Origin of the sequence: Enterococcus sp. MSG3290, from assembly GCF_050555565.1 — a bacterium.
Lineage (GTDB): Bacteria > Bacillota > Bacilli > Lactobacillales > Enterococcaceae > Enterococcus_B > Enterococcus_B faecium.
This window is the reverse complement of record NZ_CP187862.1, coordinates 1800001-1857671: the sequence shown is the minus strand read 5'-3', so window position 1 is coordinate 1857671 and position 57671 is coordinate 1800001. Positions and strand designations below refer to the sequence as shown.

50 protein-coding genes, 1 tRNA gene and 2 rRNA genes (2 of these 53 only partly in view) are annotated in these 57671 nt (G+C 39.3%); 46 read left to right on the top strand and 7 right to left on the bottom strand.

Features of this window, described 5'->3' with window-relative positions; all coding sequences use genetic code 11:
- Positions 1-195, top strand: the 3' portion of a protein-coding gene (locus IGL31_RS08910; protein ID WP_002287661.1) for a hypothetical protein. It extends 30 nt beyond the left edge of the window; 195 of the gene's 225 nt are visible here — the last part of the coding sequence; the start codon falls outside the window, past its left edge; the stop codon is at positions 193-195.
- A gap of 204 nt (positions 196-399) precedes the next feature.
- Here IGL31_RS08910 and IGL31_RS08905 read toward each other — a convergent pair whose 3' ends face one another.
- Complete coding sequence (locus tag IGL31_RS08905) at positions 400-720, bottom strand: DUF1827 family protein (protein WP_002290825.1); 321 nt, start codon at positions 718-720, stop codon at positions 400-402.
- Positions 721-867: 147 nt separating this feature from the next.
- Positions 868-3102, bottom strand: coding sequence for an ATP-dependent Clp protease ATP-binding subunit (locus IGL31_RS08900; protein ID WP_002287598.1), 2235 nt, complete (start codon positions 3100-3102; stop codon positions 868-870).
- A 478-nt stretch (positions 3103-3580) separates the two neighbouring features.
- On the opposite strand from IGL31_RS08900, the gene IGL31_RS08895 reads away from it, so the two are divergent.
- The 6 genes from IGL31_RS08895 (at position 3581) to IGL31_RS08870 (ending at position 9316) form a co-directional block, all read left to right on the top strand.
- Positions 3581-3847, top strand: a complete 267-nt coding sequence (locus IGL31_RS08895; RefSeq protein WP_002287602.1) for a phosphocarrier protein HPr — start codon at positions 3581-3583, stop codon at positions 3845-3847.
- Positions 3847-5574: a phosphoenolpyruvate--protein phosphotransferase gene (ptsP, locus tag IGL31_RS08890; RefSeq protein WP_002295388.1), complete on the top strand. Its 1728-nt coding sequence runs from the start codon at positions 3847-3849 to the stop codon at positions 5572-5574. The genes IGL31_RS08895 and ptsP overlap by 1 nt, the downstream gene beginning before the upstream one ends.
- Before the next feature lie 163 nt (positions 5575-5737).
- Positions 5738-6784: a glycosyltransferase family 4 protein gene (locus IGL31_RS08885; RefSeq protein ID WP_002319376.1), complete on the top strand. Its 1047-nt coding sequence runs from the start codon at positions 5738-5740 to the stop codon at positions 6782-6784.
- Between the two features lie 16 nt (positions 6785-6800).
- Positions 6801-8024 (top strand): glycosyltransferase family 4 protein, encoded by a 1224-nt coding sequence (locus tag IGL31_RS08880; RefSeq protein ID WP_002287605.1) that lies wholly within the window; start codon positions 6801-6803, stop codon positions 8022-8024.
- Positions 8025-8112: 88 nt separating this feature from the next.
- Complete coding sequence (locus tag IGL31_RS08875; RefSeq protein ID WP_002287606.1) at positions 8113-9000, top strand: NAD(P)-dependent oxidoreductase; 888 nt, start codon at positions 8113-8115, stop codon at positions 8998-9000.
- A gap of 85 nt (positions 9001-9085) precedes the next feature.
- Positions 9086-9316 (top strand): YkuJ family protein, encoded by a 231-nt coding sequence (locus IGL31_RS08870; RefSeq protein ID WP_002287607.1) that lies wholly within the window; start codon positions 9086-9088, stop codon positions 9314-9316.
- Positions 9317-9372: 56 nt separating this feature from the next.
- On the opposite strand, the gene IGL31_RS08865 is transcribed toward IGL31_RS08870, so the two are convergent.
- Entirely contained in the window at positions 9373-10338 is a 966-nt protein-coding gene (locus tag IGL31_RS08865; RefSeq protein ID WP_086300173.1) for a GIY-YIG nuclease family protein, read from the bottom strand.
- A gap of 305 nt (positions 10339-10643) precedes the next feature.
- Between IGL31_RS08865 and fabT the strand changes: the two genes are divergently transcribed.
- From fabT to IGL31_RS08760, 21 genes are all read left to right on the top strand, one after another.
- Positions 10644-11084: a fatty acid biosynthesis transcriptional regulator FabT gene (gene fabT, locus IGL31_RS08860; protein WP_002287610.1), complete on the top strand. Its 441-nt coding sequence runs from the start codon at positions 10644-10646 to the stop codon at positions 11082-11084.
- A gap of 9 nt (positions 11085-11093) precedes the next feature.
- Positions 11094-12056, top strand: coding sequence for a beta-ketoacyl-ACP synthase III (locus tag IGL31_RS08855; RefSeq protein ID WP_002287612.1), 963 nt, complete (start codon positions 11094-11096; stop codon positions 12054-12056).
- Between the two features lie 52 nt (positions 12057-12108).
- On the top strand, positions 12109-12333 hold the full coding sequence (locus tag IGL31_RS08850; RefSeq protein ID WP_002287614.1) for an acyl carrier protein: 225 nt from the start codon (positions 12109-12111) through the stop codon (positions 12331-12333).
- A 106-nt stretch (positions 12334-12439) separates the two neighbouring features.
- Positions 12440-13357, top strand: a complete 918-nt coding sequence (gene fabD, locus IGL31_RS08845) for an ACP S-malonyltransferase (RefSeq protein WP_010728443.1) — start codon at positions 12440-12442, stop codon at positions 13355-13357.
- Between the two features lie 11 nt (positions 13358-13368).
- Positions 13369-14106 (top strand): 3-oxoacyl-[acyl-carrier-protein] reductase, encoded by a 738-nt coding sequence (gene fabG / locus IGL31_RS08840; protein ID WP_002287617.1) that lies wholly within the window; start codon positions 13369-13371, stop codon positions 14104-14106.
- A gap of 18 nt (positions 14107-14124) precedes the next feature.
- On the top strand, positions 14125-15360 hold the full coding sequence (fabF, locus tag IGL31_RS08835) for a beta-ketoacyl-ACP synthase II (RefSeq protein ID WP_002287619.1): 1236 nt from the start codon (positions 14125-14127) through the stop codon (positions 15358-15360).
- Between the two features lie 2 nt (positions 15361-15362).
- The gene (gene accB, locus IGL31_RS08830; protein ID WP_086300172.1) at positions 15363-15839 is read left to right on the top strand and encodes an acetyl-CoA carboxylase biotin carboxyl carrier protein; all 477 of its coding nucleotides are present in this window, start codon (positions 15363-15365) and stop codon (positions 15837-15839) included.
- A gap of 24 nt (positions 15840-15863) precedes the next feature.
- The gene (gene fabZ, locus IGL31_RS08825; protein WP_002287621.1) at positions 15864-16283 is read left to right on the top strand and encodes a 3-hydroxyacyl-ACP dehydratase FabZ; all 420 of its coding nucleotides are present in this window, start codon (positions 15864-15866) and stop codon (positions 16281-16283) included.
- Positions 16284-16290: 7 nt separating this feature from the next.
- Positions 16291-17670, top strand: a complete 1380-nt coding sequence (locus IGL31_RS08820) for an acetyl-CoA carboxylase biotin carboxylase subunit (RefSeq protein WP_002287622.1) — start codon at positions 16291-16293, stop codon at positions 17668-17670.
- Positions 17671-18540, top strand: a complete 870-nt coding sequence (gene accD, locus IGL31_RS08815; protein WP_002287623.1) for an acetyl-CoA carboxylase, carboxyltransferase subunit beta — start codon at positions 17671-17673, stop codon at positions 18538-18540.
- Complete coding sequence (locus IGL31_RS08810; RefSeq protein ID WP_002290847.1) at positions 18533-19318, top strand: acetyl-CoA carboxylase carboxyl transferase subunit alpha; 786 nt, start codon at positions 18533-18535, stop codon at positions 19316-19318. Before accD ends, IGL31_RS08810 begins: the two co-directional genes overlap by 8 nt.
- A 227-nt stretch (positions 19319-19545) precedes the next feature.
- Complete coding sequence (locus IGL31_RS08805; RefSeq protein WP_002287626.1) at positions 19546-20073, top strand: YqeG family HAD IIIA-type phosphatase; 528 nt, start codon at positions 19546-19548, stop codon at positions 20071-20073.
- Complete coding sequence (gene yqeH / locus IGL31_RS08800) at positions 20070-21179, top strand: ribosome biogenesis GTPase YqeH (protein ID WP_002287628.1); 1110 nt, start codon at positions 20070-20072, stop codon at positions 21177-21179. Before IGL31_RS08805 ends, yqeH begins: the two co-directional genes overlap by 4 nt.
- Before the next feature lie 15 nt (positions 21180-21194).
- Positions 21195-21506 carry a ribosome assembly RNA-binding protein YhbY gene (yhbY, locus tag IGL31_RS08795; RefSeq protein ID WP_002287630.1) on the top strand — a complete coding sequence of 104 codons (312 nt, stop codon included), beginning with the start codon at positions 21195-21197 and terminating at the stop codon, positions 21504-21506.
- A gap of 9 nt (positions 21507-21515) precedes the next feature.
- Positions 21516-22166 (top strand): nicotinate-nucleotide adenylyltransferase, encoded by a 651-nt coding sequence (locus tag IGL31_RS08790; protein ID WP_002287632.1) that lies wholly within the window; start codon positions 21516-21518, stop codon positions 22164-22166.
- Positions 22150-22743 (top strand): bis(5'-nucleosyl)-tetraphosphatase (symmetrical) YqeK, encoded by a 594-nt coding sequence (yqeK, locus tag IGL31_RS08785; protein ID WP_002287635.1) that lies wholly within the window; start codon positions 22150-22152, stop codon positions 22741-22743. Before IGL31_RS08790 ends, yqeK begins: the two co-directional genes overlap by 17 nt.
- Positions 22744-22763: 20 nt before the next feature.
- A complete protein-coding gene (gene rsfS / locus IGL31_RS08780; protein ID WP_077940756.1) occupies positions 22764-23123 on the top strand; it encodes a ribosome silencing factor in 360 nt (119 codons plus the stop codon).
- Positions 23124-23126: 3 nt separating this feature from the next.
- Positions 23127-23867 carry a class I SAM-dependent DNA methyltransferase gene (locus IGL31_RS08775; protein WP_002287639.1) on the top strand — a complete coding sequence of 247 codons (741 nt, stop codon included), beginning with the start codon at positions 23127-23129 and terminating at the stop codon, positions 23865-23867.
- 216 nt (positions 23868-24083) lie between these two features.
- Positions 24084-25235, top strand: a complete 1152-nt coding sequence (locus IGL31_RS08770; RefSeq protein WP_086300171.1) for a nucleotidyltransferase — start codon at positions 24084-24086, stop codon at positions 25233-25235.
- 130 nt (positions 25236-25365) lie between these two features.
- The gene (locus IGL31_RS08765) at positions 25366-26085 is read left to right on the top strand and encodes a YebC/PmpR family DNA-binding transcriptional regulator (RefSeq protein ID WP_002287641.1); all 720 of its coding nucleotides are present in this window, start codon (positions 25366-25368) and stop codon (positions 26083-26085) included.
- 178 nt (positions 26086-26263) lie between these two features.
- Entirely contained in the window at positions 26264-26911 is a 648-nt protein-coding gene (locus IGL31_RS08760; protein WP_002319388.1) for a hypothetical protein, read from the top strand.
- Between the two features lie 92 nt (positions 26912-27003).
- Here IGL31_RS08760 and helD read toward each other — a convergent pair whose 3' ends face one another.
- Positions 27004-29283, bottom strand: a complete 2280-nt coding sequence (gene helD / locus IGL31_RS08755; protein ID WP_086300170.1) for an RNA polymerase recycling motor HelD — start codon at positions 29281-29283, stop codon at positions 27004-27006.
- A 277-nt stretch (positions 29284-29560) separates the two neighbouring features.
- On the opposite strand from helD, the gene IGL31_RS08750 reads away from it, so the two are divergent.
- The 5 genes from IGL31_RS08750 (at position 29561) to IGL31_RS08730 (ending at position 37408) form a co-directional block, all read left to right on the top strand.
- Complete coding sequence (locus IGL31_RS08750; protein ID WP_086300169.1) at positions 29561-31384, top strand: heavy metal translocating P-type ATPase; 1824 nt, start codon at positions 29561-29563, stop codon at positions 31382-31384.
- 46 nt (positions 31385-31430) lie between these two features.
- The gene (locus tag IGL31_RS08745) at positions 31431-31610 is read left to right on the top strand and encodes a 2-hydroxymuconate tautomerase (RefSeq protein WP_002287649.1); all 180 of its coding nucleotides are present in this window, start codon (positions 31431-31433) and stop codon (positions 31608-31610) included.
- A 336-nt stretch (positions 31611-31946) separates the two neighbouring features.
- Complete coding sequence (thrS, locus tag IGL31_RS08740) at positions 31947-33887, top strand: threonine--tRNA ligase (protein WP_002287651.1); 1941 nt, start codon at positions 31947-31949, stop codon at positions 33885-33887.
- Between the two features lie 225 nt (positions 33888-34112).
- On the top strand, positions 34113-34961 hold the full coding sequence (locus IGL31_RS08735) for a MurR/RpiR family transcriptional regulator (RefSeq protein WP_002287653.1): 849 nt from the start codon (positions 34113-34115) through the stop codon (positions 34959-34961).
- Positions 34962-35254: 293 nt separating this feature from the next.
- Positions 35255-37408, top strand: coding sequence for a peptidoglycan D,D-transpeptidase FtsI family protein (locus tag IGL31_RS08730; protein WP_002287654.1), 2154 nt, complete (start codon positions 35255-35257; stop codon positions 37406-37408).
- Positions 37409-37593: 185 nt separating this feature from the next.
- Here the strand turns inward: IGL31_RS08730 and IGL31_RS08725 are convergent, their stop codons facing one another.
- Entirely contained in the window at positions 37594-38403 is an 810-nt protein-coding gene (locus IGL31_RS08725; protein WP_002296740.1) for a Cof-type HAD-IIB family hydrolase, read from the bottom strand.
- A 292-nt stretch (positions 38404-38695) separates the two neighbouring features.
- Here IGL31_RS08725 and IGL31_RS08720 point away from each other — a divergent pair, with 292 nt between their 5' ends.
- Together IGL31_RS08720 and IGL31_RS08715 are read left to right on the top strand one after the other, a co-directional pair.
- Complete coding sequence (locus IGL31_RS08720) at positions 38696-40132, top strand: NCS2 family permease (protein ID WP_002295362.1); 1437 nt, start codon at positions 38696-38698, stop codon at positions 40130-40132.
- A gap of 169 nt (positions 40133-40301) precedes the next feature.
- Positions 40302-41498: a multidrug efflux MFS transporter gene (locus tag IGL31_RS08715; RefSeq protein ID WP_002290958.1), complete on the top strand. Its 1197-nt coding sequence runs from the start codon at positions 40302-40304 to the stop codon at positions 41496-41498.
- Positions 41499-41559: 61 nt separating this feature from the next.
- Here IGL31_RS08715 and IGL31_RS08710 read toward each other — a convergent pair whose 3' ends face one another.
- Positions 41560-41745, bottom strand: coding sequence for a YjzD family protein (locus IGL31_RS08710; protein ID WP_002295359.1), 186 nt, complete (start codon positions 41743-41745; stop codon positions 41560-41562).
- A gap of 230 nt (positions 41746-41975) precedes the next feature.
- Here IGL31_RS08710 and dnaE point away from each other — a divergent pair, with 230 nt between their 5' ends.
- The 3 genes from dnaE to pyk all read left to right on the top strand — a co-directional run bounded on the left by dnaE (position 41976) and on the right by pyk (position 48278).
- Positions 41976-45290: a DNA polymerase III subunit alpha gene (gene dnaE / locus IGL31_RS08705; protein ID WP_002330253.1), complete on the top strand. Its 3315-nt coding sequence runs from the start codon at positions 41976-41978 to the stop codon at positions 45288-45290.
- A gap of 167 nt (positions 45291-45457) precedes the next feature.
- Positions 45458-46420 (top strand): 6-phosphofructokinase, encoded by a 963-nt coding sequence (pfkA, locus tag IGL31_RS08700; RefSeq protein ID WP_002304759.1) that lies wholly within the window; start codon positions 45458-45460, stop codon positions 46418-46420.
- Positions 46421-46493: 73 nt separating this feature from the next.
- A complete protein-coding gene (gene pyk / locus IGL31_RS08695; protein WP_002295355.1) occupies positions 46494-48278 on the top strand; it encodes a pyruvate kinase in 1785 nt (594 codons plus the stop codon).
- Between the two features lie 34 nt (positions 48279-48312).
- Here pyk and IGL31_RS08690 read toward each other — a convergent pair whose 3' ends face one another.
- Complete coding sequence (locus IGL31_RS08690; RefSeq protein WP_002295354.1) at positions 48313-49215, bottom strand: LysR substrate-binding domain-containing protein; 903 nt, start codon at positions 49213-49215, stop codon at positions 48313-48315.
- A gap of 185 nt (positions 49216-49400) precedes the next feature.
- Between IGL31_RS08690 and IGL31_RS08685 the strand changes: the two genes are divergently transcribed.
- The 8 genes from IGL31_RS08685 to IGL31_RS08650 form a co-directional block, all read left to right on the top strand.
- A complete protein-coding gene (locus tag IGL31_RS08685) occupies positions 49401-49970 on the top strand; it encodes a YceD family protein (RefSeq protein ID WP_002295352.1) in 570 nt (189 codons plus the stop codon).
- A 57-nt stretch (positions 49971-50027) separates the two neighbouring features.
- A complete protein-coding gene (gene rpmF / locus IGL31_RS08680; RefSeq protein ID WP_002290970.1) occupies positions 50028-50207 on the top strand; it encodes a 50S ribosomal protein L32 in 180 nt (59 codons plus the stop codon).
- Between the two features lie 169 nt (positions 50208-50376).
- On the top strand, positions 50377-51798 hold the full coding sequence (gene gndA / locus IGL31_RS08675; protein WP_002295350.1) for an NADP-dependent phosphogluconate dehydrogenase: 1422 nt from the start codon (positions 50377-50379) through the stop codon (positions 51796-51798).
- Positions 51799-51990: 192 nt separating this feature from the next.
- Positions 51991-52677, top strand: coding sequence for a response regulator transcription factor (locus IGL31_RS08670; RefSeq protein WP_002290973.1), 687 nt, complete (start codon positions 51991-51993; stop codon positions 52675-52677).
- Positions 52674-54179: a HAMP domain-containing sensor histidine kinase gene (locus tag IGL31_RS08665; protein WP_002298265.1), complete on the top strand. Its 1506-nt coding sequence runs from the start codon at positions 52674-52676 to the stop codon at positions 54177-54179. Before IGL31_RS08670 ends, IGL31_RS08665 begins: the two co-directional genes overlap by 4 nt.
- Positions 54180-54865: 686 nt before the next feature.
- Positions 54866-56425, top strand: a 16S ribosomal RNA gene (locus tag IGL31_RS08660).
- Between the two features lie 76 nt (positions 56426-56501).
- Positions 56502-56574: transfer RNA gene (locus tag IGL31_RS08655), tRNA-Ala, on the top strand.
- Between the two features lie 292 nt (positions 56575-56866).
- A 23S ribosomal RNA gene (locus IGL31_RS08650) occupies positions 56867-57671 on the top strand (it continues 2110 nt past the right edge of the window).
- Together the 16S and 23S rRNA genes with 1 tRNA gene alongside form the textbook arrangement of a ribosomal RNA operon.

The window sequence follows — 57671 nt, the reverse complement described above, 5'->3', positions numbered from 1 at the left end:
AAAAAACAGAAAAAAGAAGAGATGTTACGATTATGTCGATTATTAGATGTAAAAGACTGGGACAAAAACGAGCAAATTGCACAAAAAGTACGATCAATCATCCATAAAGAGGAAAAAGTTAAAAATAAAGACACGCGTAGAACTGAAAATGAAAAGAGAAAAGTACAAAAGAAAAGAGAAAAATCAAAAAGCTAGAAAGAAAAAGAGGCTGAGACAGAAGCGTTTAACTCCAAGAAATAAGCTGGAATTCACAAAAATTTAAAAAGCAATTTTCGTGAATTTCAGCTTATTTCCGAAGGAGTTGCTTCTGCTTTCGCCGTTTATACGTGTTTAGAGCGTGAGACAAAAGTGTTCTTTACTTTTGTCCCACGCTCTTTAATTATTATGTTCAAAATTTGTTTACACGGCTAATGTAGCGCCTAATTCATGTTTTGGAATCGAGATTTCAACAAGGCCTGCCAATTCGATTACTTTGATTTCATCCTCGTGGTAAACGGCGTCTTTGATTTTATCTAAGAAATAATTTTTAGCATCTTCGATTTCTTTCGGCTGGATTTTACGTTTGTCATTGATCAGCAGAATTTCATTATGTTCAGGGGCTTCAGTGTAGACAATAGTGGTATTTCCGGCTGTGTAGACCTTGACTAGATGGGCATCAGTGTTTTCAAGCTGGTTTAATACAAGACGGGAATGGCTGTTTGTTACATTTACCAATTTCATGGCGCTCACCTCTTTTATGTATTTTTAATTGCTTGTTTCTCTTATTATAATTTCTTTTTTATAAAATGAACAGTATTTTGACTTTTCTGAAAAAAGAATGAGACGGCATTTCTCAAAGAAATACCGTCTCACGCTATAAAACTGGATTTATTCAGCCGTTTCTTCGGCTGATTCTTTAGCCAAACGTTCTGGTTTAGAAGTAACGATGATTTTTCCATCTTTATCCAGTTTTGCTTTCAACTCATGGATAGAAGGGTGATCAAGATAAAATTCAGCGATACCATCTTCGATTTGTTCTTGGATCGTGCGTCGAAGAGGACGAGCACCCATAGATGGATCATAGCCTAAGTCAACTAATTTTTCTTTGACATTCGTAGGAACTTCGATGTGAAGTTGCTGTGCTGCCAGCATTTGGTTGACATCGTCTAGCATTAGTGTGACGATTGTCATCAAGTTTTCTTTTGATAATGCACTGAATTCGATGATCCCGTCAAAACGGTTCAGAAATTCTGGTGTAAAGTAGTTGTTTAATTGGTTCAATACAGAACGAGTAACACCTTCGCGTGCCGCACCAAAACCAACGTTTGCTTCTACTTTACCAGTTCCGGCATTACTTGTCATAATGATGATCGTATCTTTAAAGCTGACCGTTCTTCCTTGTGCATCTGTCAATCGACCATCATCTAAGATTTGCAAGAACATATGCAAAACATCTGGATGAGCTTTTTCTACTTCATCTAACAAGACAAGACTGTAAGGATTTCTCCGTACTTTTTCTGTTAATTGACCAGCTTCTTCGTATCCGACATAACCTGGAGGAGAACCAATCAATTTAGAGACACTATGTTTTTCCATATATTCAGACATATCGAAACGAATCATTGAATCTTGTGAACCGAATAGTTCGTAGGCAAGTTGTTTCGCAAGCTCTGTTTTACCTACACCAGTTGGTCCAACAAATAAGAAGGAGCCGATTGGACGATTCTGTTTGTTTAATCCAACACGGTTTCGGCGAATCGCTTTCGCTACTCGATCTACAGCGTTATCTTGTCCGATGACATGAGCTTTCAAGTCATCTGCTAAGTTTTTCAGTTGTGTCTGTTCTTTTTCTTTTAATTCACCCACTGGAATACCTGTCCGTTGTTCAACGATTTTTTCCATATCTTTTTCGGTAATCACAGGTGTTTCCTCTTCAGTGAGCTGACGTTCTTTCATTTTTTGAAGTTTATTGATCTGATCGCGATAATAAGCTGCTTTTTCGAAATCTTCTTCTCGAGAAGCTAAAACTTTTTGTTCTTCTGCTTCTTGCAGTTTTTTCTCGATTGTTTTAGGATCAACGATTTGGATCGTCAAGTTTTTCTTAGAACCTGTTTCATCTAGCAAATCGATGGCTTTATCCGGCAAGAAGCGATCTTGGACGTAACGATTGGATAAAGTTGCGGCTGCTTCGATGGCCTCATCAGTATATTTTACATGATGATAGTCTTCATAACGTTTTTGCAAACCTTTCAAAATACTGATCGTTTCTTCGACAGTTGGTTCATCTACCCGTACAGGTTGCATACGACGTTCTAAAGCAGCGTCTTTTTCGATGATGCGGTACTCATTTAAGGTAGTAGCACCAACCATTTGTAATTCTCCTCGAGCTAAAGCTGGTTTTAAAATATTACCAGCATCCATATTTCCATCACCAGCAGAACCAGCACCGACGATTTCGTGAACTTCATCTATGAATAGGATCACATTTTCTGCTTGACGGATCTCTTCAATCAATTTTTGCATACGTTCTTCAAATTGTCCTCGTATACCAGTACCTTGGACTAAAGATACGACATCTAAACGAATGACTTCTTTGTCCATTAATTTTTGCGGTACATCACCATCTACGATTTTTTGTGCTAAACCTTCAACAACTGCTGTTTTACCAACACCTGGTTCTCCAATCAAGACAGGATTGTTCTTGGTTCGGCGATTTAAAATTTCAATGACTCGTTTGATTTCGTCATCGCGTCCGATCACAGGATCGATATCACCTTGTCGTGCTTGTTCTGTGATATTGATTCCGTATTCTCCCAATAAACCTTCTGTATTGCCTTGAGGTGGCTGACCACCATTGAAGTTGTTGTTTCCGCCAAATTGTGTTGGTGGTGTTTGCTCATAATTTCCTTGCTGTTGCATTTGGCGAGACATGGAACGGAAAAGATCGTCCAAACTGCCAAATCCAAATGGATCATTTTGGGCCATATTAGTCAGACCTCCATTTTGTTGATTTTTGATTTTTTGATAACAGCTCTGACAGTAATCGAGTTGTGTCCGCTGACCATTGACAGTGGCATACAAGTGAATCGTTGCCTCATTCTTGCCGCAGTTTTGACAAAGCATGAATCATTCACGTCCTTTCACAAAAATGGGTACATCCATATTTTACATCTCGTTTTTCATGAGGTAAAAGAATAACCCCTAGTTTTTTAAGAGATTTATGAGGTAGAAAAGGTGAAATCTCTATTGACCATTCCTGACCTTTGACTCTTATTATACTAAAAATAAAAAGGGAAGCAAGTAATTCGTTTCATATGAAAACAAAGAGGGTCAAAGGAAAGAATGATAAACGTCAGGAGAAGAGAAAGCGACAAGAAAAAGAAAATAAACACGTTTGTTATAAAATGTGAAGAAAAGGATGAAAAAGAATCCGGAATAATTTGAATACTTTTATCTGAAATTGAATGAAAACTGTTGTATCTAACGAAAAAAAATGTTAATCTTTACAGATGAAAGGGTGGCATTTGTTAGGATTCTCTGAATTACTAAAAAAGAAAACCCTCACATAAAAACAACACTCACTTAAAGGAGACCGATTAATATGGAAAAGAAAGAATTTCACGTAGTAGCAGAAACTGGGATCCACGCTCGTCCAGCTACACTATTAGTACAAACAGCAAGCAAATTTAACTCTGATGTAAACTTAGAGTATAAAGGTAAATCAGTAAACTTGAAATCAATCATGGGCGTTATGTCTTTAGGTGTAGGTCAAGGTTCTGATGTTACTATTACTGCAGAAGGTGCTGACGAAGCTGATGCAATGGCAGCAATCGTTGAAACAATGAAGAAAGAAGGCTTATCTGAATAATGGTTGAAATGCTAAAAGGGATTGCCGCTAGTGACGGTGTAGCCGTTGCAAAAGCTTACCTGCTAGTTCAACCGGATTTAACATTCAGTAAGGCAACAGTAGAAGATACTGCGGCTGAAGAAGCTCGTTTGGATGCTGCATTAGCTAAATCTACTGAAGAATTGCAGCAAATTCGTGAAAAAGCAGCGCAAAGCTTAGGTGAAGCAGAAGCGCAAGTATTTGATGCCCATTTGATGGTTCTTTCAGATCCAGAAATGGTAGGTCAAATCAAGCAAAATATTAAAGACAACAGCGTAAATGCTGAATCAGCGCTAAAAGAAGTAACGGATATGTATATCGGTATGTTCGAAGCAATGGAAGATAATGCTTATATGCAAGAGCGTGCTGCAGATATTCGTGACGTTGCTAAACGTATTTTAGCGCACTTATTAGGCGTTACTTTACCAAATCCATCAATGATCAACGAAGAAGTGGTCGTTGTTGCACATGACTTGACTCCAAGTGATACAGCACAATTAGATCGCAATTTTGTAAAAGCGTTTGTAACAGACATTGGTGGACGTACTTCACATTCTGCTATCATGGCACGTTCTTTAGAAATTCCAGCAATCGTTGGTACAAAAGAAATTACTGCTAAAGTCAAAGAAGGCGATATTTTGGCTGTCAACGGGATCGAAGGCGATGTAATCATCGATCCTACAGATGAACAAAAAGCTGAATTTGAAAAAGCAGGTGCAGATTACGCAGCACAAAAAGCAGAATGGGAAAAATTAAAAAATGCAGAAACTGTCACAGCTGACGGCAAGCATTTTGAATTAGCTGCAAACATCGGAACACCAAAAGATCTAGTTGGTGTCCATAATAATGGTGGAGAAGCAGTTGGTCTGTACCGTACTGAATTCTTGTATATGGATTCTCCAGACTTCCCAACAGAAGATGACCAATATGAAGCTTACAAAGCTGTATTAGAAGGTATGGAAGGAAAACCTGTAGTTGTTCGTACAATGGACATCGGTGGAGATAAAGAACTACCATATCTGCAATTACCTCATGAAATGAATCCATTCTTAGGATATCGTGCATTGCGTATCAGTTTATCTGAACAAGGCGACGAAATGTTCCGTACACAAATGCGTGCATTGCTTCGTGCATCTGTTCATGGTAATTTACGTATCATGTTCCCTATGGTAGCTACACTCAAAGAATTCCGCGCAGCAAAAGCGATCTTTGAAGAAGAAAAACAAAAATTGATCAGTGAAGGCAAGGAAGTATCTGATACGATCCAAGTCGGCATCATGATTGAGATTCCAGCAGCAGCAGTCTTAGCAGACAAGTTTGCAAAAGAAGTAGATTTCTTCTCTGTAGGTACGAACGATTTGATTCAATACACAATGGCAGCAGACCGTATGAACGAACGCGTTTCTTACTTGTACCAACCATATAACCCATCAATTTTACGTTTGATCAAAAATGTAATTGATGCAGCACACGCTGAAGGAAAATGGGCAGGTATGTGTGGAGAAATGGCTGGAGATCAAACAGCTGTTCCATTGCTAGTAGGTATGGGTCTAGATGAGTTCTCAATGAGTGCGACATCTATTCTTAAAACGCGTAGTTTAATGAAACGCTTGGACACAGCGAAAATGGCTGAACTTGCTGATCGTGCATTGAAAGAATGCGATACGATGGAAGAAGTCGTTGAACTTGTTCATGAATATGTAAAATAAACAACGTATCAAAAGCTGGTGTGGCTTGTAAAAGAGCTACGCCAGTTTTTTTGTTCTTTTTTAAGAAAACGTTTTTGTCAGTAAGAATAGATAAAAATAGGGCTTAAGTTTGAGTGACAGTTTGTAGGCTATGTTATACTATATAAGTGAAGGGGGACGTAAGGTGAAGGTATTATTATATTTTGAAAGTGAAAAGATGCTTGCAAAATCTGGAATCGGGCGTGCGCTTGATCATCAAAAACGTGCTCTGACGGAAGTCGGTATCTCTTATACACTAGATGAAAAAGAAGATTATGACATCCTGCACATCAATACATACGGAATCAATAGTCATAATATGGTCAATAAAGCCAGAAGAGAAGGAAAAAAAGTTGTCTATCATGCGCATTCTACAGAGGAAGATTTCCGAAATTCCTTTATCGGATCGAACCAGCTTTCTCCTATCGTAAAAAAATATCTGGTAGGATTGTACCAAAAAGCGGACTATCTGATCACGCCAACACCTTATTCAAAACAGTTGTTGGAAAGCTATGGTATCCGTGTGCCGATTCAAGCTATTTCCAATGGGATCGACTTAGAGAAATATCGCCCTGATCCAATGAAAGAACAAAAGTTCAGAGAATATTTCAAACTGTCTCCGGATCAAAAAGTAATCATTTGTGTCGGTTTGTTTTTCGAACGTAAAGGAATCATTGATTTCGTAGAAATTGCTAAGAAGATGCCCGAATACACATTTATTTGGTTTGGTCATGTTCCCATGTACTCGATTCCTCGGAACATCCGGAAAATTGTAAAAGAAGATCATCCTGAAAATGTCCTGTTTCCTGGTTACATTCGTGGAGAGATCATAGAAGGTGCGTATTCAGGTGCAGATCTATTCTTTTTCCCTTCTTATGAAGAGACAGAAGGGATCGTTGTTTTAGAAGCTTTAGCAAGCAAACAAAACGTACTTGTTCGAGATATTCCAGTGTATAATGGCTGGTTAGAAGATAGCAAGAACTGCTATATGGGGAAGACAAACGAAGAATTTATCCGACTGATCCAACAGATTACCAATCAAGAACTACCGAGTACGACACAAGCCGGTTATCAAACAGCAAAAGAGCGAAGTATCAATAAAATCGGTGAAGAACTTAAAAATGTATACGAAAGTGTACTGAATGAAAAAGTCTCTAGCAAATTAAAAAAAGTAAATCAGATCAAGGACTAGTTTGGAGGCGAAAAACATGAAAATCGGCTTTTTTACCGATACCTACTTTCCGCAAGTCAGCGGAGTTGCTACATCGATCAAAACATTAAAACAAGAATTAGAAAGACATGGGCATGAAGTCTATATTTTTACAACGACCGATCCTAATGCGGATAAGTTGGAAAAAGATGTGATTCGAATGCCAAGTGTACCATTTATTTCTTTCAAGGATCGAAGAGTTGTTGTTAGAGGCATGTGGTATGCTTATTTGGTTGCCAAAGAACTAGAACTAGATCTTATTCATACCCATACAGAATTCGGAGCAGGGATACTTGGGAAGATGGTAGCTAAGAAGTTGAAAATACCTCTGATCCATACTTACCATACGATGTATGAAGACTACCTTCATTATATCGGTAAAGGAAAAGTGATCAGGCAATCCCATGTAAAATACTTGTCTAGATTATTTGCAAATCATACGACAGGTGTAGTTTGTCCAAGTGAACGTGTTATTGATACATTACGCAGTTATGGTGTAATAGCACCGCTTCGCGTGATTCCTACTGGTATCGACATTGAAAAATTCAAACGTTCTGATATCACTCAGCAGGATATCAGCAAATTAAGGGAGTCACTAGGTCTTCAGGAAAACCATTTGATGATTCTTTCTTTAAGCAGGATTTCTTATGAGAAAAATATCCAAGCCTTGATTAATGGGTTTCCTCAGGTCATCTCCGCTTATCCTAACGCCAGATTAGTTATCGTAGGAAAAGGACCTTATGTAGAAGAGTTAGAGGAATTGATCTCAGAACTGCAGTTAGAAGAATTTGTGCAGTTCACAGGAGAAGTGGACAACAATGATGTAGCACTTTATTATAAAGCGGCAGATTATTTTGTCAGTGCTTCTACTTCAGAAACACAAGGGCTTACTTATACAGAAGCGATGGCAGCCGGAACACCTTGTGTCGTGGAAGGAAATGCTTATTTGAACCGATTGTTCGATCATCCTTCATTAGGGAAAACTTTTGAAACCGACGAAGACTTTGCACCAGCACTTATTGATTATATTTCCAGTGAAGTTCCTAAAGATCCAAAAGTTTTAGAAGCTAAACTTTATGATATTTCATCTACACATTTCGGCGAAGCTATGATCGAATTTTATCAAGACATGGTTGTTTATCATGAAGAAGAGATGCGAAGAAAAGAAGAAGAAGACTCGATTGAACGAATCAAAATAAAATTAAATTCATTTAAAAGATAAAATTCAAACATTTTTTATGAAAAAATCCTTGTTTCTAGCGTATACTAGCATAGAAGCAAGGATTTTTGATTTTTAGGAGGTCGAAAAAATGAAACTTGGTTTTATAGGAACAGGCGTCATGGGAAGTGCTGTCGCACGCCATCTACTAGAAGCAGGACACGAAGTAGCTGTCTATAATCGGACAAAAGCAAAAGCTGATCCTTTAGTAACAGAAGGAGCTATCTGGGCAGATACACCAAAAGCGGTAGCAGAACAAAGTAATATTCTCTTTACAATGGTAGGTTACCCCAAAGATGTAGAAGAAATCTACTATGGACAGTCGGGGATTTTTTCTGCAGATATCTCAGGACATATTTTAGTTGACTTGACTACAAGTACACCAAGCCTGGCAGAAAAAATTGCAAAAACAGCAAAAGAAAAAGGCGCAGATGCGTTAGATGCACCGGTATCCGGTGGTGACTTAGGAGCAAAGAATGGTACACTGACGATCATGGTCGGTGGAGAAGAAGCCGTTTATGATCAAGTACTGCCTTTATTCAAAGAATTTGGTACGACATTTACATTGCATGGTTCTGCTGGGAAAGGTCAGCATACAAAAATGGCTAATCAGATCATGATTGCAGGTACGATGACAGGAATGACGGAAATGCTTGTCTATGCACAAAAAAACGGACTTGATTTAAAGAAAGTGATTGAGACGCTTTCAGGTGGAAGTGCAGCTAACTGGTCTTTAAGCAATTATTCTCCTCGTATTTTAAAAGAAGATTACACACCTGGTTTTTTTGTCAAACATTTTATCAAAGATTTAAAGATTGCATTAGAAGAAGCAGAAAAAATGGACCTTGTATTGCCAGCAACTACCCAAGCATTGAAACTATATGAAGAGTTGGCAGATAAAGGTTTTGAGAATGACGGAACCCAAGCTTTGATCAAACTTTGGTGGCCTGAAGGAAAAATACCAGAAAAAAAATCATAAAAAACGAGTTTTTTTAGAGAAAATCAATGCAAGTAGGCTATGCTTTTGATACAATATAACAGAAATAAGAAAAGGAGGACCTCCGATGACACATTCACAATTAGTCGCAATCATAAAACGACTGGAGGCTATGGTCGAGTCAGCAGATAATGAACTGCAAGTTCGCCGTTTTGAAAAAGAAGGCGTAGAGAAGTGTACAGTAACTTATGATAAAGCGACCGATACATTTGAATTAACTGAAACAGATACTCATCAGCAATACGAATTTGATAATATCGATATCGTAGCGATGGAAATCTATGACTTAATCCAATAAATTTTAGGATAATTGACATTTGAAGTTGAAGATGCCTAAAAGAAGCCGAGAAGCAACTAATTTAGTTGCTTTTCAGCTTCTTTTTTGTTTAACAGTTCAATTTCAGACTGTTCTTTTTCTAATTTTTTGCGGTAACTGATCAAGATTTGTACAGGATCGATTTCTTCTTTTGACAATTGACGTTTCAAAGATAAATGAGCTTCTTTCTTTTCATAATAGAAGTCAGGAGAAACGTCAGCAGAGGCAATCATTGTTTCTGCAAGTTGACCATAACAAACGAGGTAGTGCTTTTTCTGACTCTCATCCGCTGCCAGTGGCATACTGAATGTGAGGGATGGTGTTCTTAAAAACTGCTTTTGTTCCTGGATCCGTCTAATAAAATAAGTAACTAATTCGATATCTTTTTGAAGCATACCGGCTTTTTCGAAATTCAGCTGATAGATGAAATGTTGTTGTCTTTTTTTCAAGTAAGTCAGTAGCTTTTTATTGCGACCCTGAAACAATCCTTGGATCTCCTTTTTTTTCTGTTCAAAAGTCATTTCCTGTAGGTCAGGAAGCTGGGCTCGCAAAGCTAACAAACTAATTTCAGACAACCAAGGCATTTGATAAGTTTCTTCCATTATACGCAAAATAGACGGCATTTTTTTATAGAGACGAAAAGGCCCGTATGTTCGAGCCGTAGGAGTATCTGTTAATACAAATCCCTTATTGGTAATATGTACATAATTATAATTACTGAAATAATTCATTTGTCGGTTATAAAAAGGACGGTAATGTTGGATCAATTGACACTCGAGCAATAAAGCATCTAATTCCGTGTCTACTACGACGAAATCAAAATCTGTTATATGATGAATCATACGTAATACTTTTTTTGAATGCTGTTTATTCTGATGAAAATAGCTGCTTACTCTATTTTTGAGCCGTTTTGCTTTACCAACATAGATGACCTTACCATCTCGGTCTTTCATAAGATAGACACCCGGCAGCATGGGGAGAGTTTTCATTTTTTCTTTTAACATAGGATCTCCTTTTACGCTTTGAATAAAAAGACTATAACAAATTTTGAAATAATGGACAAGTTTTAAGGAATTCTATAGTTCTGTTCACAGAAAATACTTTGATAATCAAAATATGTGAGATAGATGATTTTTCTAATAAAAGAAATTATAAATGCTGATTTATCAGTTGTTTTAAATGAGTAAAATCTTAAAAAAAGCTCATATAGTAAAAAAATGATCTTTTAAGGTTGCATTTTGAAAAAAGTTAAGATATAGTTTGAACATCAAAAGATTTGATAATCAAACTAATTAGTGGACGGTGGAACATGGAACCAGATTTAAAAACAGTAAATGATTATCTTGTTAGTGTCTTCAATGATATTTTGACAATCGAAGAGTCTGAGCTGAAAAAATCTCAATTCAAAGATCTGTCAATCACAGAGATGCACACGATCGAGGCAATCGGGATGTACAAGAAAAAAACAACTTCAGAAGTAGCCAAAGAACTATCAATTACTGTTGGGACCTTGACCACTGCTATTAACAAGTTAGTAAAAAAAGGCTATGTCGAACGTATCCGCAGTGAAGATGACCGCCGCGTTGTAAAGTTGGGACTAACGAAAAAAGGAAAGTTACTATTTCGGGTCCATCAGCATTTTCATCGTGAAATGGTCAAGAACATCTTAGACGGAATGGCTACGGAGGAACAGCATGCCTTGCTGGATGCACTGAAAAACTTGCACGACTTCTTGCAAGACTATAAGTGAGGATATTTAATGGAACAATTTGGAATGATTACTGCAACAGCCAGCGTCCTTCCTGAAAAGATTATTACTAATAATGATCTTTCCAAGATGATGGATACCTCTGATGAATGGATTTCGTCAAGGACGGGTATTCGTGAACGAAGATGTGTAACAAATCAGGAGACTTCTGATTTATGCATTTTAGTGGCGGAAAAATTGATAAAACAGAAAAATCTAAACCCTAAAGATTTGGATTTTATTTTAGTAGCAACAATGTCGCCCGATTACACGACACCATCTGTAGCAGCACAAGTACAAGGGAAATTGGGAGCAACTCATGCTATCGCTTTTGATATCAGTGCTGCGTGCTCAGGATTTGTTTATGCGTTAAGCATGGCTGAAAAAATGATCCGCTGCGGCTCAACTAAGGGACTGGTGATTGGTGGTGAAACACTATCTAAGCTAATCGATTGGTCTGATCGTACGACTGCTGTGTTGTTTGGCGATGGAGCAGGTGGGATTCTCTTAGAAGCGAATCCACAGAAAAAATTGCTGAAAGAAAAATTAGCAGCTGACGGTACCAGAAGTAGCTCATTGACCGCTGGCTACCAGCAAAATAAAAATCCGTTCTATTCAGAAGATTCAGAAGGTTCGTATTATTTGCAAATGACTGGCAGAGATATTTTTGATTTTGCCGTACGAGACGTTGCAAACAATATCCAAGAAGTCATGAAAGACAAACCAGTTGATTATCTGCTTTTGCATCAGGCAAACCTCAGAATTATTGAGAAAATTGCCCGAAAAGTAAAGATGCCGCAAGAAAAGTTCCTGACCAATATGGATAAATATGGGAATACATCTGCTGCAAGCATCCCTATCTTATTGGATGAAGCAGTTTCTAGTGGAAAGATCACCTTGGGAAAACAGCAGAAAGTAATATTTACAGGCTATGGCGGAGGTTTAACATGGGGAAGTATTCTCATGGAGTTGTAGACTGTTAAATTATAAAAATAAAAAGCAAACAATATCGGAGGAATATATTATTATGGTATTCGAAAAAATTCAAGAAATCATCGCAGAAGAATTAGGAAAAGAAACTGAAGAAATCAAATTGACTACTGACATCCAAGAAGACTTAGAAGCTGACAGCTTGGATTTATTCCAAATCATCAATGAAATTGAAGATGAATTTGACGTGAAAATCGAAACAGAAGACGGAATCAAAACGGTTCAAGATTTAGTGACTTACGTAGAAAAACAAACTGCATAATCATTAAAATTAGGTTGGGGGCTGGGACATTTCCTGAAATAGGAATGTCTCGGCCTTTTTGAATAGGAAGAATCAAACATATATTCTGGATATATTGGAGAAAAACATGAAAACAGCATTCTTATTTAGTGGCCAAGGTGCACAATATCAAGGTATGGGAAAAGATTTATATGAAGAAGCCGTTGTAAAGCAGACATTTGATGAAGCAAGTGAGATTCTCGGCTACGATATGGCCGACCTCTGCTTTTCAGAAAATGAACGTTTGGATCAGACACAATATACACAGCCAGCTATTCTAACAGTCAGCATTGCGTATTATCGCTTATTGAAGGAGCATGGAATCGTCCCAGATGCAGCTTTAGGACTGAGTTTAGGAGAATATTCGGCATTAGTAGCTAGTAATGCGCTATCCTTCACTGAAGCAGTTGCGTTAGTAGCAAAAAGAGGCGCTTATATGACAGAAGCTGCCCCAGCTGGAAGCGGGAAAATGGTTGCAGTGATGAATGCGCCGATTGAAACGATCGAGGAAAGCTGTCATGAAGCTAGCAAGTACGGCATCGTATCTCCTGCAAATTATAATACACCTCAGCAGATCGTGATTGGTGGCGAAGAAAAAGCAGTAGACGAAGCTGTTTTACTATTAAAAGAAAAAGGGTTCAAAAGAATGATCCCTCTAAATGTCAGCGGGCCTTTTCATACAGCTATTTTAGAACCGGCAGCAAAAAAACTGGCGAAGGACCTAAGTCAGATTCAATTCTCTGAACCTTCTTTTCCTATCATAAGCAACACAACAACGGAAATAATGAAGAAAGAAACAATCGCGGGACTACTTGAACAGCAAGTCATGCAACCTGTTCGTTTCTATGAGAGTATCCATAAGTTAAAAACAATCGGCATCGAACAAGTCATCGAAGTCGGCCCCGGAAAAGTATTAAGCGGATTTATGAAAAAAATCGATAAAACAATACCAGTTCTGCGTGTTGAGAATAAGCAGACATTTGATGAAACAATAGCAATACTATAAGGAGGAACGTTATGGATGTAAAAGGAAAAAATGTATTTATCACAGGTAGTACAAGAGGAATCGGCAAAGCGATGGCCTTAGCTTTTGCAAAAGCTGGAGCAAATATCATTTTGAATGGTCGCGGAGAGATTCCAAAAGAAAAGATAGAAGAAATCGAAGCATTCGGTGTAAAATGCGTAGGAGTTTCCGGTGACATCTCTGATTATGAGAAAGCGGGACAAATGATCAAAGAAGCAGAAGAAAAGCTTGGATCGATCCATGTGTTAGTAAACAATGCCGGAATCACAAATGACAAACTTGTGATGCGAATGGATGCAGAAGATTTCAAAAAATGTCTTGATATCAATTTGATTGGAACCTTCAATATGACGCAGCACGTATTGAAAAAAATGATGAAGCAGCGAGAAGGGGCCATCATTAATCTCTCTAGTGTATCTGGGTTGATTGGAAATATTGGTCAGGCAAATTATGCAGCTAGTAAAGCTGGCGTAGTAGGATTAACAAAATCTGTGGCACGAGAAGCTGCAACTAGAGGCATTACATGTAATGCCATTGCGCCAGGATTCATCACAACTGATATGACGGAAGTTTTAGCAGACAAAGTCAAGGAACAAGCGGAAAAGCAAATTCCGATGCAGCGTTTCGGACAAGTAGAAGATATTGCACAAACAGCAGTTTTCTTAGCACAAAATCCATATATCACCGGACAAGTCATCAATGTCGATGGCGGATTGGTCATGCACGGATAAGAAAAGGAGAGCAAACAAATGAATCGAGTGGTAATTACTGGCTATGGAGTCACTTCACCTATTGGAAATGACGCAGACAGCTTTTTGAATAGCTTAAAAGAGGGGACGAATGGCATCGCACCGATCACTAAATTTGATGCTTCAGAAACAGGGATTACCTTAGCGGGTGAAGTCAAAGATTTCCCTTACGATAAATATTTTATTAAAAAAGATAGCAAACGAATGGATATGTTTTCGATCTATGGAATCTACGCTGCTTTAGAAGCAATGGAGATGAGCGGTTTAGATAAAGAAAAAATGAATCAAGACCGGTTTGGCGTCATCATCGGATCTGGGATCGGTGGTCTTCCAACAATCGAAAACCAAGTTATTCGTCTACATGAAAAAGGTGCAAAACGAGTTTCTCCAATGTTCGTACCAATGGCGATTGCCAACATGGCAGCTGGAAATATTGCTTTGCGCGTAGGTGCAAAAGGTATTTGTACAGCTATCGTAACAGCTTGTGCTAGCGGAACGAATTCAATTGGGGAAGCATTCCGTAACATCAAACATGGCTATTCTGATGTCATTCTTGCTGGAGGAACAGAAGCAACGATTTGTGAGATGGGGATTGCTGGATTTGCAGCTTTAACAGCACTCTCAGAATCAACTGATCCTAATCGTGGTTCGATTCCGTTTGACGAAAATCGGAATGGTTTTGTGATGGGTGAAGGAGCAGGTGTTCTAGTTCTTGAATCTTTAGAACATGCACAAGCTCGCGGTGCCAAAATCTATGGAGAAATCGTTGGATACGGTGCAAACTGTGACGCTTACCATATGACAGCTCCTACTCCAGATGGTTCTGGTGCGTCTAAAGCAATGAAGCTTGCGATGGAAGAAGCTGGTGTACAGCCGGAACAAGTCGGATATATCAATGCTCACGGAACAAGTACACCAGCCAATGACCAGGCAGAAGCAAAAGCAATCCAAATCGCATTAGGTGAAAATTTCAGAGATACTTACGTCAGCAGCACGAAATCGATGACTGGACATTTATTGGGAGCAGCCGGCGGGATCGAAGCCTTGGCAACTTTGCTGGCATTAGAACATCAATTTATCCCACCTACGATCAATGTAGAAAAACAAGATCCTGAGATTGACTTGACAGTTGTCAAAAACGAAAGCAAACCTGCAAGTTTTACTTATGCAATGAGTAATTCATTAGGGTTTGGCGGACATAATGCGGTTCTGTGCATGAAACGCTGGGAGGAATAATTTTGGATATCAATGAAATCAGAGAATTAGTCAGTCAGTTTGATCAATCCTCGCTAACGGAATTCGATTTGCGTGAAGGTCAATTTGAATTGTATATGAATAAAAATAAAACAAGTCGAGGCATGAATATGGTTCAAACAAACGAAACGTTGCCAGTTTCGGAGCCAGTCAATGTCATACCTGAACAAGCAACAACTGCTCCAGAAATAATGAAAGAAAAAGAATCGGCAGTATTTGATGGAATCGAGGTTGTTTCGCCAATCGTGGGAATCGTTTATCTGCAACCAGCGCCCGACAAACCAGCTTTCAAAAAAGTAGGTGATCAAGTTGTCAAAGGAGAAGTTATCTGCATTATTGAAGCGATGAAACTGATGAATGAGATAACTAGTGAGGCCGACGGAGTGATCACAGAAATCCTTGTAGAAAACGAGTCAGTTGTCGAATATGGACAGCCACTCTTTAGGATTAAGCAAAAATAAGCAAAGCAGGAAAGAGGGAAATCAATGAACATACAAGAAATAAAAGAAATCATTCCGCATCGTTATCCAATGCTTTTGATTGATCGAGTGGAAGAAATGGTTGAAGGAGAACGGATCGTTGCTAAGAAAAATGTAACGATCAATGAGCCCTTTTTTCAAGGACATTTTCCAGAAGAACCTGTTATGCCAGGGGTATTAATTGTTGAAGCGATGGCTCAAGCAGGAGCAGTTGCATTACTTTCTCTTGAACAATTCAAGGGAAAGACGGCTTATTTCGGCGGATTGGACAAAGCAAAATTCCGTAAGAAAGTTACACCGGGAGATACCTTATACCTTGAAGTTGAGATATTGAAAGTGAAAGCTTCAGCCGGAATAGGCAAAGGAATCGCTAAAGTAGACGGTAAAAAAGTAGCCGAAGCGGAATTAACCTTTATGATTGGATAGGTGAAATATGTTTTCTAAAGTATTGATAGCTAACCGCGGTGAAATCGCTGTACGTATCATTCGTGCATGCCGCGAACTAGGGATCCAAACCGTAGCGATATATTCAGAAGCAGATGCCGAAGCACTTCATACACAGTTAGCAGATGAAGCAATCTGCATTGGCCCGGCAAAAGCCGTTGATTCATATCTGAATGTTCAGGAAGTACTGAGCGCTGCAATCGTGACAAAAGCCGAAGCAATTCATCCAGGATTTGGTTTTTTATCTGAAAATAGTCGATTTGCCTCCATGTGTGAAGAGTGCAATATCACATTTATTGGTCCTAAAAGTGCAACGATCGATGCAATGGGAAATAAGATCAATGCGCGTCAATTGATGCAAGAAGCAAATGTCCCAGTCATTCCAGGAAGTACTGGTGTATTATCTACAGTAGAAGAAGCATTGGAAATAGCAGACAGAATTGGTTATCCAGTGATGCTGAAAGCAGCTGCAGGCGGTGGCGGGAAAGGCATTCGGAAAGTTCAATCAAAAGAAGAGCTCCCACAGCATTTTTCTTCAGCTCAGCAAGAAGCAGCAGCGGCATTTGGAAATGATGATATGTATTTGGAAAAAATCATTTATCCTGCTCGCCATATAGAAGTTCAGATCTTAGGTGATCGATTTGGTCATGTCATTCATTTAGGTGAGCGAGATTGTTCTTTGCAACGCAACAATCAAAAAGTACTGGAAGAATCTCCTTCTGTAGTGATCTCACAAACAAAAAGAGAAGCACTAGGAGACGCTGCTGTTCGAGCAGCTAAAGCAGTCAATTATGAAAATGCCGGAACGATCGAGTTTCTGATGGATGAAGAAGGCGATTTTTATTTCATGGAAATGAATACTCGAATCCAAGTGGAACATCCAGTAACAGAAATGGTCACAGGAATCGATTTAGTAAAAAAACAGGTGGAGATAGCAGCCGGTGAGCCTTTGAATGTGTGTCAAGAAGAAGTAGTATTCCAAGGACACGCAATCGAATGCCGGATTAATGCAGAAAATCCTGCTTTCCATTTTGCTCCTTCTCCAGGGAAGATCCAAAACTTACTGCTTCCAGCAGGTGGGATGGGACTGCGAGTAGACAGTGCAGTTTACCCGGGATATACGATCCCGCCATATTATGATTCAATGATTGCAAAAATAATCGTCCATGGAAATACGCGTTTTGAAGCATTAATGAAGATGCAGCGAGCCTTAAGTGAATTTATCACAGAAGGAATCATCACGAACGCAGAATTTCAGATGGATTTGATTAGTCATCCTGCAGTCATAGCAGGTGATTACAGCACAGCATTTTTACAAGAAGAATTTTTACCGAATTGGACACCAGAAACGGAGATAGGAGGCGCATAGATGGCTCTGTTTAAGAAAAAGAAATATATTCGGATCAATCCTAATAGAGAGAGCAAACCTGCTAACTCGCCATCTGTTCCTGATAACATGTGGGCAAAGTGTCCAAATTGCAAACATATCCTTTATACGAAAGACATCGGTGAAGAAAAAGTATGCCCTCATTGCGGATACGCTTTTCGAATCGGTGCATGGCAGCGTCTAGCTTTGATTATTGATGAAAAAAGTTTTGAAGAATGGGATACGGATCTTGTAACCAAAGATCCGCTAGCATTTCCCGAATATACGGAAAAAATTAAAAAAATGCAAGATAAAACAGGACTTCATGAAGCAGTCCTCACTGGTAAAGCAACCATTCAGGGGATTCCCTTCATTATTGGAGTGATGGATCCTAATTTTATCATGGGAAGTATGGGAACGATTGTCGGAGAAAAGATCACCAGATTATTCGAACGAGCAACAAAGGAAAGTCTTCCAGTCGTCTTGTTCACAGCTTCAGGTGGCGCACGGATGCAAGAAGGAATCTTTTCTCTAATGCAGATGGCAAAAATCTCTGCTGCTGTCAAACGGCATAGCAATGAAGGTCTTTTTTATCTAACTGTTTTAACGGACCCGACGACCGGAGGAGTAACTGCCAGTTTTGCAATGGAAGGCGATATCATTCTAGCAGAACCCCAAAGCTTGATCGGTTTTGCTGGAAGACGCGTCATCGAACAGACGATCAAGCAGGAACTTCCAGAAGATTTCCAAAAGGCTGAATTCTTATTATCTCATGGTTTTGTCGATCAGATTGTTCCCCGCATGGAATTGAAGCAGAAAATCCATACGCTTCTTGAATTGCATACACAGAAAGGATGGATAGATCGTGGATAAGACAGCACATGATGTCGTTCAGTTAGCAAGAGCTAAAGAACGATGGACAAGCTTGGATTTTTTTGAAGAGATCTTCGATTCTTTCGAGGAATGCCATGGTGATCGTTTATTTGCAGATGACGAAGCGATTGTTGGTGGAATCGCTCGATTAGATGGCAAACCGGTAACAGTGATCGGTATTCAAAAAGGACGGGATCTGCAGGAAAATATCCGCAGAAATTTTGGTTCTCCCCATCCTGAAGGCTATCGAAAAGCTTTACGACTGATGAAACAAGCGGAAAAGTTCAATAGACCGGTGATTACCTTGATCAATACAGCAGGTGCATATTGCGGTGTAGGAGCAGAAGAGCGCGGCGAAGGAGAGGCTATTGCCAGAAATCTGCTCGAAATGTCTGATTTAAAGGTACCGATCATCGCCATCATCATTGGTGAAGGTGGAAGTGGCGGTGCCCTTGCTCTAGGTTTAGCGGATGAAGTCTGGATGCTGGAAGAAACGATTTATGCTGTGCTTTCTCCAGAAGGATTTGCGTCGATTTTGTGGAAAGACGGTAGTCGCGCCGCAGAAGCAGCTGAGTTGATGAAAATTACTGCGCCAGAACTACGCGAGTTAGGAATCGTTGATCGAGTTATTCCTGAAACGTTCAACGGCGAGCAGCTGCCACGATATAAAGTCGCACACATTATGAAAAAAGCGTTGATTGAAAGATTGACGGAACTTGTTCGATTCGACCAGCATGAATTACTGGAAAAACGATACAAGAGGTTCCGCCAATATTAGGTGTTTAACAACTAAGCAAAGAGTAAAGAATGGTTCTTGCTCGCTTAGTTGTTTTTTGTTTCTAAATTTTTCTGTGATCAATCTTTATTTTTGATCATTTTGTAAAGAAATGCTTTTTCTGAAAGACGAACGAGTATAGAGGTAGTTTTTTTTGCTGATATGCAGTATAATACGGGGTTGAGGAGTACTTTATGTGCTCCTTCATTTTTTGCAGATGAGGAGACAGCATGTTTTCAAATTACAAACCAACATGGATGGTAGAAGCCATCTATCAGATTACACCTGCCCAATTAAAGAATCTAGGCATCAAAGCAGTATTGACCGATTTAGACAATACGTTGATTGCATGGAATAATCCAGATGGAACAGAAGAGTTGCTTACTTGGATTTTAGAAATGAAAAATGCAGGAATCCCTGTTGTTGTTGTTTCAAACAATAATTCAAAACGTGTCGCGCGAGCGATTGAAAAATTTGATCTTTTGTATGTTGCACGAGCAATGAAACCTTTAGCAAGAGGGATCAACATAGCAAAGAAACAATTGGATTTAGCAGATGATGAGATAGTAATGGTAGGCGATCAGATTATGACTGATATACGTGGAGCCAATCGTGCAGGGATACGTAGCATCCTTGTAAAACCCATTATCGCAACAGATAGTTGGAAGACACAATTTAATCGTTTTTGGGAAAAAAGAATTATGGCCTATCTATTAGCAAAACACCCTGATATGGGCTGGCGAGGTGGAATCGAATGACAGAAGAATTACAATGTATCGGCTGTGGTGCCGTTATACAAACAAACAAACCCGGTGAATTAGGATACACGCCGCAAACGGCTTTGGAAAAAGGTTTAGCTTCCGGGGAAGTCTATTGTCAGCGTTGTTTCAGATTACGCCATTATAATGAGATCCAAGATGTCTCATTGACGGATGACGACTTTTTGCGCTTACTGAATGAATTAGGGCAAAAAGATGCATTGATCGTCAATGTGGTGGATATTTTTGACTTCAATGGTTCACTAATCCCAGGACTACACCGTTTTGTCGGTGACAATCCAGTACTTTTAGTTGGGAACAAAGTGGATATATTACCTAAATCATTGAAAAAAACTAAATTAACACAATGGATGAAGGAACGTGCTTACGAAGCAGGAATTCGTCCAGTAGATGTATTATTAACTAGTGCTAAGAAATCTCATGAGATGACGGAACTATTAGAAAAAATCGAAGAATACCGCGATGGACGGGATGTCTATATCGTCGGAGTAACAAATGTCGGAAAATCGACGCTTATCAATCAAATCATCAAAAATACAGCGGGAGTACAAGATGTAATCACAACTTCGCAGTTTCCAGGAACGACCTTGGATAAAATCGAGATTCCTTTAGATGACGGGCATTTTTTGATTGATACACCGGGAATTATCCATCGCCATCAAATGGCGCACTACTTAGGTAAAAAAGATTTGCGGATCATTGCACCGTTAAAAGAAATCAAACCTAAAGTTTATCAGCTGAATGAAGGGCAAACACTTTTCTTGGGCGGACTTGCAAGATTTGATTTTATCAGCGGCAATCGTGCTTCATTTATTGCTTATGTGTCAAATGATGTAAATATTCATCGAACGAAACTGGAAAAAGCAGACGAATTTTATCAAAAACATGTAGGTGGATTATTACAGCCTCCTCGTCCTGATGAAGTCGAGGCATTTCCGGAGCTTGTTCGTTTTGAGTTTTCTGTGAAAGAAAAAACAGACATCGTTTTTGCCGGTCTAGGCTGGATCACTGTAACAGCGCCAGTAGTAATTGCGGGCTGGGCGCCAAAGGGTGTAGATGTATTGAAACGCAAAGCATTGATTTAAGGAAGAAGGAAAATTATGAGTTTAAGAGGAAAACAAAAGCGTTTTTTACGTAGCAAAGCGCATCATCTTCAGCCGATTTTTCAAATCGGAAAAGGTGGGATCAATTCAGCAATGATCGTTCAAATTGAAGAAGCTTTAGAAAAAAGAGAACTGATCAAAGTATCGTTACTTCAAAATACAGATGAGATTGCAGAAGAAGCAGCTCAAGTATTAGAAAAAGAAATAGATTGCGAAATCGTCCAAATCATTGGACGTGTTATTGTATTATACAAACCTTCCACAAAAGAAAAGTATCAAAGGCTATCAAAAGAAGTAAAAGCAATATAAGGAGTGACCATGATGAATACGCAAGCTAAGACATTTGTTCGTTCACAATTATTTCCTGAAGAAATGCCTCAATTCTTAGAGAAGAAAAAGCAAGTAGGGATCTTGGGCGGAACATTCAATCCCGTTCACCTTGCACATTTAGTGATGGCTGAACAAGCTGGCCGGAATTTAGGTCTTGACCGCGTATTTTTGATGCCTTCTTATCAGCCACCTCATGTTGATGAGAAACAGACGATTGATGCAAAACATCGACTCAACATGTTGGAATTAGCTGTGGAAGACAATCCTTTTTTGCAGATTGAAACGATTGAATTAGCTCGTGGTGGGAAAAGTTACACCTATGATACTATGAAGGAATTGACGCAAAACAATCCGGATACAGATTATTACTTTATTATCGGTGGGGATATGGTAGAATATTTGCCAAAATGGTATAAAATCGATGAGCTGACTTCTATGGTCAACTTTGTGGGTATACGTCGACCAGGATACACAACGGATACTCCATATCCTGTAATTTGGGTAGATGTACCTGAGATCGACATCAGTTCCACGAAAATACGTCAAAAGATCAAAGAAGGCTGTTCTATCCGCTACCTTGTTCCAGATAAAGTAATTGATTATATTCAAAATGAAGGGTTGTATGAATATGGACTATAGTAATGAATATACTGCTTATTCTAGAGAAAACCTGATGCAAAAAATACAGATGAGAATGAGCGAACAACGCTTCAAGCATGTGCTTGGAGTAGAAGAAACAGCCGTGGCTCTTGCCAAAAAATACGGTGCTTCTCCTGAAAAAGCTAGTATTGCTGCATTGACACATGATTATGCAAAAGAACGACCAGATGAGGAGTTCAAAATGGTAATCGTAAGAGACGGTTTTGATCCAGAGTTATTGAATTATAATAATGCAATCTGGCATGGTCTTGTTGGCGCTTCGTTTGTAGAGCGGGAATTAGGAATCACCGATGCAGAGATTCTTCATGCAATCCGGGTGCATACGACTGGGGCTGCTAAGATGAGTCTCCTTGACAAAATCATTTATGTAGCAGACTATATTGAACCAGGTCGAGATTTTCCTGGGGTACAAGATGCACGAGCCATTGCATGGGCTGATCTAGACGAAGCTGTAGCATTTGAAACAAAACATACATTGGCCCATTTGCTTGCGCAAGAACAACAGATTTATCCAAAAACAATCGAAACATATAATTACTGGGTAGCAAAAAAATAAGCTGCTCATATTAGGAGGAAATCATCATAGATAGTAAAGAACAATTAAAAATTGCGGTTGAAGCAGCAGATTCAAAACGGGCAGAAGACATTATCGCTTTAGACGTTCGAAATGTTTCCTTGTTGGCAGATTATTTCATGATCTGTTCAGCAAATAGCGAACGTCAAATCAACGCAATTACAGAAGAAATCATTGATAAAGAAGAAGAAAACAAATATGAAGTAAAACGTATTGAAGGAAAAGAAGGCGGAAAATGGGTATTGATCGATCTTGGAGATGTGATCGTACATGTTTTCCATGCACCAGAACGAAGTTTCTATAATCTGGAAAAACTATGGTCAGATGCTCCGCTAGTCGATCTTAGTGAATGGTTGGATTAACATATGGCTTATGAAACATTTGCTTTCATTTACGATGAAGTGATGGACGAAACACTTTATCAGCAATGGCTAGCTTTTTCGAAACGTCATTTACAAGAAGACACAAAAAATATTTTGGAACTGGCATGCGGTACTGGAGCATTAGCGGTTGCCTTTGCAAAAGATGGATATAAAGTGACAGGGTTAGACCTTTCAGAAGAGATGTTGATGATTGCCAGCCAGCGAGCATATGAAGAAGACGCATCGATCCAATTTGTGGAAGGCAATATGCTCGATTTATCAGAAATCGGACAATATCAGGCAATTACCTGTTTTTCTGATTCGCTGTGCTATATGAAAAATAGACAAGAGGTACAGCAAGTGTTTGATGAAGTCTATCAAGCGTTAGAAGAAAATGGCCGATTTTTATTTGACGTACACTCCACCTATCAAGTAGATGAAGTTTTTCCAGAATATAGCTATCATTATCAAGGGGATAATTTTGCTTTTTTGTGGGATAGTTATCCAGGAAGCGAGAAACACAGCATCGAACATTTTCTTACCTTTTTCGTTGAAGAACAAGAAGGGTCTGGTCGATTTATTCGTGAAGATGAACTACATCAAGAGCGTACCTATCCATTGGAAAGTTATTTAAGAATGCTGGAAAACAGCGGCTTTTCGAAAGTCGAAGCATTTTCTGATTTTACAGACGAAGCAGCATCAGAGAAATCAAAGCGCTGGTTCTTTGTAGCATACAAAGACTAGCGGTTTTGCCTGCTCGAGTTAACAAGAAAAGAATAAATCTTCAACATAAATTATATATCCGAACGATATAGGCATTGCTCTTGCAGTGCAGCTTTTCGTCGCAGAAGTATTGTGTTTGCGAGAATAGTTTATATAGTTCGGGTATTTTTTCCGATTTTTGCCTTTTTTTACTTGTCTCTATTTCTTTTTTATCGATAACTATGAAGGAGGATGCGCATGAAAAGCTGCGGGATTATCGTAGAGTACAATCCTTTTCACAATGGACATCGCTATCATGTGGAAATGGCACGAAAAACAACAGGAGCAGAGGTCGTCATTGCTGTAATGAGCGGGAATTTTTTGCAACGAGGCGAACCGGCTATCATCGATAAATGGCATCGCGCGAATGAAGCTTTACAAAATGGTGTGGATTTAGTAGTGGAGCTTCCCGTCGAATGGGCGGTTCAGTCAGCTGACTATTTTGCTAAAGGTGCAGTAAAAATCTTGCAAACACTGGACTGTGACAGTTTGTGTTTTGGAACAGAAGAAGAGACTTCGTTTGATTACAGCAGTTTCGGACGCTTTGTCCAAGAGAATCAAGATAGGATAGAAGAGGCATTTCAAGAACTGTCTGATCAAACGTATAGTTATCCGCAAAAAATGACTGAGGTTTTTCGCAGTCTGTATCCCGATATTACGCTTGATTTTTCTTCGCCAAATCATATCTTGGGATTAAGTTATGCAAAGGAAAATGCCAAGTATGTCCACACTATGGAATTACATCCGATCCGACGTAAAAGTGCAGGCTATCATGAAAAAATCATCACAGATCAGAGGATAGCCAGTGCAACAGCCATTCGCCATGCGTTAGAAGAAGGAAAAAGAATAGCTGGACTTGTGCCGCCTCAGACAGAAGAAGATCTTTCAACTTGTTCGCTGCAGACTTGGGAATCTTATTGGCCGTATTTGCGTTATCGGTTGTTATCTTCTACTTTGCTGGAACTGACAGATATCTATCAGATGACCGAAGGAATAGAATCGCGCATGAAAACAGCAGCTGCAACTGCTGATAGTTTTGAGGATTTTGTGTCAAAGGTAAAAACAAAAAGATATACATGGACACGGATCCAACGATTATCTTGTTATGTCTTGCTGAATATCAAAAAGCAAGACATTCCTGTCCAACAAAATAAAAATTATCTTCGACTACTTGGATTTACCGATGCTGGAAGAAGATTCTTAAAAGAAAAAAAAGAGATTTCTATTTATTCCCGAATCGGAAAAAAAGAGGCACAAGAAGCGGAACTATTAGTTAGAAGTGATCAAATCTATCAATTGGGAGGCAATATTCCGGAACAGAATTTCGGGCAAATCCCAATCCGAGTATAGATAATTGACTAAAAATGAGAAGAATGAAGGAAGAAAGAAAAAAAGCTTCACAGAATCGTGATTCACAAGTATAATGGAACAGGACGTTTTTGCGTTATGAAACTATCAAATCAGAAAGCGAAGTGAAAATATGGGACGTAAATGGGCAAATATCGTAGCAAAGAAAACTGCTAAAGATGCTAATAATAGCCGGATTTATGCAAAATTTGGGATTGAAATCTACGCGGCAGCAAAATCAGGTGATCCTGATCCGCATGCAAACCAAAAACTACGTTTCGTCATTGATCGCGCTAAAACTTATAATGTACCAAAACATATTATTGACCGAGCAATCGAAAAAGCAAAAGGTGCAGGAGATGAAACATACTCTGAATTGCGCTATGAAGGATTTGGACCAAGCGGCTCAATGGTGATTGTTGATACATTGACGAACAATGTGAATCGAACAGCAGCAGACGTACGGGCAGCATTTGGGAAAAATGGCGGGAACATGGGTGTTTCCGGAGCGGTTTCTTACATGTTTGACAATACAGCAATCTTTGCTTTTGCAGGAGAAGACGCTGACGAGATCCTTGAATACCTAATGGAAAAAGACATCGATGTTCGCGATGTAATGGAAGAAGAAGGACAAATCATCGTTTACGGTGAAGTAGCGGATTTCCATAGTATACAAGAAGCATTAAAAGAAAAAGGAATCACTGATTTTTCAATCGCTGAGATCCAAATGATCCCTCAAAACGAGGTAACACTATCTCCAGAAGATCAAGAAACATTTGAAAAAATGATTGATGCACTGGAAGATCTAGAAGATGTACAGCATGTGTTCCATAATGTGGCATTAGAAGACTAAGCAACCAGTTTTAACGAAAAGTATTCAGTCTTTTTCGAAAAGCAAGACAATCTCACTAACAGATTGTCTTGCTTTTTTGTGTGATTTATTTTCTTTTCTAATTCAACCTGTGGTATGATGAGAGCATAAGTATCATGTGAAATGATATGAAGTATGTGGAAGATGGACGGGGAAGAATATGGAAGCAAAAATCACTTTAGAACCTTTTGAACGTATCTTAAGCGGTTACCGCAAAGTAGAAGAGTTAGCTGTGAACGTAACTGATTGTTCAAAATTAGCGCAAAAATACGCAAGATTCGGCGTTGAAGGCTATCGATTAGGAAACTATGTCGGTACAGGGTATCTGAACCGTTATTTAGAGTGTATGGTGGACCGCGCACCAATGCTGATTTATAGACAAAAATATTTGATTCCGCTGCTTTTTCGTCGTTCTGATTCAGCCTTTCGGTTATTTGAAGAAGAGTATCGGATGGAGGCTTTCTTTCTACTATTAGAGTGGAGCTTGAAGCATCGTCCTGAAAAAATTCTTATCGAAAGAAATGAGAAGATAGACACGAAAAAAAATAAAGTGATCGATAGTGCATACCTAGCATTTCGTGTATCAGAGATTTTGGATTGTGGCGGCTATCCAATCAGCAATTTCCAATCAATTGACCAGTTCATTGAATGGAATCGAATTTACCGATTGATCGACAATGGCGGGATTGGCCGTCATAGCAAGGTATTTGACCCAGAATATCCAGAAAACATGGAAGAACTGAAAATGATTATTTCGCTTGTCAAATTAAAATATCCTGAAACAGATTTGGATTTATATATAGAATAAATGACCTTAAATGATTGAATTACTTTTTCTGCAATTATTATTGTAAATAAAAAGACAACTGCTAACATTAATGATAGCAGTTGTCTTTTTACTTACAGTACTTTTTTCTCATAAGATGAAATATCCATATTGTTTAACAAAGGACTTTCATTATTGGAGGTAAAAAGGGTCAATTCATGCATCGCACGTGTACACATGGTGTAAAGGATCAATTTGTCTTGCTGAGAAGAAAAATGTTCTGCATCTACATCCCACAAGAAAACTCGGTCAAACTCCAGACCTTTTGCTAAAAAGGCTGGAAGTAAAATAATGGAACGCTTCATAAAGTCACTCTCATTTAAAATCAGCTGGACTTGTTGTTTCAACTCGTCTGGCAGTTGAGCATAAAGAGCTTCGCATTCTTCTTGGGTTTTAGCTATGATTGCTGTACGCCAATACCGGGCTTTTCCCTGAGTCATTCGAATGGTATCTGCTAACCAATTCAATTTGATATCATCTGTTGTTCCTTGGATGAGCAAAGGAAGGTCTCCTTTTCTTGCTGTTGTTTCTACTTGATGTTCTTTCACAATAAAATGATTAGCAAAATCAGTGATTTCTTTTGTGGAGCGATAGCTTGTCGTTAATTGGAAACGAGTGACTTCACGGTCCACGAAAAGGTCTTCCAATGATCCAACGATCGTTTCATTTCCAAAGACATTTTGATTTAGATCTCCACAGAAAGTCAAATTTGCTTTTGGGAACAAGGCTTGCAGCAATGCCACTTGTGATGGTGCGAAATCCTGCATTTCATCAATAAAGATATAGCGAGCTTTGTGTGTAACCGTCACTGGATATGTTCGGCGCATCAGTAAAAAGAATAGTACAGCATCCTCTTGACTCACTTCTCTTTGACGCAAGTGTGTACGAACAGTTGTCAAATGTTCCTGCCATCTGGTCTCGCTGATTTTATGTCGTGTTAGAAGAGAAAGTGGCACAGTTTGTAGAAAGTGGAGATATTGTTTCGTTATATTGACAAATTGATAATTCATGATCCCTCGATGGATTCGACGGAATCTTTTACGTACGATTTGGTTGGCCAGTTTTTTACGTAATGAACGCTCCTTTTGTTCTGTATATTCAAGATTAGGATCTGTTGCGTATAGTTCTTGGAGCTGTTCTTCCGCCAGATCTTTGACCCATTGCTGACGTGTTTCGTCTTTTTGCAGACCGCCTAATTTTTTCAGGAGCTTCGTTTGTAATAGAGAGAGTCTATGATGTAAAGGTAATTGTTCATTTGTTTCTTTATACCATTGGCGAATCGATTCCTTTGATAGGATCGTACGGCCATTTATTTTCATATCACGGAACAAGGGACCGTAGTTTGTGATGCCTTGGATATAGCGATCAATCTGATCGACTAAGGTCAATCCGCTTTTCATCACTTGTATCGGATCTTTTTCCCCTAGCAAAAACCCACTTTCTTGTTGCTGTTCATCTAGTAAAGAAAACTCTGGCAGCAGCTGCACCAAATAATTTTTGAATGTCTGTGTAGGCACGCCACTTTCACCTAATGAAGGCAATACAGTCGAGATGTAATCAGAAAACAAATGGTTGGGTGAAAATAGAAGAACGTTTTCAGCCTCGAGCCACTTGCGATTATGATACAACAGAAAAGCAATACGTTGAAGCAAAGCGGATGTCTTTCCACTTCCGGCGATTCCTTCAATCAGCATTACTTTACTTGTTGTGTCCCGAATGATTGCATTTTGTGCTTTTTGTATCGTAGAGACGATGTTTTTCATATGGTTGCTTGATGATTCATCCAATATCTCTAGCAAAAAGTCATCATTGATTACTTCCGACGTATCTACCATAGATAAAATACGTCCTTCTTGGATTTTAAATTGTCGTTTCAACTGCAGATCGACATCTATTCTATCTGTTTCAGTTTCATAAAATGCGGGACCAATCTCACCTTCATAATAAAGATTGGCAATTGGTGCGCGCCAGTCAATAACGATTGTTTCTTCTGCCATATCTCTTAAAGAAGCGATACCTAGATATAATGTTTCTGTTTCACGGTCTTCTTTAAAGTCGATACGGGCAAAATAAGGACTATCTTTCATGACAGACAACGTTTGCAGGCGTTTTTGCTGTGCTTCAAGAGTATGGTATTTCAAAAGCAATTCCTGCTCATGTTGGCGATATTCAACAGCAGATTCATAAAAAGCTTCATTGGAACCAGCTCGAATCTTGTGATTAGCTGTGTCTTTTGTCGAATGATTCATTTCCTGAGTCAATTCTTGTTGTTTTGTATCCAGCATATTTTGTTCGATCTGGATTAGTTCGATCGTTTCATCCACGTGCGTTTGTTCTAGTTGTTTCTCATTCATCGCATGTTTGCTCCTTCCGCCGTAAATAACGAATTAAAAGTATAGCATAGTTTTTCGAAAAAAGGTACTTTTTAACTGATGAATCGAAAAAGTAATCCTTGCTGAATATTTTTGTTTGTAGAACTGATGAATTTTGGAAACGCTGATAGTGATAGTTGTTTTCAATTAAGGCCTATTGTTTTAAAAAGTGCTAGTCAAGGACTATGCTTAAGATGAAAGAGGCAGCTGGAAATTTATTACTAACCTCTCTAAGTCACATAAAAGAGGAGAAAAAACAATGACACATTTCAAAAAATTTTTACTTACTTTGCTTATTGGTGGGATAGCTTTATTAAGTGAATTTGTTTTTCACCAGCCGGCCCTTGCATTTGCGATTGTCGCATTTACTGGAGGGATTCTCGCCTTCTTGATGTTTTTGGAAATGATCAAGACGTTACGTTCAGGAAGATATGGCGTAGATGTATTAGCGATTACCGCAATCCTTGCAACATTAGCCGTCAAAGAATACTGGGCTAGTTTGATGATATTGATCATGCTTACGGGCGGAGATAGTCTAGAGGATTACGCGAATAAACGAGCGGGTAAAGAACTGCAGTCTTTGTTAGATAACACCCCAAGAATTGCCCATCGATTCAAAGAAGGAAAATTGCAGGATATAGTAATCGATGAAATAAATATTGATGACCAGTTACTAGTCAAGCCTGGCGAACTTGTACCCGCAGATGGTCGAGTGACCAAAGGAGAATCTTCGGTCGATGAATCTTCTTTGACAGGTGAGTCCCGCTCGGAAACCAAGAAACCTGGAGATCAGATTATGTCAGGGTCTTTAAATGGAGACGGATCGATCCAAATGATCGCTGAAAAACGTGCCGCAGACAGCCAGTATCAAATGATTATTAAACTAGTCGAAGAATCAAAAGAAAAGCCTGCCCGATTTGTCCGTTTAGCTGATCGTTATGCAGTCCCTTTCACGTTGATTGCTTATTTGATCGGTGGTATTTCTTGGTGGTTCTCAAAAGACCCTTTACGATTTGCTGAGGTACTGGTAGTGGCATCACCTTGTCCACTGATTCTAGCTGCGCCCATTGCTTTAGTTGCAGGAATGAGCCGTTCAAGTAAAAACGGGATCGTTGTAAAAACTGGAACAACGATTGAAAAGCTCGCACGTACAAAAACGATTGCTTTTGATAAAACAGGAACGCTTACCAAAGGGATATTGGAAGTAGAGGCGATTCAGCCAGTCAATGGAATAAAAAAAGAAGAGCTACTTCTGTATGCAGCTAGTGCAGAACAGGAATCTAGCCATATCTTAGCTCGTTCGTTAGTGAACAACGTGAAAAACAGCCAACTGTATCCTGTTAGTCAACTGAAAGAAATGACCGGTCAAGGAATCCAAGCAGTAGTCAATAATCATGAAGTAAAGATTGGACGTGCCTCTTTTGTTTCAGCTGAAGAAATAGAAACGTCCAATACAGCAATTTATGTAACAATTGATCGATCTTTTGCAGGAACGATCCTATTTTCGGATCAGATTCGCCCAGAAGCAGCAAAGACAATCAAGGAGCTAAGAAAACTTGATGTGAAAAATTTGATGATGATCACCGGGGATGGATCTGCCATTGCTCAAACGATTGCAGAAAAAGTCCAATTAGATTCTGTACATGCCCGTAGCTTGCCTCAAGATAAACTGACCATTTTAGAAAGTATCCCTAAAGATCAAAGACCTGTTGCGATGGTAGGAGACGGCGTGAATGACGCACCAGCACTTGCTGCTGCAGATATCGGCATTGCAATGGGAGCTCATGGTTCTACAGCTGCTAGTGAAAGTGCAGATGCGGTCATCTTGAAAGATGATCTCTTGCGTGTAGCAAAAGCAGTAGTGATTTCAAGAGATACGATGAGAATAGCGAAACAGTCTGTACTGATTGGCATCTTTATTTGTATTTTTTTGATGTTAATTGCAAGTACGGGACTAATTCCCGCATTATTCGGAGCTGTTTTGCAAGAAGTCGTGGATACGGTCTCTATTTTGAGTGCCTTGAGAGCAAAAAAAGATCCAGCCATTTTTCCTGATTCAGTACCCAAGACAAACATAGTATGATAGAATCGAGTTGAAAAAAGAACGATCAGAAAGAGGAGAGAGCATTATGCCATTCGTACATGTCGAATTAGTAGAAGGTCGCAGTCCGGAACAATTAGAAAATATGATGAAAGATATCACGGAAGCTGTTCATAAAAACACGCAGGCACCAAAAGAACACATCCATGTCATCATCAATGAGATGAAAAAAGGAACATACGGTGTAAATGGGGAATGGAAAAAATAAGTTTAGTTTCCCACTTGATTTTTCTATTTATTAGTGGTTAAATAAACACATAATTGATTGATGAGAAAGCCAACTGAATTTGAGAGTCTTCGATAAGAGAGGAAAAGCTAGGCTGAAACTTTTCCAGGAGAAAACCAAAGGATGACCACTTTCGAAACCCTTGTTGAAGCAAGGGCGGTCGGACCGTTACAACGCTTGAGGAACGCATTTGCGTTTGAACATTAGGTGGAACCACGAACTTTTCGTCCTAGTATCTCTTTTCAAGAGATGCTAGGATTTTTTTGTTTTTCAGCTTGATGATCTGATCAATCAAAACATTTCAAGGAGGAAACTATTATGATAAAAATTACTTTTCCAGATGGTGCAGTCAAAGAATTTGAGTCTGGAACAACAACATTGGCAATTGCTGAAAGCATTTCAAAAAGCTTAGCAAAAAAAGCTTTAGCTGGTAAAGTGAACGGAAAACTCGTTGATTTGACTCGTCCAATCGAGGAAGATGCAAGTATTGAGATCATCACACCAGACCATGAAGATGCACTTGGCTTAGTCCGTCATTCAGCAGCTCATTTGATGGCCCAAGCCATGCGTCGCCTCTATCCAAATATCCACTTTGGCGTTGGACCAGCTATCGATTCAGGGTTTTACTACGATACAGATAATGGACAAAACCAAGTAACTGCAGAAGATTTGCCGGCAATCGAAGCAGAAATGATGAAAATCGTCAAAGAAAATCTGCCAATCGAACGCCGTGTTCTTTCAAAACAGGAAGCATTAGAAATTTTTGCAAGTGATCCGTACAAAGTAGAACTGATTAGTGAATTGCCAGAAGAAGAAGTGATTACTGCTTATCAACAAGGCGAATTCATCGATTTGTGTCGTGGACCACATGTTCCATCCACTGGCCGTATACAAGTATTTAAATTATTATCAGTGGCAGGTGCTTATTGGCGTGGAAACTCAAACAATCAAATGATGCAACGTGTATACGGGACAGCCTTTTTTGACAAGAAAGCTTTGAAAGAATATATCCGTCTCCGTGAAGAAGCAAAAGAAAGAGACCATCGTAAACTAGGAAAAGAACTTGACTTGTTCATGGTTTCCCCAGAAGTAGGTTCTGGTTTGCCATTCTGGCTTCCAAAAGGGGCAACAATCCGACGCACGATCGAACGTTATATCGTAGACAAAGAAGTTAGTCTAGGTTACCAACATGTATATACACCAATAATGGGAGATGTTGAGTTGTACAAAACATCTGGACACTGGGATCATTATCAAGAAGACATGTTCCCGCCAATGGATATGGGAGATGGCGAAATGCTTGTTCTTCGTCCAATGAACTGCCCTCATCACATGATGGTCTACAAAAACACGATCCATTCTTATCGTGAATTACCAATTCGTATCGCTGAATTAGGAATGATGCATCGCTATGAAAAATCAGGTGCTTTGTCAGGTTTACAACGTGTACGAGAAATGACGTTGAATGATGGTCATACATTTGTTCGTCCTGATCAAATCAAAGATGAATTTAAACGTACGCTTGAATTGATGGTGGCAGTATATGCTGACTTCAATATTACAGATTATCGTTTCCGCTTGAGCTATCGCGATCCAAACAATACAGATAAATATTTTGATGATGACGCAATGTGGGAAAAAGCCCAAGCAATGCTGAAAGCCGCTATGGATGAATTAGAACTAGATTACTTTGAAGCAGAAGGCGAGGCAGCCTTTTACGGACCAAAACTAGATGTTCAAGTCAAAACAGCTCTTGGTACAGAAGAAACATTATCAACTATACAATTAGACTTCTTATTGCCAGAGCGCTTTGATTTGACATATGTTGGAGAAGACGGGGAAAATACGCATCGTCCAGTAGTTATCCACCGCGGAATCGTTTCTACAATGGAACGTTTTGTTGCTTATTTAACAGAAGTATACAAAGGCGCTTTTCCAACATGGTTGGCACCTATACAAGCAACAATCATCCCTGTTTCTGTTGATGCACATGGCGATTATGCTTATGAAATCAAAGAACGTTTGCAAATGAAGGGGTTGCGTGTAGAAGTTGATGATCGTAATGAAAAAATGGGCTATAAGATACGTGCCTCTCAAACACAAAAGATCCCTTACCAATTGGTTGTTGGAGACAAGGAATTGGAAGATGCAACAGTGAACGTACGTCGTTATGGAAGTAAAGAAACAGCTGTAGAAGATTTGAATATCTTTATTGATGCTATGGAAGCAGAAGTCAAAAATTACAGCAGAGAAAACTAATAGGTAAATTTCCTGTAAAAAAGTAGTAGATAGAAAACAATCCGAACAATAGATAACAGGTATTCCTCAAAGACACAGATGCTCAATAGAATCTGTGGGATTGATAGGATAAGATATTCTGTTGGGCGGATTGTTTTTTTTGTTTTTTTATCCAGTATACGACCGTGAATAAGGGTCTGATATGGTATACTTACATAGACTATCATTAAAAGGGTGGAGGAACTTATGAGCGTAATTAGTCGTATTGAAAGTATGATGGAAGATTATTCTTCAGCAGAAAAAAAGTTGGCCAACTACATTATCGGTAATATTGAGAAGGTCCCTACAATGACAGCTAATGAATTAGCAGAAGCTTCCGGGTTGAGTGCGCCGACAGTTGTACGTTTTTCCAAAAAAATCGGTTTTCAAAGTCTGACGGACTTCAAAATCACGATTTCAACAGAACTACAGACTGGAATCGATGAAGGTTTTAGTGATATAGAAGCAAATGAGTCCTTTTACTCTATCAAAAACAAACTTGGTAACAATGCACAAGTAGCGATAAAAGAAACAGTAGATATTCTAGAAGAAGAAACGATCCAAAAAGTCGTAGAGTGTTTGGAATCGGCAGAGACTGTTTTTTTATATGGGGTTGGCGCCTCTTCTTTAGTAGTAGAAGATATTCTGCAAAAATGGTCTCGTGTCGGTAAGCCAATCATTTTTGAAAAAGATATCCACGTCTTGCTCCCGCAACTTGTCAGCAATGAGAAAAAGAAAGTGCTTTGGCTTGTTTCAAACTCAGGTAGAAGTGCAGATGTAGTCGCATTAGCCGAGCTGGCGAAAAGCATGAATATCGAAATCATTGCGTTGACGCAATTTGGAAATAACCCGCTTAGCAAGATAGCCGATGTACTCGTACAAACATCTAGACCAAAAGAAATCACGAATCGAAGTGCGGCAACTAATTCACTTTTGGCCCAATTTGCTACGATCGATATCATTTTTTATTTCTATATGGCTAAAAACGAAAAGCTTAGCGAAAAAGTGAAAAAAACACGAGAAGCAATCCAAGAATATTTTATGGATTCGAAATAAAAACCTTACTATTTTTTATATAAGTTTTTTAGAATAACAAAACGTAGTTTTCCACAAATAAATGATCCATCAAAGTGTTTCACGACTTAAGAAAACATAATTTTCAAAAATAAGTTTATTTTTTAATGAAAAAAATAGTTGGATATGTAACTTTAAGTGATTGCTGTGAAACAAAAAGTTGATTTTATCTTGAAATTAGGTAAAGAATTTCTTGCTCCGCCCATTTTTTCTTTTTTATTAAGAAGTTTTTGGGTACAATGAAGCATGAATGTAAATAGGCGGAAGGATAGGAAATGATGAAAGATTTTATGAAAAAAATATTAAATACTTCTTGGTTAGAAAAAATAAGAAAAGGTGCACAAGAACCTAAGAACAAAACGTTTCGCCGGTCCCATGTTCCTTTTCGCTTAAATTTTCTTTTTTTCATTATATTTACGTTATTTGTTGCGTTGATTGCTAGATTGGGTTATTTGCAGATCGTGAACGGCGAAGAGATGGAGGCGCGAGTGAAGTCTACTTCTACGATTACGGTCCAAGAAAGTACTCCTCGCGGAATGATCTACGACTCCACAGGAAAAGCTTTAGTTACGAATAAAGCGAATCAGGCCATCACATATACGAGAGGAACACAAGTTACGGCTAAAGATTTGCTTGAAATCGCAACGAAGCTGAACTCGCTGATCGATGTTCCGGTAGATGAAAATCTGACAGATAGAGATAAAAAAGATTTTTGGCTGGCTGATCCCAAACATTTGAAAGAAGCCACAAAAAGACTTTCGGCAAAAGAAAAGCAATTAGGGAACAGCGAACAATATAGTGCGATGGTCAATAAAGTCACAGCTGATGAGATTAATTTAAACGAGGAGCAATTAAAAATTGCTACCATCTTTAAACGGATGAATAGTGCATATGAATTAAACACTGTCTATATCAAAAACTCTGGTGTTACTGATCAAGAGTTAGCTGTTGTGGCAGAACGCGCTTCTGAACTTCCAGGAGTTTCGACTGGCACAGACTGGACACGAGAATATAATGCAGCAAGTTCACTGAAAAGTATTCTTGGCAGTGTGACGACTGAAAAGCAAGGACTTCCAGCAGATGAAGCAGAGAAATACCTAGCAAAAGGTTATTCTCGGAATGACCGTGTAGGACAAAGTTATTTGGAAAAACAATATGAAGATGTCCTGCAAGGAACCAAAACCCAATATGAAGTTTCCCTTGATAATGAAGGAAATGTTTCGAATCAAAAAGAAATCTTCTCTGGGGAAAAAGGTTCTAATTTAATGTTATCTATGAATGCAGAATTCCAATCAAAAGTAGAAGAAATTTTGAAAAGGAATTATCAAACATTGATCAACAACGGCAAAGCACAGTATTCGCCTGGTGCTTATGCAGTGGCTATGAATCCTCAGACAGGAGAAGTGCTAGCAATGACTGGTTTCAGTCATGAACAAGGTTCCAAAGAAATCACCGAGAATGCTTTAGGCACGATTACTAGCGCCTTTGCTCCAGGGTCTGTAGTCAAGGCTGGTACTTTGACAGCAGGCTGGGCAAGTAACGCGATCAGCGGAAATCAAGTTTTGATTGATGAGCCGATTCGTCTGCAAGGTGCTTCAGAAAAAAGCTCTGTCTTTAATCGAAGCGGACAAGTTGCTCTTGATGCAGTCAAAGCATTGGAATTGTCTTCTAATACGTATATGATCAAAGTGGCGTTAAAGATGTTAGGACTAGACTATACACCTGGAATGGGACTACCTAGTTTAGATGAAGAAGCTAAAGCTTACCAGCAATTGAGAGACTCTTTCAAAGAGTTTGGTCTTGGTACAACGACTGGGATCGATTTGCCGAATGAATCTCCTGGGATCTCACGTTCTGTTGATTATATGAAGAAGTTCAATGCGGATAATGGCAAAGAATGGTATACTCCAGGTAACTTTACCGATTTGGCATTTGGACAGTTTGACACATATACACCAATCCAATTAGCTCAATATGCTTCAACAGTCGCTAATGGCGGGAAACGAGTACAGCCGCACCTAGTCAAAGCGATCTATGGCAATGACGAAAATGGAAACTTGGGTGAAGTGAAGAAAGAAATTGGCACAACAGTAGAAAATACGGTCAATATTTCTGCAGAAAATATGGCGATCCTCCGTGAAGGATTCCACCAAGTTGTCCATGGTACCGATCCTTACACAACAGCCAAACCATTAGCCAGTGCGAAAATGGACCTTTCCGCAAAAACAGGGACTGCAGAAACGGTTGCGGAAGGTCATCCAGATATTACGACAGTCAATAGTAATATCGTGGCATACGGACCAACAGACAATCCGGAAATTGCCATCAGTGTTGTCTTGCCGAACTTATTAGACGAACAAGACCACATGAACTTGACGATTGCTAAAGAAATAATGGACGCGTATTATGATATGTTCATGGCAAAATAAAAAAGAGGTCGTGAAAAAGCCGCTTAGTTTCGAGTATGAAGAAAAATTTTGTGAAAATAGCTTCTCACATTTTTGCTTAAATTTGACTTCATACCGAGAAACTGGCTTTTGAACACCGTTTACTCGGCAAAAAAGGTTGTGACAAAAATTGTCACAACCTCTTTTTTGTGGAATCTAATTCTCTATTATAGTTTAAGTAGTTTTTCCAGATAAACAGCTAAACCGTCTTCTTGATTGCTCAAAGGAGTGACATCATTTGCAATGCCTTTGAGTTGATCAGTACCGTTAGCCATAGCTACTCCCCAACCTGCATAATCCAACAATTCCAAATCATTATGCTCGTCACCAAAGGCAATGACGTCTTTTTGATCGATAGACAGGTAGTTAGCAATCTCTTGCACGCCTTTTGCTTTTTGGATTCCTTTTGAAACAATCTCTAAGATGGCAGTAGGTCCACCCCATGTCCGAACATCGACATAACTGCCAAATTGACGTGTTAATTCAGCAGATACAGCTCCTGCAAAACGTTTGTCTGTTCGGACAAGCAAAGATGTAGGATTTGTCGTCAAATTTTTAGGAGAAAGCAAATTCTTCTCTCCTGGACGAGAAGAAGCAAAAATTTTTTCATCAAAGAAATCAAAACTGTCAATAAAAAAAGTATCACGATTTTCAGCAGCGATAAAATCTAAATTTAGCTGCTTTTTTTGCGATAAGATTTCAAAAGCGATTTCACGATTGATCAACGTTTCTCTTTCACCATCCCAGTGCTGATTAGGGATGTGTACTAATGCGCCGTTAAAATTAACCATCGGTGTTGTTAATTCTAATTGTTGGTAAAACTGATGGCTCATTCGGAATGGGCGTCCTGTAGCAATACTGACATGATGACCGGCATTGATTGCTTTTTTCAGAGTCTCTTTTGTTTTAGATGTAATCATCGAATCTTGATTGAGGGTAGTTCCGTCCAGATCGATGGCAATTAATTTTTTATTCAATAAGGGTCCTTCCTTCCTCAACTAGCATTTGTTTTAGTCTAGCATATTTTAGGTAATTAACAAGAGCAATCAGCTATTCCTAACAAAAACTACAGTTATGGCTATATAAATAGCTAAACATAAGCTAAACACGAACGTTAAGTATTATTTTCGCTTTTTTTGTTAAAAAAACGTTGAAAAGCGAATGAAACGTCTATATAATTTGAAATTGTTCGATGGATTTGCCCTATTTTACTTATTTTTTATTATTATAGTTTTCCATCAGAAAAAAATTCAGGGAGTGGAACTTTTTATGGAAAAGTTTTTCGGTTTAAAGAAAAACAATACAAATGTATCAACTGAAATAATGGCGGGAGTAACGACATTCTTTGCCATGAGTTATATCTTATTCGTAAATCCGACGATTTTGTCAGCATCAGGTATGCCCTTCCAAGCAGTATTTCTAGCGACAATCATTGCATCGATTATTGGTACGCTGGTAATGGGATTGTTCGCAAATGTACCATATGCTCAGGCACCTGGTATGGGATTGAACGCATTTTTCACTTTTACGGTCGTTTTTGGGCTTGGTTATTCTTGGCAACAAGCCTTGGCAATGGTGTTTATTTGCGGATTAATCAATATTTTTATTACTGTCACAAATATTCGAAAAATGATTATTCGGGCGATTCCCGAAAGTCTTCAACATGCGATTGGTGGCGGGATCGGTATTTTCGTTGCGTATGTCGGAATCAAAAATGCAGGATTCTTATCTTTTTCAGCAGACCAGTCAGCTATTTCGAGCTCTGTCGTTGAAGGCGGAAAAGCGACAAATGTTACGATAAATGGTGGAATCGTCCCTGCGTTAGCCAACTTTGACAACGCTCCTATCTTATTGGCTGTGATTGGTTTGGTACTGACAGCCATTTTAGTTGTAAAAAATGTCCGTGGGGCTATTCTTATCGGTATCGTAGCGACCACAGTCCTTGGTATTTTTATGGGTGTTGTTGATTTAAGTTCCATTGATTGGCAAACGAATTCGTTAGGTAATTCATTTAAAGAATTAGGAACAACTTTCGGTGCAGCATTTGGTTCTGAAGGCATGCAATCTTTATTCAGTGATTCTTCCAAGATTCCTCAAGTATTGATGACGATCATCGCATTCAGTTTATCTGATACTTTCGATACGATCGGAACATTTATCGGTACAGGACGCCGCACAGGTATTTTCTCAAAAGAAGACGAGATCGCGTTGGAAGATGGTCGTGGGTTCAAAACAAAAATGGATAAAGCACTATTTGCCGATGCGATCGCTACTTCTGTGGGGGCTATCTTTGGTACATCGAATACAACAACTTATGTCGAATCTGCAGCTGGGATCGGGGCCGGTGGACGTACTGGTTTGACTTCAGTAGTAGTGGCAGTGCTATTCGCATTAAGTAGTTTATTCTCTCCACTGATCGCCATTGTACCAAATCAAGCAACTGCGCCAGCATTGATTTTAGTTGGAGTAATGATGATGGCTTCTTTTGCAGACATCAAATGGCTAGATATGGAAGAAGCTTTACCGGCCTTCTTTGCATCGATCTTTATGGGATTGTGCTATAGCATTTCCTATGGGATTGCAGCAGGATTTATTTTCTATACAATTGTGAAAGTAATCAAAGGAAAATACAATCAAGTTTCTGTTGCTTTGTGGATCGTTGATATTTTATTCATTATCAACTTCATCATTCTAGCAACAATTTAACTAAAGAGAAGGGATTGGAACAGTATTTGTTCTGATCTCTTTTTGTTTTACATAAAAAGAACGTTACATATAAAATGACCTTTGCGGGATTTTTCTCTTTTTACTGGCGAGATCGTTGCTTGTTTATTCGAAAATAGGTATGATAAAAGAGACGAAAGAGGGATGATAGATGGAGATTAATTGGAGAAAAAATTTAGTGATTGCGTGGATTGGCTGTTTTTTCACTGGTGCAAGTATTAGTTTAGTTATGCCATTCATACCAGTTTATGTTGAGCAACTAGGAACACCAAAAGATCAAATCGAATTGTTTTCGGGACTAGCAATCTCTGTGACTGCTTTTGCATCTGCCGTGGTTGCACCAATCTGGGGAAATCTAGCTGATCGAAAAGGCCGAAAACTCATGATGATCCGTGCAGCAGCAGGGATGACATTAACAATGGGATCTTTGGCTTTTGTACCGAACGCGTATTGGCTTTTGATCATGCGGTTTTGGAATGGGATTTTGTCTGGATATATTCCAAATGCCACAGCGATGATTGCTTCACAGGCACCTAGAGAAAAGAGCGGATGGGCGTTAGGAACATTGTCTACCGGAGCGATTGCTGGAAATCTGATCGGACCTTCAATGGGCGGTGCACTGGCTCAGTGGTTTGGTATGGAAAATGTATTCTTGATCACAGGGGCTTTGTTGATGATCACAACGGTATTGACCATTTTCTTAGTCAAAGAAGATTTCCATCCGATCGAGAAAAAAGATCTGATAAGCACCAAAGAAATTTTTTCAAAAATGGATCATCTCTCTATTTTGATCGGTCTCTTCATTACGACCTTGATTTTACAGATAGGAATCACTACGATCAGCCCTATTTTGACCTTATATATTCGTGAATTGAGCGGAAGTACAGAAAATATCCTTTTTGTCAGCGGCTTGATTGTTTCGATAGCTGGTGTTTCCGCTGTCTTTTCTTCACCGAAACTAGGAAAACTAGGGGATAAGATTGGGAATCAAAAAGTTCTAATTGGAGGACTCATTTTATCATTTTGCTGTTATTTACCTATGGCATTCGTCACTACACCGCTCCAATTAGGTATACTTCGCTTTATTTTAGGCTTTTCAACTGGCGCTTTGATGCCTTCTGTCAATACACTGATCAGTAAGATTACGCCTCAAGAAGGAGTCAGCCGAATCTATAGCTACAATCAGATGTTTAGCAACTTTGGACAAGTTTTAGGTCCCATGCTAGGATCGACAGTCGCGCATGCTTATAATTACAGTGCTGTTTTTATTGTGACAAGTTTGTTTGTTCTGTCAAATATTCTTCTTTCTTTATTCAACTTTCGTAAAGTTCTTCGCAGCAGATTATAATGGTGGTGAGGAGTAGAAAATAAAAAAGAGCTTGAGAAATCTCAAGCTCTTGGCTGTTTTTTTACGAATGGGCAGAGGTTTCTTTTCTTGGCGCAACTGCACCAATCAAAAGGATAATAACACCCGCAATGAATGAAATGATTGTTGTCAAAGTAAAATCATATGTTCCGCTTGTTAATGCAGCACCAATATAACCGACTACTTGACCTAGAACGACAGCCCAGAATAATGTAACGATATATCGCATAAAGAACACCTCTTTTCTATCTTAATTTTACCAGATTTTCTTTGAATGTAAAGAAACGAGACCAAATCTCAATAAAATTTGAGTTCTTGCGAAAGAACTCATTCCTACAGATTACAAGCAAGCAAATGAAGTGGAATAATCAACTTCAGCGCCTGCTATCTTAATGAAAGTAAAAGGATCAAACCTTTTAACGCTAGTGAATTTTAACGAAAAAAAAGGCGGAATGCAAGATGTTTTTCCCACAACTTTATACAATTACTTCTTATTCTCTTTTACAAAGTACGATACGTATTCGAGAATATGTACAAGAAGCAAAAAAACAAGGCTACACTTCATTAGCCATAACGGATAAAGATGTCTTATACGGTGCACCTGAATTCTATCGTATTTGTGTAGAAGAAGGAGTACAGCCAATCATTGGATTACATCTTAGTTATACTTATGAAGAAAAAAATTATGGCTTGCTTGCGTACGCAAAAGATGAAATAGGTTATCAGCAGCTGATGAAACTTTCCAGCCGAAAAATGATCCAAGAAAAATTGGAACTTGCAGAAATGACAGAAACCGACCATCTAGCGTTTGTTGTTCCGGCAAATCATTCTGTTTCTGAGGCTTTCAATAAAGAGGATAACTTTTTCGGTCATTGGCAGTTTTTACTTGAAAATGTTTTTACTAGAAATTTTTATATCGGCTTGACAGAAAACACGCCTGATCAATTGCCTGAATGGTATCAGTATGTGATAAAAGAAAATTATTCGCTTTGTGCATTACATCCCATCGCTAGTTTACAACAAGAAGAACTTTTTGCACTTGAAGTGATGAAACATATCAAAGAGGGAAGCCAAATACCTTTAGAAAATTTATCTGCATCTTTACCACTAACAGCAAATGGCTATCTTCTTTCAGAACAAGAAATGATCAAACGATTCGAAAAAGCGGGTCTTTCCCAAGCTGTAATAGGCGCCCAGCGTTTAGCTGAATCGATTTCATTTGAATTCCAGTTCCATCAGAAATTACTTCCGCATTATCCAGTTCCTAATGGAAAACAAGCTGGAGAATATTTAAGAGAGTTATGCTATTCGCAAGTGGAACGCCGAATCACTGATTATACAAAGGAATACCAAGAACGTTTGGACTACGAGTTATCTGTCATCCATCAAATGGGATTCGATGATTATTTCTTGATCGTATGGGATGTAATGGCTTTTGCTCATAGAAACAAAATCGTTACCGGTGCAGGTCGTGGTTCTGCTGCGGGTTCATTAGTAGCCTATGTGTTAGAAATCACAGATGTGGATCCATTAGAATATGATTTGCTGTTCGAACGCTTTTTAAACCCCGAACGCTTTACGATGCCAGATATCGATTTGGATATTCCTGACAATCGACGTGAAGAAGTATTGAATTATGTTCGAGAAAAGTATGGACAATATCATATGGCACAAATCGCAACATTTGGCACAATGGCAGCAAAAATGGTTCTTAGAGATGCAGCTAGAGTGTTTGGTTTATCGCAAAGTGAAGCAAACCGCTGGTCAAAAGCAATACCCAATCAATTGAAAATCACATTGACCCAAGCTTATAAAACTTCGCATCAATTAGTAGAATTAGTTCAGGCAAGCGAAAAAAACCAACTTTTATTCAAAACTGCAGTGATTTTAGAAGGATTGCCAAGACATGTTTCGACTCACGCAGCAGGTGTAGTTATCAGCGATAAGAATCTACTTGAACTAGTTCCGCTCCAACGCGGTTCTGATGAAGCTTTTCTGACCCAGTATACGATGAATGAGGTAGAAGCAATCGGTCTTTTGAAAATGGACTTTTTAGGACTACGCAACTTATCGATTATTGATTTTACTTTGAAAGCTGTTAAGCGAGTAGAAGGGTATGAGATCCGATTAAAAGAGATCCCGCTAAATGATGCAAAAACGCTGCTCTTGTTTCAACGAGGCGAAACCTCAGGAGTATTTCAATTTGAATCTGCTGGTATCCGGAACGTTTTACGAAGATTAGATCCAGAAAACATCGAAGATATTGCCGCAGTCAATGCATTGTATCGACCAGGCCCTATGCAAAATATAGATACCTTCATTGCCAGGAAGAAAGGAAAAGAAGCCATTCGCTACCCAGATGATTCACTGATCCCGATTTTGAAAAACACATATGGAGTGATCGTCTATCAGGAACAAATCATGCAGATCGCCTCGACTATGGCTGGATTTACATTAGGGCAGTCAGATATTCTGCGACGGGCAGTGAGTAAAAAGAAAAAAGACGTATTAGATGAAGAAAAGTCGCATTTTGTATCAGGAGCATTACAACAGGGATATTCGGAAAAAACAGCAGCGACCGTATATGAATATATCGAAAAATTTGCAAACTATGGATTCAATCGGTCACATGCATTTGCTTATTCATTCGTGGGATTCCAAATGGCGTATCTAAAAGCCCATCATCCAGGTGCTTTCTTTACCAGCCTGATGAATTCTGTTCGGCATAACACATCAAAATTGAAAGAATATATTGCAGAAGCACGTAAAAATAAACTCAAACTTTCCTCGCCGTCCATTAATCAAAGTAATTCCAGTTTTGAGTTGGTCAATAAGGAAGAAATCAGATTCGGACTGACAGCGATAAAAGGTATTCGGCGTGATTTTGTAGAAGATATATTAAACGAAAGAAAACAAAATGGCCCGTTCCAGTCAGTGGATCAATTCCTCATACGGATCGATAAGCGTTGGCTGAAATTAGAGTTACTGCAATCACTGACAGCAGTAGGAGTTTTTGATGAATTATCTCCTAACAGGAAACAATTGATGCTTGATCTCGAAGGAAAAATCCAAAATATCGTTTACAGTGGTGGAAGTCTTGACTTGCTGGGAATCATGGCATTAAAAGAAGAAGAAGTCGCTGACTATACACTAGAAGAACGCTTGAAGCTGGAAGAGGAGTACTTAGGTATTTATTTGTCAGGTCATCCTGCAGAAGGGTTTGATCGTCTTCGTTTAGCTAAACAAGTTCAGCTGATTACAGATATCGTCCCTAATCAACCAGTCAATTTATTAGTGATGATCAAGGAAGTTAGAGAAATTCGGACAAAAAAAGGAGAACTGATGGCCTTTGTTGAAGGAACCGACAGTAGTGGAGAAATTTCTGTCACAGTTTTTCCAACTCTTTATCGTAAATATCGTAATTTGTTTGCCGTTGATCGAGTGATCTTTGTTCAAGGGCGGAGCGAAATCAGCAAATATAATCAGGAACTGCAACTAATTGGAGAAAGCTTTGCTGATCCTAACCAGTTAGAAGCCCAGTATCCTTCACAAACTTGCTATTTGCGTATTACAGAAGAACGGGAAGATCCCGAGATAATGAAACAATTACAAGTGATTTTTCAGAAACACCCAGGATATATACCAGTAGTTATGTATCACGAAAAAACGCAACGAAAAGTAGTTCTGTCAGATGCTTATTGGGTGGATGACAGCAAGAGTATAAAGGGGCAACTTATTTATCTGCTTGGCGAAGATAATGTGGTTTTCAAATAACTTACGGTAAAAAATACTACTTGCTTTCATTTTTTTTCATTTTTTTATCCGTAAATCAAGACAAGTGAGAAAAATAATGTTAGAATGTTAGTCGTGGTTAACGCAAAAATGGTTGTAAACCTAAGTCATACTTAGGATAAAGTATTTTAATGAGGTGAATGTTTATTATGAAACGCATCGGAATTTTGACCAGTGGCGGAGACGCACCTGGAATGAATGCAGCTGTTCGTGCCGTTGTTCGTAAAGGTATTTACGAAGGACTGGAAGTATACGGGATCAATTATGGTTTTGCCGGTTTAGTTGCTGGAGATATTCGTCGTCTTGATGTGGCAGATGTAGGTGACAAGATCCAACGTGGTGGTACATTCTTGTATTCTGCACGTTATCCAGAATTTGCAACTGAAGAAGGTCAATTAAAAGGAATCGAACAATTGAAAAAATTCGGAATCGAAGGTCTAGTGGTTATCGGAGGAGACGGCTCTTATCATGGCGCAATGGCTTTGACAAAACGCGGTTTCCCAGCAGTAGGTATTCCTGGAACAATCGATAATGATATTCCTGGGACTGATTTCACAATCGGTTTTGATACAGCAATCAATACAGTACTAGAATCAATTGACCGTATTCGTGACACAGCGACTTCTCATGTTCGTACATTCGTTATCGAAGTAATGGGACGCAATGCAGGAGACATCGCTTTATGGTCAGGTGTGGCTGGCGGAGCGGATGAAATCATCATCCCAGAACATGATTTTGATATGGCTTCAGTTGCTAAAAAAATCCAAGAAGGCCGCGATCGCGGGAAGAAACATTGCTTGATCATCTTGGCTGAAGGTGTAATGGGCGGAAATGAATTCGCTGAGAAACTTTCAGAATTTGGTGACTATCATACACGTGTATCTATCTTGGGACACGTTGTCCGTGGTGGAGCACCAAGCGCACGCGACCGCGTGTTGGCAAGTAAATTCGGTGCTTACGCTGTCGAATTGCTTCAAGAAGGAAAAGGTGGATTATGTGTCGGTATCCATGACAACGAAATCGTTGCGTCTGACATCATTGATACACTTGAAAACAACAAACATAAACCAGACTTATCACTATATGATCTAAATAATTCACTTTCATTTTAAGAGTGAAAGAAACCAAGCTATTTAAGCTGTATACAGCTTTAAATAAACAAAATTGAATGGGAGAGTTTTTTAAATGAAAAAAACCAAAATCGTTAGTACATTAGGACCAGCAAGTAACTCAGTAGAAATTATTTCTCAATTGATTGAATCTGGGGCAAATGTCTTCCGCTTTAACTTTTCTCATGGTGACCATGAAGAACAATTATCACGTATGACTATGGTCCGTGAAGCAGTTAAAAAGACAGGAAAAGATGTCGGTATTCTTTTAGATACAAAAGGAGCTGAAATCCGTACAACTGTTCAAGGCACAACAGAAGCTGATTTTGGTCGTGCAGGATACATCAAATTTGAAGTAGGAGATCAAACACGCATCTCTATGGATCCTGAACATGTAGGTTCAAAAGAAAAAATCGCGGTTACTTACCCAGGATTATTTGACGATGTTCACGTTGGTGGACACATTTTATTTGATGATGGTTTGATCGATATGCAAATCATTGAAAAAGACGAAGCAAACCGTGAATTAGTCGTAGAAGTTAAAAATGCAGGTATGCTAGGATCACGTAAAGGGGTAAATGCACCAGGCGTTTCTATTAGTTTGCCAGGTATTACTCCAAAAGATGCTGACGATATTCGTTTTGGTTTAGACAACGATATCGACTTTATCGCTGCAAGTTTTGTACGTAAAGCACAAGACGTTCTAGATATCCGCGAAATCTTAGAAGAAAAAGACATGACTCATGTTCAAATCTTCCCTAAAATCGAATCTCAAGAAGGTATCGACAACATTGACGAAATCATCAAAGTTTCTGACGGTGTTATGATTGCCCGCGGAGATATGGGTGTTGAAATCCCAGCTGAACTAGTACCAATGGTTCAAAAACGCATCATCAAAAAATGTAATGCTGCTGGTATCCCAGTTATCACTGCTACACAAATGTTAGAATCAATGCAAGAAAACCCACGTCCAACACGTGCGGAAGCTTCTGACGTTGCTAACGCTGTATTTGATGGCACAGATGCAACAATGCTATCTGGTGAATCTGCAAACGGGGACTACCCAGTTGAAGCTGTTTCAACAATGGCACGTATCGACCAAGAAGCTGAAAATGCATTATCAGAATTAGGTACATTCCAATTGAACGAATTCGATAAAACAGATGTAACTGAAACAATCGGTTTATCTGTAGCTCGTGCTGCAAAAAATCTAGGCGTGAAAACAATCGTTGCTGCAACTGAATCAGGATACACTGCAAAAATGATTTCAAAATATCGTCCAGATGCAGATATCTTGGCTGTTACTTTTGACGAACGCACAAAACGTGGTTTGATGTTAAACTGGGGCGTTTACCCAACAGTTGCTGAAAAACCATCAACAACTGATGAAATGTTTGAACTAGCAGCTAAAAAAGCTGTTGAATTAGGTTTCGCATCAGAAGGCGATTTAATCTTGATCACTGCTGGTGTACCAGTTGGTGAACGCGGAACGACTAACGTGATGAAAATTCAAATGATTGGTTCTAAATTATTAGAAGCTCAAGGCGTTGGACAAAAATCTGTCGTTGCAAATGCAGTTATTGCTTCATCTGCTGAAGAAGCTGTAAAAAAAGCAAAAGACGGAATGGTTCTAGTTGTACCATCAACTGACAAAGAATATATGCCTGCAATCGAAAAAGCAGCTGCTGTTATCGTTGAAGAAGGCGGATTGACTTCTCACGCTGCAGTTGTAGGAATTGCACAAGATATTCCTGTAATCGTTGGTGCTAAAGGCGCAACAACAACAATTACAGAAGGTGAATTGATTACCGTTGATTCACGTCGCGGCATCGTTTACCGTGGCGAAACAACAGCTATCTAATTTAGCTTAATAAAAAATAAAAACAGCTCTTCTTTTACGAAGAGCTGTTTTTTTGTGCTGTAACGAATTCATGGATAACTTGGACTACTTGTTCTTGAAGAGGCGTGACGATCTGCTGTGTTCGTTTTGCCAATGAAATCAAGAAGCGAGGCTGAACTTCATCTGAAAGAGGGAGGCAAACTAAATGATCTTCAGGATGGACAGCAATCTCTGCCAAAAAACCGATACCCACATTTTCTCGGACCATACTCTTTAAAATCGTCAAGTCATTGCTTTGATAAACAACTTTTGGATGAGTATGTGTTTGTTTAGAAAGCTTAGTGAATGCTGCGGGGTGGACATAATGTTCGTTCAATAGTACAAACTGTTCATCTGCTATATCTTTGAAAGAGACAGTATCCTGCTTGGAAAGAGGATGTGTAGGTGGCACGACGATCATGAAACGTTTGTCCAAAAGTAACTCTGTTTCTAAATATTGATCCACGATTGGCTGTGTTGAGCCTAATACAGCTAAATCGATCCTCCCTTGTCGGATCATCCCGTATAAGTCCCGAGAGCCTCCATCGGTAATCTCAATTTGATTCATCAATTCATGCTTGATAAAGTAACTTGACAGTTTAGGAAAGTATTCATTGCCGATAATAGGAGGCATGCCAAAACGAAGCTTTTTCTTTTGCAACTGAGTGATTTCAGCTCTTGCAGTAGAAATCTCTTGGAGAATGGTTTGTGCATGGAGAAACAGCTGCTTTCCAGAAGGCGTGACGATTAATTCGTGATGCGATCGATCTCTTGTAATAAGTACGGTGTCAAACTCTTTTTCAAGACGTTGTAATGCATATGTAATAGTAGGTTGGCTCACACGGAAATAATTAGCCACTTTCGTAAAATTTTTTTGTTTGACGATTTGGACATAGTATTCGATATCTTTCGTGTTCATGAAGATCATCCGCTCCTTTAATGGAATAATGATTATTGTAAATGATTCTGAGGATGATAGCAAACAGAGGCTTTCTAATAAAGATTTTTCTGTTTTTTTATGAACTGCAAGGTGTCAAGAAAATTTCATTGACAACATGCTTTTTGCCCTGTATAATTGCTTTTGTTGCTTAGGAGTGATGAAAAATGAAATGGTCTTTATTGGAATTGAGAAAATACCAGGAGACACCGTTAACTTTTCATGAGACGCTCGACTTGAAAGCCGCTCTCATGAAGCGAGACAATTTAATACTTGATGTTGCGCCAGTGGAAGTCGAAGGTTTGGTCTCAGTTGATAAGAAAGGCTATATCGTTCATTACACTGTGCAGACGACTTTGACAGTTCCTTCAACACGTTCACTAGAACCTGTTGAACTGCCCATGGATTTTTCTGTAGACGAAGTATTCATGACAGAAGAACAATTCCAAAGTAGAGATGAACAAATGTCTGCAGATGAGATTTTGCTAATTGAAGGTCCATTATTGAATTTAGCAGAGTCGATTGAAGACAACATCTTATTGGCGATTCCAATGCGGGTATTGACAAAAGAAGAGGAAGCAGCAACAGAACTTCCAAAAGGCAATGATTGGGAAGTTGTTTCCGAAGAAGAATACCAGCGCAGAAAAATGGAAGAAGCCGAGAATAAAATTGATCCTCGTCTTGCAAAACTATCTGAACTTTTTGATTCTAAATCAAAAGACGACGATAACAAGTAAGATTGGAATATATTGTGTCTAATTTAGATACAAGACTTTACAAGGAGGTGTAGCAAAATGGCAGTACCAGCTAGAAGAACATCAAAAGCTAAAAAAGCAAAACGTCGTACACACTACAAATTGACAATCAAAGGGTTAAACGAATGTCCAAACTGTGGTGAAATGAAAAAAAGCCATCACGTATGTGCAAATTGTGGTTACTATGATGGTAAGGACGTAATGTCAAAAGAAGCTTAATACATTTTAATTAGAAAATGTAAAACCTCAAGGCTAACCATGGAGCCTTGAGGTTTATTTTTTTGTAGTCGGTAAATAAAAAATATGTTGTTCTTTAGTTTGCAATGTAGCCGTGTTAAGCTATAATGTAAGAGATTAGGGAGAAATCCCGTATGTAGGAGGAGTTCATATGTCAAAACAACAAATCGGCGTTGTCGGTATGGCCGTTATGGGTAAAAATCTAGCCTTGAACATAGAAAGCCGCGGCTATTCAGTGGCTTTATTCAATCGTACAGGGGCTAAAACAACCGCTGTAGTAGAAGAACACCCAGATAAAAATTTCAAAGCAACATATACAATCGAAGAATTTGTAGAATCTATCGAGAAACCACGTCGGATCTTGCTAATGGTCAAAGCAGGACCGGCAACAGATGCAACAATCCAAGAGTTACTTCCTCACCTTGATAAAGGCGATATTTTGATTGACGGAGGAAATACATTCTTTAAAGATACGATGCGTCGTAATGAAGAGTTAGCCAACTCTGGCATCAACTTTATCGGTACAGGCGTTTCCGGTGGTGAAGAAGGAGCTTTAAAAGGACCTTCAATCATGCCTGGTGGACAAAAAGAAGCCTATGCGCTAGTTGCACCAATCTTAGAGCAAATTTCTGCAAAAGCAGAAGACGGAGCACCATGTGTCACATATATTGGCCCAAATGGAGCCGGACATTATGTGAAAATGGTACACAACGGTATTGAGTATGGAGATATGCAACTGATTGCTGAATCTTATGACTTAATGAAGAATATTTTAAACCTTTCAGTAGAAGAAATGGCTGATATCTTTAAAGAATGGAATCAAGGCGAATTAGACAGCTATTTGATAGAAATCACTGCTGACATTCTGACACGTAAAGACGATGAAGGAACAGGTAAACCAGTAGTAGATGTGATCCTTGATGCAGCTGGGAATAAAGGAACAGGTAAATGGACAAGCCAAAGCGCGCTTGACTTAGGTGTGCCACTTCCATTGATCACTGAATCTGTATTTGCCCGCTATATTTCTGCTTATAAAGAAGAACGCGTACAAGCAAGTAAAATTTTGTCTCGTACGAACGATTTTGAGTTCACGGGAGACAAAAAAGAATTGGTCGAAAAAATCCGAGAAGCGTTGTATTTCAGTAAAATCATGAGTTATGCCCAAGGATTTGCTCAATTACGTGTCGCTTCAAAAGAATTTGATTGGGACTTGCCATTTGGTGAAATCGCAAAAATCTGGCGCGCTGGATGTATCATCCGAGCTCGATTCTTGCAAAAAATTACGGATGCCTATGACAAAAATCCTGAGATCGAAAATTTATTGCTAGATGATTACTTCGTTGAAATCACGAAAAAATATCAGCAATCAGTCAGAGACGTCGTTGCCTTGGCTGTCCAAGCTGGCGTACCTGTACCGACTTTCTCATCAGCCATCGCTTACTTCGATTCATACAGAGCAGAACGTCTGCCTGCAAATATAATCCAAGCCCAACGCGATTACTTTGGCGCACATACCTATGAACGTGTCGACAAAGAAGGAATCTTCCATTACTCATGGTACCATGAAGAATAATAGTCTTTCGGCTGTTAGGAAATGAGAAAATAAAAAGAGGACGAAAGAGCTGAAGTCGATTGTTATGAGTAGACTTCAGCTCTTTTTTAAAATTGCTATCCATGATAAAATGACTATAGATTTTTAAGCATATTATCGGTATAATGATAGAGTTTTTAAAAAGCCAGTAGAATAGAAAGGATAAAATAATAAATGAGCAATATTCTAATCATTGAAGATGAAAAGAACTTGGCACGATTTGTCGAGCTAGAGTTGAAGCATGAAGGGTATAACGCAGAAGTCCACTACAACGGCCGAACTGGTTTAGATGCGGCATTAAATAATGAGTGGGATGCCATATTGTTGGATCTGATGCTCCCAGAATTGAACGGTTTAGAAGTCTGCAGACGTGTACGCCAAGTCAAAAATACACCAATCATTATGATGACTGCAAGAGATTCTGTGATCGATCGTGTATCTGGACTTGACCACGGAGCAGATGACTACATCGTCAAACCATTTGCTATCGAAGAATTATTAGCACGTCTTCGTGCATTGTTGCGTCGAATCGATATTGAAGGCGATAAAAATGTGGCTAAACAAACTACTATTACTTATCGCGATTTGACTATCGAAAAAGAAAACCGTGTCGTACGTCGCGGAAATGAAGTAATTGAACTAACAAAAAGAGAATACGAGTTGCTGCTTACTTTAATGGAAAACGTGAACGTGGTATTAGCACGTGACGTTTTACTAAATAAAGTGTGGGGATACGAAACAGAAGTTGAAACAAACGTAGTGGACGTATATATTCGTTATCTTCGCAACAAAATTGACGTTCCCGGGGAGGAAAGCTATATCCAAACTGTACGCGGAACAGGTTATGTGATGCGCTCGTGATAAAGCCGAAAAAATCGGAAAAAAGAGAACTGAAAGGGCCCTCCTTGACAATCAAGTGGGCCTTTGCGAGTTCTTTCTTCATATTCGTTGTGTTTACAATTTTCGCTGTCATTACCTATAAATCATCTATCAATCTGATTGTGGCAAAAGAAAGAAACAATGTAGAGCGTACGATTTCAGAAGTAGCTTCTCGTTTGGCTAACTCGGATGAAGAACTGACATTAGTAAATACGTATCGTAATCTGACGAAAGCGACAAATGACGGAGATGAGGTCGTAGATCATACTTCACTGGTCGAAGGAAACTTAATGAAGATCGATTCCTTTATAGCTGAGCTAGGGCAGCCATCAATGGATCTTTATGTTTATGATTTGGACGAGAACTTGATTTTTAAAACCCATGAAAACAGTCGAAACCTGATTCAGACTACACGTAAAGTTCCAACGATCGTTACACTAGAAGGAAAAACTGGCTTTTTATCTATCCAGCCTATATATTCTAAAGGTACAAGAGAAAAGATCGGCTATGCGCAAAGCTTCTATGAATTATCTTCTTTCTATGATATTCGAAATAAGCTATTATTGACTCTTATTGTTTTAGAAGTTGTTTCTTTGATCTTAAGTAGTATTTTAGGTTTCTTTTTATCTTCTTATTTCTTAAAACCACTCAAGGTACTCAGAGATACAATGGATACTATACGTAAAGATCCGCAATCAGATATCCACATGCCTGAAATCGACACAAATGATGAATTGGCAGATTTAGCTGAAATATTCAATGAGATGCTTGACCGTATGCGTTTGTATATTGAACAACAAGAGCAATTCGTGGAAGACGTATCTCATGAGTTAAGGACACCTGTTGCAATTATTGAAGGGCATCTTAGTCTGCTAAATCGTTGGGGGAAAGATGATCCTGAGATATTAGAAGAATCATTAAGCGCCAGCATGCAAGAAATCAGCCGTATGAAAAGCTTAGTTCAAGAGATGCTAGACTTATCAAGAGCAGAACAAGTAGATGTTCATTATGCGAATGAAACAACTAAAGGAAAAGAAGTCACCTATCAAGTTTATAATAATTTCAAGATATTATATCCAGACTATGTGATCACTTTAGATGATGATTTGACAAAAGAAGTGACCCTGCAAATTTATCGTAATCACTTTGAACAATTAATCATTATCATATTGGATAACGCAGTAAAGTATTCAACTACACGAAAAGAAGTCCATATCTCTATTTCTTCCACTCTGAATGAATTTGAGATCGCGATTCAGGACTTTGGCGAAGGAATACCCAAAGAAGACCTTAATAAGATCTTCAATCGTTTTTATCGAGTGGATAAAGCAAGAGCTAGAACGAAGGGTGGAAATGGTCTGGGGTTGTCTATCGCTAAACAACTGGTTGAAAACTATAAAGGACGTATCTTAGCAGAAAGTGTAGTAGGGCAAGGGACAATTTTTAGAATCTTTATTCCTATCGCAAAGGCAGAAGACAAGTAAAGCATGTGCTTTACTTGTTTTTTTATATATCCAACAAAGAATAAGGTACAAAATACAAGCAAGTGAGAAATTCAGGGATGTCATTATAAAAAAAACTAGCGAACAATTAAATAGAATAACATCCGTTAATTAAATGTAAGTAGCTTTTAGATGAACGAAAAAACAATAAAATGCTGTAATATTCGTGTTTAAAAATAATAAATAAAAATAGGGAATTTTCTATTGCAATTTTATAAAGAGATTGCTATATTATTATTTGTTCTAAATGATTCCTTTAAGGTGTCACTAAAAATTATAAAAAATAGTGTTGACGCACTTTTGATGTCATGTTATAATAACGAAGTCGTTTGGATGAGATAGCTAATAAAGCTTGATTTTATCGAAAAAAACTTCGAAAAAGTTATTGACAAATAACAATAAAGATGATATGATAATCAAGTCGCTGCTAATGAGTGACAAAGACGTTTAGAAAAAATAAACAAAGAAGTTGTTGACACTCTCTTCTGAATCTGATAAGATTAAAGAGTTGTTGAAACAAAAAGATTAGACCTTTGAAAACTGAACAAAGTAAGACAAACCAAATGTGTAGGGCGTCTTGATTCAATTCAAGACAACAAACATTTTTAACAAGCAAGCAATATGCTAGCAAACAAATTGAGCTTAACAATCGCAAGATTGTTCGAACTTTTTATGAGAGTTTGATCCTGGCTCAGGACGAACGCTGGCGGCGTGCCTAATACATGCAAGTCGAACGCTTCTTTTTCCACCGGAGCTTGCTCCACCGGAAAAAGAAGAGTGGCGAACGGGTGAGTAACACGTGGGTAACCTGCCCATCAGAAGGGGATAACACTTGGAAACAGGTGCTAATACCGTATAACAATCAAAACCGCATGGTTTTGATTTGAAAGGCGCTTTCGGGTGTCGCTGATGGATGGACCCGCGGTGCATTAGCTAGTTGGTGAGGTAACGGCTCACCAAGGCCACGATGCATAGCCGACCTGAGAGGGTGATCGGCCACATTGGGACTGAGACACGGCCCAAACTCCTACGGGAGGCAGCAGTAGGGAATCTTCGGCAATGGACGAAAGTCTGACCGAGCAACGCCGCGTGAGTGAAGAAGGTTTTCGGATCGTAAAACTCTGTTGTTAGAGAAGAACAAGGATGAGAGTAACTGTTCATCCCTTGACGGTATCTAACCAGAAAGCCACGGCTAACTACGTGCCAGCAGCCGCGGTAATACGTAGGTGGCAAGCGTTGTCCGGATTTATTGGGCGTAAAGCGAGCGCAGGCGGTTTCTTAAGTCTGATGTGAAAGCCCCCGGCTCAACCGGGGAGGGTCATTGGAAACTGGGAGACTTGAGTGCAGAAGAGGAGAGTGGAATTCCATGTGTAGCGGTGAAATGCGTAGATATATGGAGGAACACCAGTGGCGAAGGCGGCTCTCTGGTCTGTAACTGACGCTGAGGCTCGAAAGCGTGGGGAGCAAACAGGATTAGATACCCTGGTAGTCCACGCCGTAAACGATGAGTGCTAAGTGTTGGAGGGTTTCCGCCCTTCAGTGCTGCAGCTAACGCATTAAGCACTCCGCCTGGGGAGTACGACCGCAAGGTTGAAACTCAAAGGAATTGACGGGGGCCCGCACAAGCGGTGGAGCATGTGGTTTAATTCGAAGCAACGCGAAGAACCTTACCAGGTCTTGACATCCTTTGACCACTCTAGAGATAGAGCTTCCCCTTCGGGGGCAAAGTGACAGGTGGTGCATGGTTGTCGTCAGCTCGTGTCGTGAGATGTTGGGTTAAGTCCCGCAACGAGCGCAACCCTTATTGTTAGTTGCCATCATTCAGTTGGGCACTCTAGCAAGACTGCCGGTGACAAACCGGAGGAAGGTGGGGATGACGTCAAATCATCATGCCCCTTATGACCTGGGCTACACACGTGCTACAATGGGAAGTACAACGAGTTGCGAAGTCGCGAGGCTAAGCTAATCTCTTAAAGCTTCTCTCAGTTCGGATTGCAGGCTGCAACTCGCCTGCATGAAGCCGGAATCGCTAGTAATCGCGGATCAGCACGCCGCGGTGAATACGTTCCCGGGCCTTGTACACACCGCCCGTCACACCACGAGAGTTTGTAACACCCGAAGTCGGTGAGGTAACCTTTTGGAGCCAGCCGCCTAAGGTGGGATAGATGATTGGGGTGAAGTCGTAACAAGGTAGCCGTATCGGAAGGTGCGGCTGGATCACCTCCTTTCTAAGGAATATTACGGAGACTACACAATTTGTTTTTACTTTGTTCAGTTTTGAGAGGTTTACTCTCAATTTAAAACGGGGCCTTAGCTCAGCTGGGAGAGCGCCTGCTTTGCACGCAGGAGGTCAGCGGTTCGATCCCGCTAGGCTCCATTAACAACATTAGTTGTTAAATTTGTTCATTGAAAACTGGATATTTGAAGTAAATGTAAGTAATACAAACCGAGAACACCGCGTTGAATTTGAAAGCTGAACAAATTGTTTAGCCTGAAGCAAAATAGGCGGACGGCCATAAAATCTTTGATTTTATGAGACGATCGATCTTTTTGCCGCACAGGCTGATTTGTGAGCTGGATAGAGTTTTTTAATAAGTTCAATTGCTTATTTTCTTGATCTAACTTCTATCGCTAGAAGAAGGGTCAAAACCCAACCGCAAGGTTGATAAGGTTAAGTGAATAAGGGCGCACGGTGGATGCCTTGGCACTAGGAGCCGATGAAGGACGGGACTAACACCGATATGCTTTGGGGAGCTGTACGTAAGCTATGATCCAGAGATTTCCGAATGGGGGAACCCAGCATCTTTAATAGGATGTTACGATTGTGTGAATACATAGCACATTCGAGGTAGACGCAGAGAACTGAAACATCTAAGTACCTGCAGGAAGAGAAAGAAAATTCGATTCCCTGAGTAGCGGCGAGCGAAACGGGAAAAGCCCAAACCAGCAAGCTTGCTTGTTGGGGTTGTAGGACTCCAATATGGTAGTTCTTTCAGATAGTCGAATGACTTGGAAAAGTCAGTCAAAGAGGGTAAAAACCCCGTAGACGAAATGTGGAAGACACCTAGGAGGATCCTGAGTACGGCGGAACACGAGAAATTCCGTCGGAATCCGGGAGGACCATCTCCCAAGGCTAAATACTCCCTAGTGACCGATAGTGAACCAGTACCGTGAGGGAAAGGTGAAAAGCACCCCGGAAGGGGAGTGAAATAGAACCTGAAACCGTGTGCCTACAACAAGTCAAAGCCCGTTAATGGGTGATGGCGTGCCTTTTGTAGAATGAACCGGCGAGTTACGATTGCATGCGAGGTTAAGTTGAAGAGACGGAGCCGCAGCGAAAGCGAGTCTGAATAGGGCGTTTGAGTATGTAGTCGTAGACCCGAAACCATGTGATCTACCCATGTCCAGGTTGAAGGTGCGGTAAAACGCACTGGAGGACCGAACCCACGTACGTTGAAAAGTGCGGGGATGAGG

Bases quoted from the DNA above. Each gene is read 5' to 3' on its own strand.
- IGL31_RS08745 (WP_002287649.1), top strand. From the start codon at position 31,431: ATGCCATTCGTACATGTCGAATTAGTAGAAGGTCGCAGTCCGGAACAA.
- fabG (WP_002287617.1), top strand. From the start codon at position 13,369: ATGGATGTAAAAGGAAAAAATGTATTTATCACAGGTAGTACAAGAGGA.
- rpmF (WP_002290970.1), top strand. From the start codon at position 50,028: ATGGCAGTACCAGCTAGAAGAACATCAAAAGCTAAAAAAGCAAAACGT.
- IGL31_RS08690 (WP_002295354.1), bottom strand. From the start codon at position 49,215: ATGAACACGAAAGATATCGAATACTATGTCCAAATCGTCAAACAAAAA.
- yhbY (WP_002287630.1), top strand. From the start codon at position 21,195: ATGAGTTTAAGAGGAAAACAAAAGCGTTTTTTACGTAGCAAAGCGCAT.
- dnaE (WP_002330253.1), top strand. From the start codon at position 41,976: ATGTTTTTCCCACAACTTTATACAATTACTTCTTATTCTCTTTTACAA.
- thrS (WP_002287651.1), top strand. From the start codon at position 31,947: ATGATAAAAATTACTTTTCCAGATGGTGCAGTCAAAGAATTTGAGTCT.
- pfkA (WP_002304759.1), top strand. From the start codon at position 45,458: ATGAAACGCATCGGAATTTTGACCAGTGGCGGAGACGCACCTGGAATG.
- IGL31_RS08895 (WP_002287602.1), top strand. From the start codon at position 3,581: ATGGAAAAGAAAGAATTTCACGTAGTAGCAGAAACTGGGATCCACGCT.
- IGL31_RS08870 (WP_002287607.1), top strand. From the start codon at position 9,086: ATGACACATTCACAATTAGTCGCAATCATAAAACGACTGGAGGCTATG.
- IGL31_RS08770 (WP_086300171.1), top strand. From the start codon at position 24,084: ATGAAAAGCTGCGGGATTATCGTAGAGTACAATCCTTTTCACAATGGA.
- IGL31_RS08760 (WP_002319388.1), top strand. From the start codon at position 26,264: ATGGAAGCAAAAATCACTTTAGAACCTTTTGAACGTATCTTAAGCGGT.
- pyk (WP_002295355.1), top strand. From the start codon at position 46,494: ATGAAAAAAACCAAAATCGTTAGTACATTAGGACCAGCAAGTAACTCA.
- IGL31_RS08865 (WP_086300173.1), bottom strand. From the start codon at position 10,338: ATGTTAAAAGAAAAAATGAAAACTCTCCCCATGCTGCCGGGTGTCTAT.
- IGL31_RS08730 (WP_002287654.1), top strand. From the start codon at position 35,255: ATGATGAAAGATTTTATGAAAAAAATATTAAATACTTCTTGGTTAGAA.
- IGL31_RS08790 (WP_002287632.1), top strand. From the start codon at position 21,516: ATGATGAATACGCAAGCTAAGACATTTGTTCGTTCACAATTATTTCCT.
- fabF (WP_002287619.1), top strand. From the start codon at position 14,125: ATGAATCGAGTGGTAATTACTGGCTATGGAGTCACTTCACCTATTGGA.
- IGL31_RS08710 (WP_002295359.1), bottom strand. From the start codon at position 41,745: ATGCGATATATCGTTACATTATTCTGGGCTGTCGTTCTAGGTCAAGTA.
- IGL31_RS08765 (WP_002287641.1), top strand. From the start codon at position 25,366: ATGGGACGTAAATGGGCAAATATCGTAGCAAAGAAAACTGCTAAAGAT.
- fabZ (WP_002287621.1), top strand. From the start codon at position 15,864: ATGAACATACAAGAAATAAAAGAAATCATTCCGCATCGTTATCCAATG.
- yqeK (WP_002287635.1), top strand. From the start codon at position 22,150: ATGAATATGGACTATAGTAATGAATATACTGCTTATTCTAGAGAAAAC.
- IGL31_RS08875 (WP_002287606.1), top strand. From the start codon at position 8,113: ATGAAACTTGGTTTTATAGGAACAGGCGTCATGGGAAGTGCTGTCGCA.
- IGL31_RS08820 (WP_002287622.1), top strand. From the start codon at position 16,291: ATGTTTTCTAAAGTATTGATAGCTAACCGCGGTGAAATCGCTGTACGT.
- IGL31_RS08880 (WP_002287605.1), top strand. From the start codon at position 6,801: ATGAAAATCGGCTTTTTTACCGATACCTACTTTCCGCAAGTCAGCGGA.
- accD (WP_002287623.1), top strand. From the start codon at position 17,671: ATGGCTCTGTTTAAGAAAAAGAAATATATTCGGATCAATCCTAATAGA.
- IGL31_RS08805 (WP_002287626.1), top strand. From the start codon at position 19,546: ATGTTTTCAAATTACAAACCAACATGGATGGTAGAAGCCATCTATCAG.
- IGL31_RS08685 (WP_002295352.1), top strand. From the start codon at position 49,401: ATGAAATGGTCTTTATTGGAATTGAGAAAATACCAGGAGACACCGTTA.
- helD (WP_086300170.1), bottom strand. From the start codon at position 29,283: ATGAATGAGAAACAACTAGAACAAACGCACGTGGATGAAACGATCGAA.
- IGL31_RS08900 (WP_002287598.1), bottom strand. From the start codon at position 3,102: ATGCTTTGTCAAAACTGCGGCAAGAATGAGGCAACGATTCACTTGTAT.
- IGL31_RS08670 (WP_002290973.1), top strand. From the start codon at position 51,991: ATGAGCAATATTCTAATCATTGAAGATGAAAAGAACTTGGCACGATTT.
- yqeH (WP_002287628.1), top strand. From the start codon at position 20,070: ATGACAGAAGAATTACAATGTATCGGCTGTGGTGCCGTTATACAAACA.
- IGL31_RS08905 (WP_002290825.1), bottom strand. From the start codon at position 720: ATGAAATTGGTAAATGTAACAAACAGCCATTCCCGTCTTGTATTAAAC.
- IGL31_RS08750 (WP_086300169.1), top strand. From the start codon at position 29,561: ATGACACATTTCAAAAAATTTTTACTTACTTTGCTTATTGGTGGGATA.
- IGL31_RS08850 (WP_002287614.1), top strand. From the start codon at position 12,109: ATGGTATTCGAAAAAATTCAAGAAATCATCGCAGAAGAATTAGGAAAA.
- IGL31_RS08775 (WP_002287639.1), top strand. From the start codon at position 23,127: ATGGCTTATGAAACATTTGCTTTCATTTACGATGAAGTGATGGACGAA.
- ptsP (WP_002295388.1), top strand. From the start codon at position 3,847: ATGGTTGAAATGCTAAAAGGGATTGCCGCTAGTGACGGTGTAGCCGTT.
- IGL31_RS08735 (WP_002287653.1), top strand. From the start codon at position 34,113: ATGAGCGTAATTAGTCGTATTGAAAGTATGATGGAAGATTATTCTTCA.
- gndA (WP_002295350.1), top strand. From the start codon at position 50,377: ATGTCAAAACAACAAATCGGCGTTGTCGGTATGGCCGTTATGGGTAAA.
- IGL31_RS08720 (WP_002295362.1), top strand. From the start codon at position 38,696: ATGGAAAAGTTTTTCGGTTTAAAGAAAAACAATACAAATGTATCAACT.
- fabT (WP_002287610.1), top strand. From the start codon at position 10,644: ATGGAACCAGATTTAAAAACAGTAAATGATTATCTTGTTAGTGTCTTC.
- fabD (WP_010728443.1), top strand. From the start codon at position 12,440: ATGAAAACAGCATTCTTATTTAGTGGCCAAGGTGCACAATATCAAGGT.
- IGL31_RS08855 (WP_002287612.1), top strand. From the start codon at position 11,094: ATGGAACAATTTGGAATGATTACTGCAACAGCCAGCGTCCTTCCTGAA.
- IGL31_RS08715 (WP_002290958.1), top strand. From the start codon at position 40,302: ATGGAGATTAATTGGAGAAAAAATTTAGTGATTGCGTGGATTGGCTGT.